This is a genomic window from Nocardia sp. NPDC052001 (genome assembly GCF_040680615.1).
Lineage (GTDB): Bacteria > Actinomycetota > Actinomycetes > Mycobacteriales > Mycobacteriaceae > Nocardia.
In genome coordinates this window covers 458,514-516,184 of record NZ_JBFAXC010000002.1, presented here as the reverse complement: position 1 = coordinate 516,184, position 57,671 = coordinate 458,514, and the positions used below count along the sequence as shown (strand labels likewise).

53 protein-coding genes and 1 riboswitch (2 of these 54 cut by a window edge) are annotated in these 57,671 nt (G+C 66.3%); of the genes, 26 read left to right on the top strand and 27 right to left on the bottom strand.

Annotation, left to right across the window (positions count from 1 at the left end; genetic code table 11):
- From AB0L82_RS10680 to AB0L82_RS10665, 4 genes are all read left to right on the top strand, one after another.
- A protein-coding gene (locus AB0L82_RS10680) for a hypothetical protein (RefSeq protein ID WP_364633707.1) crosses the window boundary here: on the top strand, positions 1–1,373 show its 3' portion. It extends 199 nt beyond the left edge of the window; the window shows 1,373 of its 1,572 coding nt (coding positions 200–1,572); its start codon lies off the left edge, out of view; it ends in the stop codon at positions 1,371–1,373.
- A complete protein-coding gene (locus AB0L82_RS10675; protein WP_364633705.1) occupies positions 1,370–2,020 on the top strand; it encodes a DUF305 domain-containing protein in 651 nt (216 codons plus the stop codon). Before AB0L82_RS10680 ends, AB0L82_RS10675 begins: the two co-directional genes overlap by 4 nt.
- Positions 2,021–2,084: 64 nt before the next feature.
- Positions 2,085–2,852: a glucose 1-dehydrogenase gene (locus AB0L82_RS10670; RefSeq protein ID WP_364633703.1), complete on the top strand. Its 768-nt coding sequence runs from the start codon at positions 2,085–2,087 to the stop codon at positions 2,850–2,852.
- A gap of 111 nt (positions 2,853–2,963) precedes the next feature.
- Entirely contained in the window at positions 2,964–3,710 is a 747-nt protein-coding gene (locus tag AB0L82_RS10665) for a hypothetical protein (RefSeq protein WP_364633701.1), read from the top strand.
- 52 nt (positions 3,711–3,762) lie between these two features.
- On the opposite strand, the gene AB0L82_RS10660 is transcribed toward AB0L82_RS10665, so the two are convergent.
- The gene (locus AB0L82_RS10660) at positions 3,763–4,398 is read right to left on the bottom strand and encodes an HD domain-containing protein (protein WP_364633699.1); all 636 of its coding nucleotides are present in this window, start codon (positions 4,396–4,398) and stop codon (positions 3,763–3,765) included.
- Between the two features lie 105 nt (positions 4,399–4,503).
- Here AB0L82_RS10660 and AB0L82_RS10655 point away from each other — a divergent pair, with 105 nt between their 5' ends.
- A complete protein-coding gene (locus AB0L82_RS10655; protein WP_364635965.1) occupies positions 4,504–5,448 on the top strand; it encodes a DJ-1/PfpI family protein in 945 nt (314 codons plus the stop codon).
- Positions 5,449–5,458: 10 nt separating this feature from the next.
- Here AB0L82_RS10655 and AB0L82_RS10650 read toward each other — a convergent pair whose 3' ends face one another.
- The 3 genes from AB0L82_RS10650 to AB0L82_RS10640 are packed head-to-tail and all read right to left on the bottom strand — an operon-like array spanning position 5,459 to position 8,134.
- Positions 5,459–6,748: an acyl-CoA dehydrogenase family protein gene (locus tag AB0L82_RS10650; protein WP_364633697.1), complete on the bottom strand. Its 1,290-nt coding sequence runs from the start codon at positions 6,746–6,748 to the stop codon at positions 5,459–5,461.
- 10 nt (positions 6,749–6,758) lie between these two features.
- The gene (locus AB0L82_RS10645; RefSeq protein WP_364633695.1) at positions 6,759–7,391 is read right to left on the bottom strand and encodes a TetR/AcrR family transcriptional regulator; all 633 of its coding nucleotides are present in this window, start codon (positions 7,389–7,391) and stop codon (positions 6,759–6,761) included.
- The gene (locus AB0L82_RS10640; RefSeq protein ID WP_364633693.1) at positions 7,388–8,134 is read right to left on the bottom strand and encodes an SDR family oxidoreductase; all 747 of its coding nucleotides are present in this window, start codon (positions 8,132–8,134) and stop codon (positions 7,388–7,390) included. The genes AB0L82_RS10645 and AB0L82_RS10640 overlap by 4 nt, the downstream gene beginning before the upstream one ends.
- A gap of 182 nt (positions 8,135–8,316) precedes the next feature.
- On the opposite strand from AB0L82_RS10640, the gene AB0L82_RS10635 reads away from it, so the two are divergent.
- Positions 8,317–10,497, top strand: coding sequence for a malate synthase G (locus AB0L82_RS10635; protein ID WP_364633691.1), 2,181 nt, complete (start codon positions 8,317–8,319; stop codon positions 10,495–10,497).
- Positions 10,498–10,605: 108 nt separating this feature from the next.
- Here the strand turns inward: AB0L82_RS10635 and AB0L82_RS10630 are convergent, their stop codons facing one another.
- From AB0L82_RS10630 to AB0L82_RS10620, 3 genes are read right to left on the bottom strand one after another with little or no spacing between them, the layout of a single operon-like run.
- Entirely contained in the window at positions 10,606–11,568 is a 963-nt protein-coding gene (locus tag AB0L82_RS10630) for an NAD(P)-dependent alcohol dehydrogenase (RefSeq protein WP_364633689.1), read from the bottom strand.
- Entirely contained in the window at positions 11,568–11,762 is a 195-nt protein-coding gene (locus AB0L82_RS10625; RefSeq protein ID WP_364635962.1) for a helix-turn-helix transcriptional regulator, read from the bottom strand. Before AB0L82_RS10625 ends, AB0L82_RS10630 begins: the two co-directional genes overlap by 1 nt.
- A gap of 23 nt (positions 11,763–11,785) precedes the next feature.
- Complete coding sequence (locus AB0L82_RS10620) at positions 11,786–12,211, bottom strand: hypothetical protein (RefSeq protein WP_364633687.1); 426 nt, start codon at positions 12,209–12,211, stop codon at positions 11,786–11,788.
- A 118-nt stretch (positions 12,212–12,329) separates the two neighbouring features.
- On the opposite strand from AB0L82_RS10620, the gene AB0L82_RS10615 reads away from it, so the two are divergent.
- The 8 genes from AB0L82_RS10615 to AB0L82_RS10580 all read left to right on the top strand — a co-directional run bounded on the left by AB0L82_RS10615 (position 12,330) and on the right by AB0L82_RS10580 (position 17,349).
- Entirely contained in the window at positions 12,330–12,617 is a 288-nt protein-coding gene (locus AB0L82_RS10615; RefSeq protein WP_364633685.1) for a hypothetical protein, read from the top strand.
- 166 nt (positions 12,618–12,783) lie between these two features.
- On the top strand, positions 12,784–12,909 hold the full coding sequence (locus tag AB0L82_RS10610) for a hypothetical protein (protein WP_364633683.1): 126 nt from the start codon (positions 12,784–12,786) through the stop codon (positions 12,907–12,909).
- Between the two features lie 53 nt (positions 12,910–12,962).
- Positions 12,963–13,508, top strand: a complete 546-nt coding sequence (locus AB0L82_RS10605) for an HNH endonuclease (protein WP_364633681.1) — start codon at positions 12,963–12,965, stop codon at positions 13,506–13,508.
- A 43-nt stretch (positions 13,509–13,551) separates the two neighbouring features.
- The gene (locus AB0L82_RS10600; protein ID WP_364633679.1) at positions 13,552–13,818 is read left to right on the top strand and encodes a WhiB family transcriptional regulator; all 267 of its coding nucleotides are present in this window, start codon (positions 13,552–13,554) and stop codon (positions 13,816–13,818) included.
- A gap of 130 nt (positions 13,819–13,948) precedes the next feature.
- Positions 13,949–15,559 (top strand): substrate-binding domain-containing protein, encoded by a 1,611-nt coding sequence (locus tag AB0L82_RS10595; protein WP_364633677.1) that lies wholly within the window; start codon positions 13,949–13,951, stop codon positions 15,557–15,559.
- Between the two features lie 117 nt (positions 15,560–15,676).
- Positions 15,677–16,096, top strand: a complete 420-nt coding sequence (locus tag AB0L82_RS10590; RefSeq protein WP_364633675.1) for a hypothetical protein — start codon at positions 15,677–15,679, stop codon at positions 16,094–16,096.
- Positions 16,097–16,182: 86 nt separating this feature from the next.
- The gene (locus AB0L82_RS10585) at positions 16,183–16,887 is read left to right on the top strand and encodes a WYL domain-containing protein (RefSeq protein WP_364633673.1); all 705 of its coding nucleotides are present in this window, start codon (positions 16,183–16,185) and stop codon (positions 16,885–16,887) included.
- 84 nt (positions 16,888–16,971) lie between these two features.
- Positions 16,972–17,349, top strand: a complete 378-nt coding sequence (locus AB0L82_RS10580; RefSeq protein ID WP_364633670.1) for a VOC family protein — start codon at positions 16,972–16,974, stop codon at positions 17,347–17,349.
- Positions 17,350–17,402: 53 nt separating this feature from the next.
- Here AB0L82_RS10580 and AB0L82_RS10575 read toward each other — a convergent pair whose 3' ends face one another.
- Positions 17,403–17,975: a TetR/AcrR family transcriptional regulator gene (locus tag AB0L82_RS10575; protein ID WP_364633668.1), complete on the bottom strand. Its 573-nt coding sequence runs from the start codon at positions 17,973–17,975 to the stop codon at positions 17,403–17,405.
- Between the two features lie 118 nt (positions 17,976–18,093).
- Between AB0L82_RS10575 and AB0L82_RS10570 the strand changes: the two genes are divergently transcribed.
- Entirely contained in the window at positions 18,094–19,113 is a 1,020-nt protein-coding gene (locus AB0L82_RS10570; RefSeq protein WP_364633666.1) for an aldo/keto reductase, read from the top strand.
- A 109-nt stretch (positions 19,114–19,222) separates the two neighbouring features.
- Here AB0L82_RS10570 and gcvP read toward each other — a convergent pair whose 3' ends face one another.
- The 7 genes from gcvP to AB0L82_RS10535 form a co-directional block, all read right to left on the bottom strand.
- Positions 19,223–22,063 carry an aminomethyl-transferring glycine dehydrogenase gene (gene gcvP, locus AB0L82_RS10565; protein WP_364633664.1) on the bottom strand — a complete coding sequence of 947 codons (2,841 nt, stop codon included), beginning with the start codon at positions 22,061–22,063 and terminating at the stop codon, positions 19,223–19,225.
- A gap of 164 nt (positions 22,064–22,227) precedes the next feature.
- Positions 22,228–22,346, bottom strand: a riboswitch (glycine riboswitch).
- 79 nt (positions 22,347–22,425) lie between these two features.
- Positions 22,426–22,995 (bottom strand): MerR family transcriptional regulator, encoded by a 570-nt coding sequence (locus AB0L82_RS10560; RefSeq protein ID WP_364633662.1) that lies wholly within the window; start codon positions 22,993–22,995, stop codon positions 22,426–22,428.
- A 195-nt stretch (positions 22,996–23,190) separates the two neighbouring features.
- Positions 23,191–23,664 (bottom strand): bifunctional nuclease family protein, encoded by a 474-nt coding sequence (locus AB0L82_RS10555; RefSeq protein WP_067570905.1) that lies wholly within the window; start codon positions 23,662–23,664, stop codon positions 23,191–23,193.
- An 82-nt stretch (positions 23,665–23,746) separates the two neighbouring features.
- Entirely contained in the window at positions 23,747–24,526 is a 780-nt protein-coding gene (locus AB0L82_RS10550) for a MerR family transcriptional regulator (RefSeq protein ID WP_364633659.1), read from the bottom strand.
- A gap of 44 nt (positions 24,527–24,570) precedes the next feature.
- The gene (garA, locus tag AB0L82_RS10545; RefSeq protein ID WP_364633657.1) at positions 24,571–25,047 is read right to left on the bottom strand and encodes a glycogen accumulation regulator GarA; all 477 of its coding nucleotides are present in this window, start codon (positions 25,045–25,047) and stop codon (positions 24,571–24,573) included.
- 121 nt (positions 25,048–25,168) lie between these two features.
- Positions 25,169–25,567, bottom strand: a complete 399-nt coding sequence (gene gcvH / locus AB0L82_RS10540; protein ID WP_364633655.1) for a glycine cleavage system protein GcvH — start codon at positions 25,565–25,567, stop codon at positions 25,169–25,171.
- A 69-nt stretch (positions 25,568–25,636) separates the two neighbouring features.
- A complete protein-coding gene (locus tag AB0L82_RS10535) occupies positions 25,637–26,272 on the bottom strand; it encodes a CDP-alcohol phosphatidyltransferase family protein (RefSeq protein WP_364633653.1) in 636 nt (211 codons plus the stop codon).
- Positions 26,273–26,420: 148 nt separating this feature from the next.
- Between AB0L82_RS10535 and AB0L82_RS10530 the strand changes: the two genes are divergently transcribed.
- From AB0L82_RS10530 to AB0L82_RS10520, 3 genes are all read left to right on the top strand, one after another.
- Positions 26,421–28,115: a GMC family oxidoreductase gene (locus AB0L82_RS10530; protein WP_364633651.1), complete on the top strand. Its 1,695-nt coding sequence runs from the start codon at positions 26,421–26,423 to the stop codon at positions 28,113–28,115.
- A gap of 112 nt (positions 28,116–28,227) precedes the next feature.
- Positions 28,228–29,583, top strand: coding sequence for a DUF2252 domain-containing protein (locus AB0L82_RS10525; RefSeq protein WP_364633649.1), 1,356 nt, complete (start codon positions 28,228–28,230; stop codon positions 29,581–29,583).
- 120 nt (positions 29,584–29,703) lie between these two features.
- Entirely contained in the window at positions 29,704–30,588 is an 885-nt protein-coding gene (locus AB0L82_RS10520) for a nuclease-related domain-containing protein (protein ID WP_364633647.1), read from the top strand.
- Here the strand turns inward: AB0L82_RS10520 and AB0L82_RS10515 are convergent.
- From AB0L82_RS10515 to AB0L82_RS10505, 3 genes are all read right to left on the bottom strand, one after another.
- Positions 30,560–31,249 carry a phosphatase PAP2 family protein gene (locus AB0L82_RS10515; RefSeq protein ID WP_364633644.1) on the bottom strand — a complete coding sequence of 230 codons (690 nt, stop codon included), beginning with the start codon at positions 31,247–31,249 and terminating at the stop codon, positions 30,560–30,562. The two genes, AB0L82_RS10520 and AB0L82_RS10515, sit on opposite strands and share 29 nt — an antisense overlap.
- Before the next feature lie 26 nt (positions 31,250–31,275).
- Positions 31,276–33,507, bottom strand: a complete 2,232-nt coding sequence (locus tag AB0L82_RS10510; protein ID WP_364633642.1) for an MMPL family transporter — start codon at positions 33,505–33,507, stop codon at positions 31,276–31,278.
- A 145-nt stretch (positions 33,508–33,652) separates the two neighbouring features.
- Complete coding sequence (locus tag AB0L82_RS10505) at positions 33,653–35,572, bottom strand: acyl-CoA dehydrogenase (protein WP_364633640.1); 1,920 nt, start codon at positions 35,570–35,572, stop codon at positions 33,653–33,655.
- A 179-nt stretch (positions 35,573–35,751) separates the two neighbouring features.
- Here AB0L82_RS10505 and AB0L82_RS10500 point away from each other — a divergent pair, with 179 nt between their 5' ends.
- Positions 35,752–37,101 (top strand): threonine/serine exporter family protein, encoded by a 1,350-nt coding sequence (locus tag AB0L82_RS10500; protein ID WP_364635959.1) that lies wholly within the window; start codon positions 35,752–35,754, stop codon positions 37,099–37,101.
- Between the two features lie 16 nt (positions 37,102–37,117).
- Here AB0L82_RS10500 and AB0L82_RS10495 read toward each other — a convergent pair whose 3' ends face one another.
- A complete protein-coding gene (locus AB0L82_RS10495) occupies positions 37,118–37,810 on the bottom strand; it encodes a class I SAM-dependent methyltransferase (RefSeq protein WP_364633638.1) in 693 nt (230 codons plus the stop codon).
- A gap of 135 nt (positions 37,811–37,945) precedes the next feature.
- Here AB0L82_RS10495 and AB0L82_RS10490 point away from each other — a divergent pair, with 135 nt between their 5' ends.
- Both AB0L82_RS10490 and AB0L82_RS10485 read left to right on the top strand, forming a co-directional pair.
- On the top strand, positions 37,946–40,147 hold the full coding sequence (locus tag AB0L82_RS10490; RefSeq protein ID WP_364635956.1) for an MMPL family transporter: 2,202 nt from the start codon (positions 37,946–37,948) through the stop codon (positions 40,145–40,147).
- Between the two features lie 55 nt (positions 40,148–40,202).
- On the top strand, positions 40,203–41,285 hold the full coding sequence (locus tag AB0L82_RS10485) for an esterase-like activity of phytase family protein (protein WP_364633636.1): 1,083 nt from the start codon (positions 40,203–40,205) through the stop codon (positions 41,283–41,285).
- A 2-nt stretch (positions 41,286–41,287) separates the two neighbouring features.
- Here the strand turns inward: AB0L82_RS10485 and AB0L82_RS10480 are convergent, their stop codons facing one another.
- Entirely contained in the window at positions 41,288–42,013 is a 726-nt protein-coding gene (locus tag AB0L82_RS10480) for a TetR/AcrR family transcriptional regulator (RefSeq protein WP_364633634.1), read from the bottom strand.
- Between the two features lie 35 nt (positions 42,014–42,048).
- Positions 42,049–43,284 carry a cytochrome P450 gene (locus AB0L82_RS10475; RefSeq protein WP_364633632.1) on the bottom strand — a complete coding sequence of 412 codons (1,236 nt, stop codon included), beginning with the start codon at positions 43,282–43,284 and terminating at the stop codon, positions 42,049–42,051.
- A 248-nt stretch (positions 43,285–43,532) separates the two neighbouring features.
- Here AB0L82_RS10475 and AB0L82_RS10470 point away from each other — a divergent pair, with 248 nt between their 5' ends.
- Positions 43,533–45,038: a sugar transferase gene (locus tag AB0L82_RS10470; protein WP_364633630.1), complete on the top strand. Its 1,506-nt coding sequence runs from the start codon at positions 43,533–43,535 to the stop codon at positions 45,036–45,038.
- Here the strand turns inward: AB0L82_RS10470 and asnB are convergent.
- On the bottom strand, positions 45,035–46,870 hold the full coding sequence (gene asnB, locus AB0L82_RS10465) for an asparagine synthase (glutamine-hydrolyzing) (protein ID WP_364633628.1): 1,836 nt from the start codon (positions 46,868–46,870) through the stop codon (positions 45,035–45,037). The two genes, AB0L82_RS10470 and asnB, sit on opposite strands and share 4 nt — an antisense overlap.
- Before the next feature lie 108 nt (positions 46,871–46,978).
- Positions 46,979–47,560, bottom strand: a complete 582-nt coding sequence (locus tag AB0L82_RS10460; RefSeq protein ID WP_364633626.1) for a serine acetyltransferase — start codon at positions 47,558–47,560, stop codon at positions 46,979–46,981.
- 111 nt (positions 47,561–47,671) lie between these two features.
- Here AB0L82_RS10460 and AB0L82_RS10455 point away from each other — a divergent pair, with 111 nt between their 5' ends.
- Positions 47,672–49,792 carry an alginate lyase family protein gene (locus AB0L82_RS10455; RefSeq protein WP_364633624.1) on the top strand — a complete coding sequence of 707 codons (2,121 nt, stop codon included), beginning with the start codon at positions 47,672–47,674 and terminating at the stop codon, positions 49,790–49,792.
- Here AB0L82_RS10455 and AB0L82_RS10450 read toward each other — a convergent pair.
- The 4 genes from AB0L82_RS10450 to AB0L82_RS10435 are packed head-to-tail and all read right to left on the bottom strand — an operon-like array spanning position 49,773 to position 54,172.
- Complete coding sequence (locus AB0L82_RS10450; protein WP_364633622.1) at positions 49,773–50,345, bottom strand: YdcF family protein; 573 nt, start codon at positions 50,343–50,345, stop codon at positions 49,773–49,775. The two genes, AB0L82_RS10455 and AB0L82_RS10450, sit on opposite strands and share 20 nt — an antisense overlap.
- Positions 50,342–51,832, bottom strand: a complete 1,491-nt coding sequence (locus AB0L82_RS10445) for a lipopolysaccharide biosynthesis protein (RefSeq protein ID WP_364633620.1) — start codon at positions 51,830–51,832, stop codon at positions 50,342–50,344. The genes AB0L82_RS10450 and AB0L82_RS10445 overlap by 4 nt, the downstream gene beginning before the upstream one ends.
- The gene (locus AB0L82_RS10440) at positions 51,829–52,842 is read right to left on the bottom strand and encodes a glycosyltransferase family A protein (protein WP_364633617.1); all 1,014 of its coding nucleotides are present in this window, start codon (positions 52,840–52,842) and stop codon (positions 51,829–51,831) included. Before AB0L82_RS10440 ends, AB0L82_RS10445 begins: the two co-directional genes overlap by 4 nt.
- A 16-nt stretch (positions 52,843–52,858) precedes the next feature.
- Complete coding sequence (locus tag AB0L82_RS10435) at positions 52,859–54,172, bottom strand: nucleotide sugar dehydrogenase (RefSeq protein WP_364633615.1); 1,314 nt, start codon at positions 54,170–54,172, stop codon at positions 52,859–52,861.
- A gap of 242 nt (positions 54,173–54,414) precedes the next feature.
- Here AB0L82_RS10435 and AB0L82_RS10430 point away from each other — a divergent pair, with 242 nt between their 5' ends.
- The 3 genes in view from AB0L82_RS10430 to AB0L82_RS10420 are tightly spaced (at most 13 nt apart) and all read left to right on the top strand, a layout consistent with a single transcriptional unit that may run on beyond the window.
- Positions 54,415–55,749, top strand: a complete 1,335-nt coding sequence (locus AB0L82_RS10430) for a phenylacetate--CoA ligase family protein (RefSeq protein WP_364633613.1) — start codon at positions 54,415–54,417, stop codon at positions 55,747–55,749.
- 13 nt (positions 55,750–55,762) lie between these two features.
- Positions 55,763–56,341, top strand: coding sequence for a hypothetical protein (locus AB0L82_RS10425; RefSeq protein WP_364633611.1), 579 nt, complete (start codon positions 55,763–55,765; stop codon positions 56,339–56,341).
- Positions 56,338–57,671, top strand: partial view of a hypothetical protein gene (locus AB0L82_RS10420; protein ID WP_364633609.1) — the 5' portion only. Its footprint extends 97 nt past the window's final position; the window shows 1,334 of its 1,431 coding nt (coding positions 1–1,334); the start codon lies at positions 56,338–56,340; its stop codon lies beyond the right edge, outside the window. Before AB0L82_RS10425 ends, AB0L82_RS10420 begins: the two co-directional genes overlap by 4 nt.

Sequence of the window (57,671 nt, the reverse complement as noted above, 5' to 3'; positions counted from 1 at the left end):
TGCAGGGCGATGTGCCCGCCGCGGACCGCAATAGCGGGCGCAGCACGCAGGGGTACCGCTGCAATATCTCGTTCGTCGGCGGATACGTCGGCAAGGGCGCGGGCATCACCTCGACCACCTTCGAACACTGCTCGTACACCGGGTCGATGTTCCCGGGCAATATTCTCGGCCCCGCCCAGGGCGTGCAGGTACTCGATGTCTCGGATCCGGCGAATCCGGTGGTGACCGCCAGCCTGACCGAACCCGCCATGCTGGCGGGCACCTGGGAATCACTCAAGGTCAATACCGAGCGAAAACTATTGGTGGGCACCGGCGTTCCGGTCGGCACCGGTGCGGGCTATCTGTCGGTGTACGACATCTCCGATTGCGCGCATCCGCGCCTGTTGAATCCGGGCGCGGGCACGAATCTGCTCATGCCTATTCCGATCACCACCCACGAGGGCGGCTTCTCCCCGGACGGCCGCACCTATTGGGCCTCGGGCATCGCCCCCGGTTTCGTGAGCGCCGTCGATCTCACCGATCCGGCCAACCCGCACGTGATCTGGCAGGGCCTGACCGGTATCGAGGCGCACGGCTTCGGCATCAGCCCGGACGGCAATCGCATGTACCTCTCGGCGCTGGGCGGATTCACCACCCTCGATATCAGCGCGGTACAGCGGCGCGATCCGAATCCGCAGGTCAACCATATCGGCCGGGTATTCTGGGCGGACGGCTTCGCCACCCAGCACAGCATTCCGGTCACCTATGACGGCAAGCCGTACCTGTTCACCGCCGATGAGGGCGGCGCGGGCGGAGTGAAGCTCATCGATATCTCCGATGACACCAATCCGAAGGTCGCCGCCAAGATCAAGCTGGAGATCAACCTGCTGGAAAACCAGGATTCGGCCATGGCCTCATCCATGGGCGGGTCGGTGTTCTCCTACGACGCGCACTATTGCGCCGCGGACCGGCCCGATAATCCGACCGCCCTGGCCTGCGGCTGGGAGGAGTCCGGGATTCGCGTCTTCGACGTGCGAGATCCGTTCCACGCCAAGGAGATCGCGTACTACAACCCGCCCGCCCACACCGGCCGGAATCTGGAGCTGTGGAATTCCCCGCATGCGCTGGCGTCGATCATCGGGGTGCCCGGACTGCAATTCCCGTCCGCGGCCCGGGCCATTCTCGAGGGCAAATTCGATCCGGCACAGGCGCTTTCGTCGCGCACCGGCATGGTCGCCTTCGGTGACCTGTCCACCGACTGGTGTTTCGCCCCACCGGAATGGCACGGCAGTCAACTGTGGACCACCTGTAATGACAACGGCTTCATGGTGTTGCAGCTCGCCGACGATATCTACACCCCGCCCGCCGATCAGCATTCGATCGTGGGTTCATGATGACCGATCGCCGGGTACGCGTCGCCGTCATGGCCGTGCTGGCCGTGCTGCTGTGCGGCGCGGGAATGCTGCTGCGCCCGCTGGTGATTCCCGATAACGAGTCGGCCCCGGCGGTGCTGAATCCGACCGAGATCGGATTCACCCAGGACATGCTGGCGCATCATCAGCAGGCGCTGGTCATGGTGCAGCGGTTGGACACCGGCGTCGATCCGTCCATTCGGCAACTGGCACAGCAGATCTCCGATACCCAGCGCGTGGAGATCGGCACCCTGCTCGGCTGGTTGCGCCTGGCCAATGCCTCACCGACCAATCCGCATCCGATGTCCTGGATGAGCGCAATGGATATGCCCGCCGGACACGATCACGCGTCCATGGCGAGCAGCGCCGCGACCACCATGCCCGGTATGGCGACCATGCCCGAGCTCGATGCCCTCTCCGCCGCCAAGGGTTCGGACGCGGAATCGCTTTTCCTGCAACTGATGCTGCGTCACCACACCGGCGGCGTCGGCATGGCCAAGGACGCCGATAAGCTCATCGGCTCCGGGCCGGTGAAGGAATCGGCCCGCGCCATGATCACCGAGCAGTCGCAGGAGGCGGGCATCATGACGCTGCTGCTGGCCCAGCGCGGTGTCCAGCCGCTGTCATGAGAGTCCCACTGACCGGACGGAAAGCCTTGACTCGGGCAATGACCCCCTCGGTATGGTCGGCACCATGAGCTTGGCGGGACGGGTAGCACTGGTCACCGGTAGCGGGCGCGGTATCGGCCGCGCCATCGCACTGGCCTTGGCCGAGGACGGCGCGGATGTGGCGGTGAACTACCGCTCCGATGCCGAGTCCGCGGCCGAAACCGTCGCCGCCATCGAGGCTTTGGGCCGGCGCGCCATCGCCGTACAGGCCAGCGTGGATTCGGTCGAGGACGACGAGCGGATGGTGGACCACATCATCGACGAGTTCGGCCATATCGATCTGCTGGTCAACAATGCCGGAATCGCCAGTCGCGGACGGTTCGTCGCCGACACCGATCCGGCCGAAATGCTGCGGGTGCTGTCCACGCACGCGCTCGGGGCGCACCATATCTCGCGACTCGTATTGCCCTCCATGCGATCTCAACCGCGCGGCGACATCATCATGATCTCCAGTGTCGCGGCCACCTCGTACGCGCCCGGCGGCGCGCCGTACACCATGGCGAAGGCCGCCCTGGAGGCGCTCGCGTTCACCCTCGCGAAAGAGGAACGCGCCCACGGCATTCGAGTCAACGTGGTCGCGCCCGGGCTGGTCGACACCGAGATGGGCCGCCGGTTGGTCAAAGCGGTCACCGGCAAGGACGACATTCGCGCCCTGGACGCACACTCCCCCTTCGGCCGGGTCTGCCGCCCCGAGGACATCGCCGATACCGTCCGCTTCCTGGTCTCACCGCGGGCCGAATACCTCACCGGTCAGAAGCTGACCGTCGACGGCGGCGGCGGAAACGTCGGCTGAGCACCGTTCGGCTGTGGAACTTCTCACTCGGTAACCCGGGTGCTGCGCCCCGCCGCCCGGCGTTATCGTCGAGAGGTTGATCGACGACGTGAACGGAAGGGCCTCGGCAGCATGACCATTCCGCTGGATACGCTCACCATTCCCGACCATATCCACGGCTACCCCGAGCTGGCCTTCGGCGGCTATGTGGCGGGCATGCTCGCGGCACGCAGCGCCGCACCCACCGTCCGGGTCGACTTCCGCCGCGCGGTCGGCATCGCCACCCCGGTACTGCTCGCCGCCGAGGATGGGCACGCGAGGCTCACCGCCCCGGACGGCACCCTGCTGGTCGAAGCCGCCCCGGCAGTGCTCGATATCGATGTCCCGCCCACCCCGTCCTGGGCCGAAGCGAAGACTGCGACCGAGACGGCGCTGTCCTCGCCCCACCGGAAAGTCAGCGACTGCTACGGCTGCGGTGTGGCCTGTGCACCGGGCCGGGGCGTACGGCTGTTCGCGTGGGCCGTGCCCGAACGCCGCGTACTGACTGCCGCCTGGACCCCCGATCCCGGGCTCGCCGCCGAAAACGGTGAGCTGACAACGGAATCGGTCTGGTCCGCACTGGATTGCCCGGGCGGGCTCGCGGCCTGGATCTACTCCGGTATGGCACCGGGCGCGTTCACGGCCGCGCTGACCGCGACCCAATTCCAGCCGATCCACGCGGGCGCGGAGTACATCTCCCATGCCTGGCCGATCAGCGGCGAAGGACGTAAACACACTGTCGGCGTAGCGCTTTCGACGCCGGAGGGCGAGCTGTGCGCGGTCGCCGAGGCGCTCTGGATCGAACCGCGCATCGCCCAACCCGACGCCAGCTGGACCTAGGCACCGTCGAGAGGTGTGGATCCCGGCCAAGCACGCCGGGATGACGGGGCCGCTACTCCGGCCAGGCCGAGTTCTCGATTACCTCCACGAAATTTGTGCGGGTGAAACCGGGCGAGAAGCGTTCCAGGACATCGGCTTTGACATTGCCGAAAGTGGTGGCCGGGCGGTCGGCGATACCCTCGGTGAAGGCGGCCAGGATGCGGCGCTTGAAGTCCGGCCGAGGATGCTCGGCCACCACGGCGGCGCGGGCTTCGGCGGGGAGGTCGCCGTAGCCGATGCCGAGGACGTCGTATTCGACACCCGCGGTGACCAGGGCGATTTCCGGGGCCATATGGGCGGGGATCTCCGGGGTGGTGTGCAGTGCGATGGCGGTCCAGACGGTGTCGGCGGCGGATGCGGGGATGCCGTGCGCGAGCAGGAACTCGCGGGCCTGATCCGCGCCGTCGATTTCGAAGCGCTGATCGGTGGTGCGGTATTTCTCGGTGAGCCCGAGGTCGTGGAACATGGCTCCGACGTAGAGCAATTCGGGGTCGTAGGCGAGGCCGCGGCGCTCGCCCTGGAGTGCGCCGAACAGGTAGACGCGGCGGGAGTGGTCGTAGATCAGCGGGGTCGCGACATCACGCACCAGTTCGGTGGCCTCGGTCGCGAGACGGCTGTCGGGGATCTTGATATCGGCGATGCGAGTCATGAATAGAGCATCGGCCGCACACCCACTCCGCCGCCGTGTCCATATGGCCACACACCCCACAGATTTGGCCATTACCATCGAGGTGTGCCGCCTAAGAAGATCGCCATGCTCGCCTACGACGGGGTGCGGCTGCTCGATGTCACCGCCCCGCTCGAAGTGTTCAGCACCGCAATCGAATTGGGCGCGGACTATGAGCTGCGGGTCTTTTCGCCCACCGGGGATCCGGTGACGACCTCGGTCGGAGCCTCCCTGGGTGTCGGCGGTTCATTCGCCGAGGTCACCGATGCGCACACCGTGCTGGTTCCCGGCTCCCCGAGGCTGCCCGCCGCACCCGCCCCGGCCGAATTACTGGATGCCGTAGGCGAACTCGCGGATTCCGATCGGCAGATCGCCTCGATCTGCACGGGCGCGTTCGCCCTGGCCGCCACCGGCCTGCTGGACGGCCGCCGCGCCACCACACATTGGCGGCACGCCGCGACCCTGGCCCGCGCCTATCCCCGCATCACCGTCGAGCCCGATGCCCTGTACGTCCGGGACGGCCGGGTCCTCACCTCGGCGGGCGTGAGCGCGGGCATCGATCTATCCCTGGCCATGGTGGAAGCCGACGCGGGTACCGAATTGGCCCGCGAAGTCGCCCGTGACCTGGTGGTCTTCCTGCAACGCCCGGGCGGACAATCGCAATTCTCCGCCGCCTCGCGGATCGCCCGTCCCCCGCACGATCCGCTGCGGGCGCTACTGGACGACATCGTCGCGGACCCGGCGGCCGATCACGCACTGCCCACGATGGCCGATCACGCGGCACTCAGCGTGCGGCAGCTGACCCGGCTGTTCCGTGAACACCTCGGCACCACCCCGGCCGCCTTCGTGGAGACGGTCCGGCTCGAAGCGGCGCAGGCGCTGTTGGAGGCGGGCGAGTCCGTCACCCAGGCGGCCCGCCGATCCGGCTTGGGCAGCGATGAATCGCTGCGCCGAGCCTTCCTGCGCCATCTGGGAGTCACGCCCTCGGCCTACCGCACCCGATTCCGCACCGCCCAGCCCGAAACACACTGACCCGCAGCGGTTACAGATTCCCGACCGTATGCTCCAGGCGCTGGGCGACCAGTTCCCGCGCCTGCTCACGTAGCGCGGGCCGGAAACCGCTGGGGTACACCGGATCCCCGGGCGCGTAGGTCTTGAGCACCTCTTTGGCGAGGGTGATCTTGTGCACCTCGGTGGGGCCGTCCGCGATCGCCATGACCTGCGCGTAATTCATCATGTCCACGAACGGCAGATCGGTGCTGACGCCGATCGCACCGTGCAGATGCATGGCGCGCTGGGCGATATCGTGCATGACCTTCGGCATCGCGACCTTGATGGCAGCGATGTCATGGCGCACCTTGCGGTAGTCCTGCTCCTGATCGATGCGCCACGCGGTGCGCAGTACCAGCAGCCGGAATTGCTCCATCTCGATCCAGGATTCGGCGATCTTCTCCTGCGTCATCTGCAAGCCGCCGAGCACACCCTTGCGCATGGGCCGCGATACCGCGCGCTCGCACATCATGTCGAATGCCTTGCGCACCATGGCGACCGTGCGCATGGCGTGATGCACGCGGCCGCCACCGAGGCGGGTCTGGGCGACGATGAAGCCGAGCCCCTCGGCACCCAGCAGCGCGTCCGCGGGTACGCGCACATCGGTGAAGCGCAGATGCCCTTCGTTCTCGCTGAAGCCCGGCACGGTGAAGTTCCGCACGATCTCGAGACCGGGAGCGTCCGCGGGCACGATGAACATGGACAGCCGCTTATGCGGTTCGGCCTCGGGATCGGTGACGACCATGACGATGTGGAAGCTGGCGAATTCGGCGGCCGAGTTGAACCACTTCTCACCATTGATGACCCACGAATCACCATCGCGCACAGCGCGGGTCTTGAACGCGGTCGGATCGGAGCCGCCGGTGGGCTCGGTCATGACGTAGCAGGAGCCGATCTCACCGTCGAGCAGCGGCTGGAGGTACTTGGCCTTCTGCTCGGGCGTGCCGAAGTGCGCGAGGATCTCGGCGTTACCGGAATCCGGTGCCTGACAACCGAATACCAGCGGAGCCCACTTCGAGGTGCCGATCACCTCGTTGAGCAGCGCCAGTTTCACCTGACCGTAGCCGGGGCCGCCGAGCTCCGGGCCGAGGTGGCAGGCCCACAGCCCCTGCTCTTTCACCTTCTCCTGCAACGGTTTCATCAGCGCCCGGATCTCCGGGTTCTTGCGGTCGTAGGGCTCCGGGTAGAGCAGATCCAGGGGCTCGACCTCGGCGCGCACGAACTCCGCGACCCAGTCCAGCTTCTTCTGATATTCCGGGTCGGTTCCGAAATCCCAAGCCATGGTCAGCCTTTCATTTGTTGTCGGCCGGTGCCGCGACACCGTCGAAGATGGTGGTGGTGAGAATGTCCGCGATCTGATCGGGGGTGTACTCACCGTCGTCGCGGTACCAGGCGCTGACCATATTCAGCATGGCCACAACGCTTTTGGTGATGACGTGATCGTTGGTGCGGAGCAGGCCCGCCGCGTAACCGTCGTCGACGACGCGCTGCCAGGCGCGCTGGATGCCGTCACGCAATATCTGAAGGTCGGCGGCGCGTTCGCCGGTGAGCGCACCGGCGTCGCGCAGTGCGATGGTGACCTCGTGCCGGTGTTCGACGATGAGCCGCACATGAGTGCGAATCAGGTTGCGCAGCTTGGTGACCGGATCATCGGGGCCGTCCGCGATCGCGACGGCGGCATCCAGCATGAGCTGGGTGTAGCCGCGCCGGATCTGGAAGAGCAATTCCTCCTTGGACCCGATGTGGTAGTACAGCGCACCGCGTTGCACCCCGGCCCGGTCGCCGATCTCGGCCACACCGGTCGCGTGGAACCCCTTTTCCGCGAACAGTTCCATGGCCGCGCGCGTGATCCGCTCCAGGGTCTCCCCCGGATTCACCTCCGAGGCGGGCGGACGGCCGCGACGGCGGACCGGTTCGACGGTCATCGCCAGCCACCGTCCAGAGCCAGTGTGGCCCCGGTCGCGAAAGCCGAAGCGTCGGAGGCGAAGAACAGTGCCGCGCCGACGATATCGGCGGGTGTTCCGATCCGCCGTAGCGCGGTGTGCTCCCCCAGCGCCTCTTTCATCCCGGGCGGCCAGGCTTTGGCGATATCGGTATCGAACGGCCCGCAGCGAATGGTGTTGACCCGCACCGCCGGTCCATAGGTGTGCGCGAGCCCGCCTGACAGTGCCTCCAGACCGGCTTTGGCGGCGGCATAGGGCACGGCCATCGGCTCGGGATGGGTGGCCTCCATCGAGGAGATATTGATGATCGATCCGGCACCGGCGGCCGCCATCCGCGCGCCGATCACCGCCGACAATCGGAACGCGCCCTTGAGATTGGTGCCGATGATCTTGTCGAACATGGCTTCGGTGACCTGATCCAGGCTCGGATACAGCAGCGACATGCCCGCGTTGTTGACCAGCACATCCACCCGCTCGAACTCGGCATAGACCGTGTCCACGAGTGCGTCGCAGTGTTCCCATACGCCCACGTTGCAGGCCACCGGCAGCGCCCGGACCCCGTATTTCTCCCGCACGGCGGTGGCGAGTGCGTCACACGCCTCGACCTTGCGGCTGGCGATCACCACGTCGGCGCCCGCTTCGGCGAAGGCCAGCACCATCTCGCGGCCCAGTCCCCGACTACCGCCGGTGACCACACAAACCTTGCCGGACAAGGGCTTTCCCATGGGCCGCACCTTCGCGTTCGCTCGCGGACATTAATGTTCCGCTCAGTACATTAAATGTACCGGACGATACAATCAAGGTCCCGGCTCGCCCGGAAATCCCAGGCCGCGAACGCCTGCCCCATACCCGCGAGTAACATGACGGGCGTACTTTTTGACCCGGCTTTCTCGAAACGAGGCAGTAGATGACAGAGCGGATTCAGGTCGGCGGGCTCCAGGTCGCGCGCGTTCTTCACGATTTCGTGGAAAACGAGGCTCTTCCCGGTACCGGCGTAGACTCCGCCGCGTTCTGGTCGGGCGCCGAGAGTGTGATCAACACCCTGGCTCCCCGTAACCGTGCTCTGCTGGCAGAACGCGACGACATCCAGGCCAAGATCGACGAGTGGCACCGCGCCAACCCCGGCGCCGGCTACGACAAGGCTGCCTACAAGCAGTTCCTCACCGAGATCGGCTACCTGCGTCCCGAACCGGCCGATTTCCAAATCGGAACCGAGAACGTGGACGCCGAAATCGCCACCCAGGCAGGCCCGCAGCTGGTCGTGCCGGTGATGAACGCCCGCTTCGCCATCAACGCGGCGAACGCGCGCTGGGGCTCGCTGTATGACGCCCTCTACGGCACCGATGCCATCTCCGAGGCCAATGGCGCGGAAAAGGGCAAGGGCTACAACAAGGTTCGCGGTGACAAGGTCATCGAATGGGCCCGCAATTTCCTCGACGACGCGCTGCCGCTGATCACCGGATCGCACCTGGGCACCAGCAAGTACGCCATCGTCGACGGCGAACTCGAGGTCACCCTCGAGGACGGCACCGATATCGGGCTGGCCGACGGTGACGCGCTGGTCGGCTACCTCGGCACCCCCGAGGCCCCGACCTCGCTGCTGTTCAAGCACAACGGGCTGCACATCGAGATCCAGTTCGATCCCGAATCTCCGGTCGGCTCCACCGATGACGCCGGTATCAAGGACGTCGTGCTGGAGTCCGCGGTCACCACCATCATGGACTTCGAGGATTCGGTCGCGGCCGTGGACGCCGAGGACAAGGTCCTGGGCTACCACAACTGGCTGGGCCTGATGAAGGGCGATCTGGCCGAGAAGGTGTCCAAGGGCGGCAAGACCTTCACCCGCACCATGAACCCGGACCGGGTCTACACCGCGCTCGACGGCAGTGACCTTGTGCTGCACGGCCGTTCGCTGCTGTTCGTGCGCAACGTGGGTCATCTGATGACCTCGGACGCCATTCTCGACAAGGACGGCAACGAGGTGCCCGAGGGCATTCTCGACGGCCTGTTCACCGTGCTGATCGCCAAGCACGCGCTCAATGGCGATACCCAGCTGAAGAACACCCGCACCGGCTCGATCTACATCGTGAAGCCGAAGATGCACGGTCCCGACGAGGTCGCCTTCACCAACGACCTGTTCGCGGCCATCGAGGATGTCGTGGACGTGCCGCGCAACACCCTCAAGGTCGGCATCATGGATGAGGAGCGCCGCACCACGGTGAACCTCAAGGCGTGCATCCATGCCGCCAAGGATCGCGTGGTGTTCATCAACACCGGCTTCCTGGACCGCACCGGCGATGAGATCCACACCTCCATGGAGGCCGGGCCGATGGTCCGCAAGGCCGAGATGAAGGCCCAGCAGTGGATCAAGTCCTACGAGGACTGGAATGTCGACACCGGTATCGCCGCGGGCCTGCCCGGTAAGGCGCAGATCGGCAAGGGCATGTGGGCCATGCCCGATCTGATGGCCGATATGCTGGCCCAGAAGATCGTGCACCCCAAGGCCGGCGCCAACACCGCCTGGGTCCCCTCGCCCACCGCCGCCACCCTGCACGCCACCCACTACCACCTGGTGGACGTGTTCAAGCGCCAGTCCGAGATCGCCAAGGGCGGCCCCCGCGCCACCGTCGACGAAATCCTCGAGATCCCGCTCGCCCAGGACACCAACTGGACCGCGGAGGAGAAGCAGCAGGAGCTGGACAACAACTCCCAGGGCATCCTCGGCTACGTGGTGCGCTGGATCGATCAGGGCGTCGGCTGCTCCAAGGTGCCCGACATCAAGGACGTCGGCCTCATGGAAGACCGTGCCACCCTGCGCATTTCGAGCCAGCAGGTCGCCAACTGGCTGCGCCACGGCATCGTCACCGAGGCAGAGGTCATCGCCTCCCTCGAGCGCATGGCCCCCATCGTCGACCAGCAGAACGCCGGCGACTCCTCCTACCACGCCATGGCCGTCGACTTCGAAGCCTCCATCGCCTTCCAAGCCGCCAAGGAACTGGTCCTGGAAGGCACCAAGCAGCCCAACGGCTACACCGAGCCCATCCTGCACCGCCGCCGCCGCCAGGCCAAGGCCCAGAAGTTCCTCTGACGCGTCAGCGAACCGAATAACACAAACCCCCGATCGGCTTGTCCGATCGGGGGTTTCGCTTCTCGCGGGGATGAAGCCGCCGACCAGGAAGAGGACGACGATCCCGCGCTAGGCGATGGTCAGGGCGATCTTGCCCCTGGGGTGGCCGGTGATCAGGTAGTCGATGGCGGCGGGAGCGTCGGGGAGAGCGAAGGTGCGGTCGATGTGTGGGCGCCATGCGCCTGCTGTCGCGAGTTCGGCTACGTCCCTGAGGGTTTCGGGTTTGGGGAGGGATATCAGGCCCGCCAGGCGGTGTTTCACGAATGGGGAGCCTAGTTGGGCTCGGAGGGTGCGGCCGGTGCCGCCGAACCAGGGGCCGCCGCCTTCACCGCCGCCGACCACCAGGGTGCCGGTCGGCGTCAGCAGGGCGCGGAGTTCGGGGAGCGGGCGGTTGCCCGCCATATCGAGGATGTAATCGTAAGTGCCGGTGAGGGATTCGCGTTTGTAGTCGATCACCTTTGCCGCGCCTAGCGAGGTTACGAATTCCGCGGAGTCGCCGCTGCACACCCCGGTGACGTGGGCTCCGAGGTGGCGGGCCAGTTGTACCGCGAGATGGCCGACGCCGCCGCTGGCGCCGATTATCAGTACATTCCAGCCGGATTCGACGCGGCCCACATCGCGGAGACCGATCAGCGCGGTCATACCCGAGATCGGCAGGGTGGCGGCCTCCAGGAAATCCAAGTTCTCGGGCTTGGGCTGGAATTTCGATTCGGCGGCGCAGGCGTATTCGGCGAAGGAGCCGCCGGTGGTACCGAAAACCTCATCGCCGCGCACGAATCGGGTGACATTCGCACCGACCGCCTCGACGACCCCCGAAACATCCCACCCGCGAATCGTTTCCTTGGGCCGCCGCAGGCCCAGCGCCGCCCGCGCGATCAGCGGACGCCCGGTCATGATGTGCCAGACACCGGGGTCGACCCCCGCCGCGTGCACGCGAATCATCACCTCGCCCGGACCCGGTTTCGGGGTTGGGACATCCGCGTAGGCGAGCATATCGACGGTGCCGTAGGCGTGCTGGGTGATGGCCTTCATCAAGATTCTTCTTCCGGGTAATCGAATACATCGTCCAGGGATGCTTGGAACACCCTGGCGATCTGGAATGCCAATTCCAGCGAGGGCGAATACTTGCCCTGCTCAATGGCATTGACGGTTTGACGGGTGACGCCGATCCGATCTGCGAGTTCACCCTGGGTCATCTCGCCGGTCGAAAAGCGCAGCGCGCGAATATTATTGGTGACGCGAGTGGGTTTCACCACGGCCAGTAGCCCCGCCGGTAGGCGATGACCTTGGCGATGGAACCGACCACCGCCGACAGCGTGAAGCCGAGGTAGATCGCGTTCGCGATCCAGAACCGCTCGGCATCGGCCATGGTCAGCAGCAATGCTCCGGCCGCGCCCAGCACCACGAACGCATTGCCGACCAGCGACCCCATGCGGTCGATCTCCCGATCACGCTGATCCTTGCGATCACCGTCGCGCGCGGCGATCGATACGCCGATGGTCGCCACGATCGACACCAGGATCGAGGCCCCGACCGCCCACAGCAGCGGTGCGATGTAACCCACTCGCGCCAGCCCATCGGAATGCGATCGCGTCAATATCACGACCAGGTAGATCAGATACGAGACAACGGCCGCACCCCCGAGGATCCAGGTGCGCTTCTCTTCGAACGGCATACGCTCAGAGTAAAGAAAACACGACACGATGTAAAGAATCTTTTACATCACCCGACCTTCCCAGGAATGTTGGTCACCTCGGGCGTGAAACCGCATGCGGTGCTGTTGGATTGACCTCATGGACAACACTTCGAGGGGCGAAGTCTTCCGCATCGAGGACGCCTCCGGAATCGCCGACCGTCGCATCCGCGATTTCGGCGAATCGGTCGAGCGGGTCGCGGCGGCGGCACAGACCGCCAAGGAGTCACCGACTCCTTTCACCCTCACCGCACTCTCGGTCGATGAGCTGGGCGAACTGGGCGTGCGCCGCATCAGCGTCGGCGGTGGCCTGGCCCGCCTCGGCGCCGACTGGGTGAGCGCCGCCACCGATATCGCTCGCCACGGCACCTTCGCGGGACTGCGCTAGCGAGGCAGATCACCGAATCACCGGAACAAAGACGCGATGCGGGCCGTTATCCAATCAGGCTCCCACAAAAATGAGCCGACAACGGCATGTACGTTGTGCCACCATGAGTTTCGACGATGATCGCTCGGCCTGATCGGCCGTAAGCAGCAGGAAGGAGGAGGCGGCAATGAATCCGGTATTCCCCGAACAGTATTCGAATCCGACGGGAGCGCGAGCTCGACTCGCGGACGATCACTCGCACGGCGAGCACGGCATCAGCCGGAAGATCGACCGCCTCCGGGTGCTCGCGTAAGCACCGTCCTTTTCCTTCCTGTTCTGCCCTCTTCACGAAACATGGTGACTCCCATGCCGTTCCGTCAATCCGAAGACCCGGAGATACACGCCGACAACTGGATACACACCGGTGTGCTGCTGCTCAACGCCTCCTTCGAGGCGCTGACCGAGATCCGCGCCGACCGCGCGGTGGTGCTGCTGTTGAGCGGCGCCGCCGAATCGGTGCAGGACCGGCAGCCGCACTTCCCGATCCGCTCGAAGCAGTTGGAGCTGTTGCTCCCGGAAACCATCCGGCTCAACCGCTACATCTACCTCGAACACCGGATCCTGGTGCATGACGACGACAGCCGAGCCACCCTCGCCGCCATCCTGCGGCGCGACAACTACCGCTGCGGTTACTGCAGCGGCTGGGCGCGCACCGTCGACCACATCCGCCCGCGTTCCAAGGGCGGCCCGAACACCTGGGCCAACCTGATCGCCGCGTGCGGTCCCTGCAACACCACCAAGGCGGACCGGACTCCCGAGGAGGCCGGTATGCCGCTGCTGTGGGAACCCAAGGCCCCCAACGAGATGCAGAAAAGGCAGCGTCAGGTCTGGAAGGACCTGGCCGCCTCGTAAGAAGAAACCATCGCGCGTGATCGGAACGAAAGGAGCACATCCGATGACGAATACCGCAGTTCAGGAGCAGACGCTGGCGGATCTGCTCCCAATTTCCGACTCCGCCAACTACTGGCAGCACGCGGCCTGCAAGGGCGACCCGAACCATGAGGCATGGTTCCCGTTCCCCTCGCAGGACTTCGATTACGCACGCGGCATCTGCGCGGGCTGCCCCATCCGCCGCGAGTGCGGTGAGTTCGCCACCCGCACCGGCCAGTCCGGTGTCTGGGGCGGGCACGAGTACGACCGCGGCACCCGCGTCCGCGACTAGAGCGGATCTTGTGACGGCCATCCCTGCCCTGGTGGGCGGGGGTGGCCGTCCCGCTACATAGACTGAGCGCGTGGGTACTCATCGCGCCGCTGGCGGGTCACGAGGTGTCAGCAGAGGACCGGTTGTCGTAGTGGTAGCGGTGATAGTGCTGGTGCTAGCCGTCGTCGGCTGGATCTGGTTGCAGCAGCGCTCCAAGGATAAGGACAGCGCCGCGGCGTCCTCCTGTGCCGGGGGCGCGGTCACCCTCAATGTGACCGTCGATCCGGATATCGTGGCCCCGGTCAAGACCGCTGCCGAACGGTACAACCAGACCAAGCCCATCGTGCGCGATCACTGCGCCCAGGTGGCGGTGAATCCGCAACCCTCCGCGGCCATGATCGCCGCGTTCACCTCGACAAATCCCTGGGATCCATCGCTGGGCGCACAACCGGCGCTGTGGATTCCGGACTCCTCGCGCTCGATCGAATTGATGCGCGTACCCGGGCTCATCGGCGGCACCCCCGCACCGGTCGCGGTCAGCCCGATCGCGCTGGCGGTTCCGGATCAACTGCGCCAGGCGATGGAGACCGCACAGGTGCACTGGGCGGATCTGGCCAGGCTGCAACAGGGTTCGCTGAGCGATATCGGGCTCACCGCGTGGGGCGGTCTCAAACTGGCCATGCCCGGCGGAGACTCCGCGCTCGCGGTGGCGGCGGCCGTCGGCTCCGGCGTCTCGGGCACCGATCCCCTGGACGAGAACGCGGTGCGTTCGGGACAGGTGATCTCGGCGGTCTCACTGCTGGCCGCGAACGCGCCGTCGGTGAAGGACACCCAGACCGCGCTCGCGGATCTGGCCACCGCCGATCCGTCCGCACCGGTGCACGCCGTCCCGGCCACCGAGCATCAGATTCGAGCGCGTAACGGGCTCAGCGCTTTTCGGCCCTCGGAGAACGGTCCGGTCGCCGATTTCCCGGCGGCGCAGATCACCGGAGCCTGGGTCGATCAGACCCAGAATTCGGTGGCCGGACTCTTCGCCGATTTCCTGCGCGCGCCCGAACAGTCGAAGTTGTTCACCGACAACGGTTTCGGAGCAGCGCCGCCCAATACCGCCACGGTCGCGGCCAAAGCCGTGCTGACCCAGCTGCAACAGATCCTGACGCATCCGGTGCTCGGCGTGAGTTCGACTGTGCTGCTGGATGCTTCGTCCTCCATGAGCACGCTCGACGGTGCGACCACCCGTCTGGCCAATGCCGGTGTCGCCGTGCAATCGACCATGGGCGTCATGCCGCCGGAGTTCGGGCTGGGCGTGTGGGAGTACGCCAAGAGCCTCGACGGTCAGAACCCGTACAAGATACTGACCCCCACCGCACCGCTGACCGATGCCCAGCGCACCGCGATCACCCAATCGCTGAGCACGGTCACCGCCGACGCCTCCAAAACCGATCGCACCTACCCCACCATCGAGGCCGCTTACCGCAACGCGGTGAGCAATTACGCCAAGGCACGCAGCAATACGATTCTGTTGATCACCGACGGTCCGGAGGACGACTCCCCCGTCACCGGCGATCAACTGCTCGCCGATATCGCCGCGGCGGGCGATCCCGCGCATCCGGTGCGGGTGGATGTGATCGTCATCGGCGGTCCCGGCACCCAGACCCTGCAAACCCTGGCCCAGCGCACCGGCGGCACCTATACCAAGGTCGCCTCCAGCAATGATCTGGCATTCGGTACGGCCGTCTCGAAAGCACTGACTACACCCTGACCAGTGCCTATACCCGGCTGTGCGCCTACTGCTCCGGCATGTCGCCACAATGTTGCCGCAACCCGGTGCAAGATCGAAGCAGGTTATGCGTGCTTCATCGACATCGAAGGGGTTCCCATGGCGCACAGCACGGATACGGACACCGGCCATTCGGTTCGGCAGGGTGTCGCGGCAGGCACCTCCATCGCCGCGGGTGTGCTGCTGCTGGTGGTCGGCGTGCTCTCGATCCTCCAAGGCATTTCCGCCGCCGCCTCGGATGATCTGCTGATCGTCGGCACCAACGATTACATCTACAAGTTCAACACCTCGGCCTGGGGCTGGATCCACATCGTCATCGGCGCGATCGTGGTGCTCACCGCCATCGGCCTGCTCACGGGCGCGACCTGGGCCCGGGTGGCGGCCATCATCATCGCGGCGATCTCGATCGTGGAGAACTTCCTGTGGCTGCCGTACTACCCGGCGTGGTCGCTGCTGATCATCGCGCTGGACGTGGTGATCATCTGGGCCATCTCGACCTGGAAGCCAGCCACCAAATAGTCCGAAATACCGTTCGAAAACTCGGCGCCCCATCGCCACTGGCGATGGGGCGCTTTGTTGTCGGTGCCCAGCTCTACTGTGGGTCTGTGAACCGCACTGATCGGCTCTACGCGATCGTCGAGGACCTGCGCGCCATCGCACCGAGATTGCGCACCGCGCGCGAACTCGCCGATCGCTACGAGGTCAGTACCCGGACCATCGAGCGCGATATCAGCGCGCTCCAGCAATCCGGGGTCCCGATCTACGCCGATGTCGGGCGGCGCGGCGGCTACGCCCTCGACAAGCGAATGTCCCTGCCGCCGTTGAATTTCACCGCCGCCGAATCGGTGGCCCTCGCGGTCGCCCTGGAACGCAGCCTCGACAGCCCGTTCGCGAACGCCGGGCGCAGCGCTCTACGCAAGATCCTGGCGGCGATGCCGGAACCCGATGCCGCCTCCGCACGCGAACTGGTCGGCCGCGTCGGACTCATCGAGCGCACCGAAACCGGTATCGCACAGGGCATTCCGCCCCTCGTCGAGGACGCGGTGCGCCTGCGCCGCGTCCTCGAATTCGGCTACTCCGACGCCGCGGGCGCGATCACCCACCGTCGCGTCGAACCCATGCTGCTCCTGCGCAGCAAGAACGGCTGGTGCGTGGTGACCTGGTGCCGGCTGCGCGAGGCCGCCCGCGTCTTCCGCGTCGATCGCATGTCCGACATAACCCTGACCGACGAGCCCATGCCCGCACGCACCCTGGAGAGCTGCGACCTGGATCTGCCCGATCACAAACTCCGCATCATCGCTTTCGGATAGGCCCGGAAACACCGACAGGGGGTTGTCGCCGGGCCGCGAGATCGTAAGCGAGTAAGCCGCCCGACACACATCCACGGAGGATCCATGACCGCCCCCACGCCCAACTCCGTCGCCTGGTTCCAGATCGGCAGCGATCAGCCCGAACAGCTCAAATCCTTCTACGCCGGTCTGTTCGGCTGGAACTACACCTCCGATCCCGACTTCGACGGCAACTACGACCTGGTCAGCTACCCCGGAATCCCGCAACCGCGCGGCGGCATAGCCCGAGTCCACGACAGCTCGGCCAACCACGCCATCTTCTCGGTCCTGGTCACCGACGTCGCCGCCACCATCGCCGCCGCCGAAAACCTCGGCGCAAAAGTCCTGGTCCCCCTCACCACCACCAAGAGCGGCCTGACCTTCGCCGAACTCCGCGACACCGCCGGTAACCACTTCGGCATCTTTACCCCGGCGCAGGCGTAGTCGGCAGAGCGTCGGGCCGGGCATCACACCGGCCCGGCCCGACGCTCGGGTGTTCAGCGTCCGAGTCCCGCGATGAGCAATGCGACCATGTGGCGGGCGTCGTAGTCGGCGTTGCCGCCCGCGCCGACGCAGAGGTTTCCTACGCCTCGCATCAGCTCGAAAGCTCTTACGTCCGATCGGATTTCACCCGCTTCGACGGCGACGGCGAGCAGGTGCTCGCACACGGGGACCAGTCGTTCGATGAAGTAGGCGTGCAGGGTTTGGAAGGCCGAGTCGTCGGACTGTAAGGCTTCGGCAAGACCGTGTTTGGTGACCAGAAAGTCAACGAAAAGATCGATCCAGCCGCGCAACGCCTCGTATGGGGTGGCACTGGTGGCCAGCAGCTCCGGACCGGCCGCGGCGCAGGCTTCGACCTGGTGGCGGTATACGCCGACGATGAGGTCCGCTCGGGTGGGGTAGTGCCGGTAGATGGTGCCGACACCGACGCCGGCTTGGGCGGCGATATCGCGGACCGGCACGTTGACACCGGATGCGATGAAGGCGGCGGCGGCCGCATCCAGCAGGGTTTCCGCATTTCGGCGGGCATCGGCCCGCTTACGTGGCGTCTCGGATCCAGTTTCGGCCACGGCACCTCCTCGAGCGCTCTTGGCAAACGGAACAATGTTCCGTATGTTGGTTTTCGGAACGTTGTTCCGTTTAACGAGGGTAGCGCACCCTCGATTCCATCGCTTCGAGGAGAACCGCATGCAGTACCGCACCTTGGGCAGCACCGGCGTACAGGTCAGCACCCTCGCACTGGGCGCGATGAACTTCGGCAGTATCGGGCGCACCACCCAGGACGACGCCACCGCCATCGTCGACGCGGCGCTGGCAGCCGGGATCAATCTCATCGACACCGCCGACCGGTACAGCGACGGCGAATCCGAAAGACTTGTCGGCCAAGCCATTTCCGGTCGACGCGACGATATCGTGCTGGCCACCAAGGCGACCATGCCCATGGGCGAGGAGCGCAACCATCGCGGCGGCTCCCGCCGCTGGCTCGCCACCGCCCTGGACGATTCCCTGCGCCGCCTGGACGTGGACCATATCGACCTCTACCAAATGCACCGCTGGGACCCGGCCACCAGCGATGAGGAAACCCTCTCGGCCCTCACCGATTTCCAGCGCGCGGGCAAAATCCGCTACTTCGGCTCCTCCACCTTTCCGGCCTACCGCATCGTGCAGGCCCAGTGGGCGGCCCGGGAACATCACCTGACCCGCTATGTCACCGAACAGCCCGGCTACTCGATCCTGCAGCGCGGCATCGAAACCCATGTGCTGCCGGTGACCGAGCAGTACCGCATGGGCGTGCTGGTCTGGAGTCCCCTGGCCTCGGGCTGGCTATCCGGCGCGATCCGCGCGGGCAGCGAAATCACCACCAGCCGTTCGCAATTCATGCCCGATCGCTTCGACACCGGCACCCCCGTCAACCGCGCCAAACTCGATGCGGTCGAACAGCTCGCGAAACTGGCAGACCAGGCCGGTCTGACCCTCATCCAACTGGCGCTGGCCTTCGTCACCACGCACCCCGCCGTGACCAGCGCCATCATCGGCCCCCGCACCCTGGACCACCTGCACTCCCAGCTGGCCGCCGCCGACACCGTCCTATCCCCCGACCTACTCGACGCGATCGACGCGATCGTCCCGCCCGGCACCGACCTCGCCCCCGCCGAAAAGCACGACACCCCACCGGCCCTGCTCGATCCGGCCCTGCGCCGCCGCTGACTCACCGGTCGATATCGGCGAATGGCGTGCACAGACCACCCGCCGAATACCCGGGATATGCCAGCGCCCCACCGGAAAACCGGTGGGGCGCTTCACATATCGACCCGGATCAGTCGGTGTAGGAGTCGATCGGCGGGCAGGAGCAGACCAGGTTACGGTCACCGTACGCGCCGTCGATGCGACGAACCGAGGGCCACACCTTGGCGCGGGCGCTGTGCAGACCCCGCGGGTAGACGGCGGTTTCGCGGCTGTAGGGGTGGTTCCAGTCGCCGACCAGGCATTGCGCGGTGTGCGGGGCCCCGCGCAGCGGGTTGTCCTCGACCGGCCAGACGCCCGCCTCGACCTGATCGATCTCACCCTTGATGGCGATCATGGCCTCGATGAAAGCATCGATCTCTTCGAGGTTTTCGCTCTCGGTGGGCTCCACCATGAGGGTGCCCGCGACCGGGAAGCTCATGGTGGGGGCGTGGAAGCCGTAGTCCGCCAGTCGCTTTGCCACATCGTCGACGGTGACGCCGGTGCGCTTGGTGATCTCGCGCAGATCCAGGATGCACTCGTGCGCGACCATGCCGTTGTCACCGGTGAACAGCACCGGGAAGTGCGGATCCAACCGGCGTGCAATGTAATTCGCCGATGCGATGGCGGTCAGGGTGGCACGGCGCAGGCCGTCCGCGCCCATCATGCGGATATAGGACCAGGTGATCGGCAGGATCGACGCGGAGCCGTACTTGGCGGCCGAGACCGCCTGCGAACCCGCTTCCAGCGGATCACCGGGCAGGTACTGCGCGAGGTGTTCGCGCACCGCGACCGGGCCGACGCCGGGACCGCCGCCGCCGTGCGGGATGCAGAAGGTCTTGTGCAGGTTCAGGTGGCTGACATCGCCGCCGAAACGGCCCGGACGGGCAACGCCGACAAGGGCATTGAGGTTCGCGCCGTCGACGTACACCTGACCGCCCGCATCGTGCACCATGGCGCACAGTTCGGCGACCTCGTGCTCGTACACGCCGTGCGTGGACGGGTAGGTGATCATGATGCAGGCCAGCCGATCGGCATGGTCGGCGATCTTGGCGCGCAAATCGTCCAGGTCGACGTCACCGTTCGCGCGGGTCTTGACGACCTCCACGCGCATACCGACCATGGCCGCCGATGCCGCATTGGTGCCGTGCGCGCTGGACGGGATCAGGCACGTATCGCGATGCGTATCACCGCGATCGAGGTGGTAGCGCCGAATCGCGAGCAGGCCCGCGTACTCACCCTGGCTACCGGCGTTGGGCTGCAACGACACCCGGTCATACCCGGTGACCGCGGACAGCCAGCCCTCGAGATCCTCGATCAGCCGGATCAGGCCCGGTGCGTCCTCGACGGGCGCGTACGGATGCACCCGATTGAACCCCGGCCAGGTGATGGACTCCATCTCGGCGGCGGCATTGAGCTTCATGGTGCACGAGCCCAGCGGAATCATGCTGCGGTCCAAGGCAATATCCTTGTCCGACAGCGACCGCAGATACCGCATCATGGCGGTCTCGGTCCGGTACCGGGTGAACGCGGGATGCGTCAGCATCTCCGAGGTCCGGTTCTCGATATGCGGGCGCTGCTTACCGTGGAAGAGCGCGCCCTCCGGGCCGACCGGGATCTCCGCGCCGAAGCAGTCCAGCACCGCCACCACGTGCGCGTCGGTGGTCGCCTCATCGCAGGCGATGCCGACATGATCGGCGTCGACCAGGCGCAGGTTGATCCCCGCGCCCTTCGCCTTGGCCACAATGGCTTCCGCACCGCCCGGCACATTCACCAGCACGGTGTCGAAGAAGCTCTGATGCACGACCGCGTCGCCGAGCCCGGCGGCCAGCCACTGCGCATGCCCGTGCACCCGCCGCGCGATGGACTTGAGCCCGTCCGCACCGTGGTACGAGGCGTACATGGCGGCCACGATGGCCAGCAGCACCTGCGCGGTGCAAATGTTGGAGGTCGCCTTCTCCCGGCGAATGTGCTGTTCACGGGTCTGCAGCGCGAGCCGGTAGGCGGTATCGCCGTCCGCGTCCACCGAGACGCCGACCAGACGCCCGGGCAGCTGCCGCGCGTGCGCGGTGCGCACCGCGAGGTATCCCGCATGCGGCCCGCCGAATCCGAGTGGCACACCGAAGCGCTGGCTGGTCCCGAAGCAGGCGTCCGCGCCCTGCTCTCCCGGCGAGGTGAGCAGCGTCGCCGCGAGCAGATCCGCGCCGACCGCGACGAGAGCCCCACGCGCATGGGCGGTTTCGATGACGGCGGTCCAGTCGACGATCTTGCCGGAGGCTCCCGGCTGCTGCGCGATCACGCCGAAGAAGTCACCCTCGGGCAGTTCCCCACCGGACAGATCGGCCTCGACGATCTCGATTCCCAGCGGTTCGGCCCGGGTGAACAGCACGGTCCGGGTCTGTGGGAAGAGATCTGAGTCGATGAGCAGCCGCTGCGATTTGCTCGACCGATTGGCCCGCTGCAACAGCGTCATGGCCTCGGCCGCGGCGGTGGCCTCGTCCAGCATGGACGCGTTGGCCACATCCATCCCGGTCAGATCGGACACCATGGTCTGGAAGTTGAGCAGGGCTTCGAGCCGCCCCTGGCTGATCTCCGGCTGATACGGCGTGTACGCGGTGTACCAGGCCGGATTCTCGATGAGATTGCGCACCAGCACCGGCGGGGTGAGGGTGTCGTAGTACCCCAGCCCGATCATGGTGGTGGCCACCGTATTCGACCCGGCCAGCGCGGCCAGCGCGTCGAGCGCCTCGTGCTCGTTCACCGCGGGCGGCAGTGCGTCCAGGCCATTGGCCCCGTCGCTGTCCAGAATGCTGGCCGGGATGGCCTTGGCGGCGAGTTCGTCCAGCGATTCCACACCGACGGTCGCGAGGATGCGCTCGAGTTCGCCGCTGTCGGGTCCGATATGGCGGTCGGCGAAGGATCGAGTCCAGGTCACGGCTGCTCTCCAAAGGGGTGGGCGGGGGTCGGCCCGGTGGCCGACGCGTCGTCTGCCCTCCCCCTCTGTCGTTGGCGCCTGAGAGATTCGCGGCACAGCCGTTGCGGCCGTACCCCTTTCACCATGGGCGGGTGGCTCGCGACCACCGCTTTCCAGAGGCGCCGAAACTCCGCACGGTCCCTTGTGCCTGAGAGATTGACGGGGAGGTGCTGCTCCTTCGGCGCCCGGGTTCCACCGGTCTTCGAAAAGACCTGCATCCCCGGGACTCTCCCGCACGGCTGCGACGCACTGCCAAGTCTAAGGGGCGGCAAGTTACAGGAATGTTGCCTGGGTCGATTTCACACTCGCGCGCCCCCGAACCGCTATCCGGTCTTGCGATCCATCCGGGCCTTACGACGGGACGAGAGCTCATCTTCCGGCCGCTCGGTGGCGGTGCCCGCCTCGGCGCGTTCGGCCGGGAAACTGGCGATGGCCCCGGTCAACTCGCGCATGGCGCCGCCGACCGCGATACCGAACACGCCCTGCCCACCCTGCAGTAAATCGACGACTTCCTCCGGCGAGGAGCATTCGTACACGGTCGCGCCATCGGAGAACAGGGTGATCCCGGCCAGATCCTCGACACCTCTACTGCGCAGATGGTCCACCGCTATGCGGATATTCTGCAGCGAGATGCCGGCGTCGAGCAGCCGCTTGACGATCTTCAGGACCAGAATGTCCTTGAACGAGTACAGCCGCTGGCTACCGGATCCGGTGGCGCTGCGGATGGACGGCACGACCAGTCCGGTCCGTGCCCAGTAATCGAGCTGCCGATAGGTGATCCCGGCGACCTGGCAGGCGCTGGGAACCCGGTAGCCGACGAGGTCGTCCGGCACCGTGTCATCGGGGAACAGCCCTGGCTGCACCACATCCTGGGTATGCGGTTGGTCTCCCACTGACTACTCCCTTACTGCTGGCCTATCCGGGCTCGTGCCATATTTCGGACACTGCATCGACGATTGGAGCGTGGCCTAACTGTCGAGGCTACTCTCCTGATTGTCCCGGGAGCATCGGCGTCGAACCAAGCGTGACGAGCGGCGTGTTTCTAGACCTTAAGTACAGGTCGAGGTAACGATTCGGCCGCCCCCCGCCTAACTGTCGGTGGCCTTGAAATCATCCGGCGAGACCGACTCCAAGAACTCCTTGAACTTCTCCACCTCGTCCTCGCGCTCATCCGGCATGACGAGCCCGGCTTCCTCGAGCACCGGCTCCTCGGCATAGATGGGACAGCCGACCCGCAACGCGATGGCCACCGAATCCGAGGGCCGCGCGGAGATACGCAGATCGTTCTCGAACACCAGATCAGCGTAGAAGGTGCCCTCCTGCAAATCCACGATCCGCACCTCTTTCAAGGTGTGCCCGAGATCCTTGATGAGGATCTTGATCAGATCGTGGGTGAGCGGACGAATGGGAGTGACACCCTCTTGTTCGAGAACGATCGCGGTCGCCTCGGCCTGCCCGATCCAGATGGGTAGGTACCTGTCGCCGGAAGCCTCGCGGAGCAACAGCACGGGCTGATTCTGTGGCTGTTCGACACGGATGCCGATCACACGCATTTCGCTCATCGCACGCCTCCCATAAACTCAGCCGGCCGCCCGGCCATCGACACAGCGGGGCGAGCCGTATCACCGAGTCTAGGCGAAGATTTCAGCCTCCGAGCGAAGCACGCACCGAGGTCTTCACCAGGCAGGTGTGCAAGGTCAGCGACAGTGCCGCCAACTCTCGCACGGTCTCCTCCGCACGGGCGCGAGCGTCCGCGTCCCGGCTCTTGGCGATGGGCGCGGCGATCTGCGCGACCATGGCCGCCTCCCGGTCCGCGGCCAGTTTGAAGGCACGCAAATGCCTTGCCTCCAAACCGAATTCACTCAGTGCCTTGGCGGTGCGCGCGAGCGTCACCGCGTCGGCGTCGAAATAGCCTGCCGCACCGGGCGTGATGAGATTCGCGCGAATCAGTTCGGTGAGGAACTTCTCGTCGATTCCCGCCTGCTGCAACAGATCCGCCCGCGGAATCCGGATCTCGTGATCGAACCGGAGTTCCTCGGGCGATACCTCACCGGGCACGACGCCGAGCCGCCGTAAGCGGCAATCGCCGTTGGGGCCCAAGGCTTCTCTTGAATCCGACCCAGCCCTGGAATCGGACACAGCTCCCCCACCCGCTCGGACCCGGGCTTCCCGTACTCCGAGCGTCGCGGCGCCGCTGTCGATCGCTTCCAGTTGTTCCTTGATCACCTTGAGCGGCAGATACTGATCCCGCTGCGCCGTGAGCACGAACCGCAGGCGTTCCACGTCGGCGACGTGGAACCTGCGGTACCCCGAAGGAGTGCGCTCCGGACTGATCAATCCCTCCGATTCGAGGAACCGAATCTTCGAGATGGTGATGTCCGGGAAATCCGGACGCAGCAAATCCAGCACGGAGCCTATCGACATGCCCCCGCGCGTCCACTGCGCTGCGCCAGTCATTCCGCTCGGTCCTATAGTGCGCCCGCCGCCGATTCACTCGACGCGGGACGCGGACCGGTGAGGAACACGAGACGGAACTTGCCGATCTGAACCTCATCGCCATTCTGCAGCTCCGAGGAATCCACCGGCTCCCGGTTGACATAGGTGCCGTTCAAGCTGCCCACATCGACGACCTGGAAGGTGTCGTCATCCTGGCGGAACTCCGCGTGCCGACGGCTGACGGTGACATCGTCGAGAAAGATGTCGCTGTCGGGATGACGTCCCGCGGAGGTGGTGGGCTGATCGAGCAGAAACCGCGAACCGGCGTTCGGGCCGCGCTTGACGACCAGCAGAGCCGCACCCGCGGGCAGACCCTCGACTCCTTGCACCGGCTGTTCGCCGGTCTGCTCAGGGCGCGACGTGTCGACCTCGTTCAGGAAATCAGCACGGAACACCGAAGTGGTCTCTGCCGCTGTCTCCTGGTAACCCGGGTCCTTGTTCTCGCTCACCCTTGCTCTCCTCCTCGAACCGAATAATCCATAGCAAGCAGTTGATGCCTTCAGCGGAACTGTTGGCATTGACCGTACCCTGCCCGGGCACACCCGTGCAGGTAGAACTGTGAAGGCTGCTTCAGCCTCCGATAACTCCTTGATAACCTGCGGCATCGAGCAGGTCACCGTATGCGGCATCGAGGGTCTCGGCCGAGTCCAGCTCGAGTTCGAAGATCCAGCCGTCGCCATAGGGATCGGTGTTGAGGGTCTCCGGCTCTGCCGTCAGAATCTCGTTCACCGCAACGACTTTCCCGGCCAGCGGGGCGTAGATGTCCGAAACACTCTTGGTGGACTCCACTTCGGCGATGCTGTCGCCGTTGGCGACGTCTTTGTCGGTGTCGGGCAGCTGCACGAACACGACATCACCGAGCTGCGACTGCGCGTAGTCGGTGATTCCGACCCGCACGCGGGCCGGGCCGGCGATGCGCACCCATTCGTGTTCCTCGGTGTAGCGCAGGTCGTCGGGTAGGTCGCTCACTGGCGGTGTCCTTTCAACGGGCGGTCCTTTCGGGATCGGCGTCGATCCGTTCGCCACACACCCTAATGGCTACTGATCTTCACGCGATGCGGCCGGTATGGCTGGGGCTGCCGTGGTCGGTATCGCACGGGAAACGGCAATGGCCTTGCCCACGTAGAGAATGCCGGTCCAGACGTACACGGCGGTACCCCAGACCAGGAATGCCCCACCGAAGGCACGGCTGAAACCTGCCAGGGGCCAATCCATTTGGCCCGCGAGGGTCCACGGCAGCGCGGACATGAGCGCGAAGGTGGCGGCCTTGCCGAGGTAGATGACTTCGGGCGGGGGCAGCCCGCGACGCTTGTAGATGCCCAAAGTCAGGAACAGGATGCCGTCCCGGGCCACCAGGATGACCACCACCCACCAGGGCAGGATGCCGCGAATCAGCAAGCCCGCCAGGGTCGCCAGCAGATACAGGCGGTCCACCAGCGGGTCCAGGATCGCGCCCAGCTTGGACGATTGATCAAGCAGCCGTGCGAGTTTGCCGTCGAGGAAATCGGTGAAACCGCTGGCCACGAGCAGGGCGAAGGCCCAGCCGTCGGCCTTCTCCACCAGCAACAGCCAGAGGAATACGGGGACGCCGATGAGCCGGATCGCGCTCAGCACGTTCGGGACGGTGAGGATGCGGTCGCTGTACACCGGTTCGGCGTTCCGCTCGGTTGTCACAACCCTGGTCTTACCCCAAAGATCCTCGAGTCTCCAGGCGGGTGGCGTGCGAGTCTTGTTGTTGTATGGTCTCCGCCATACCCGGCGGATGACAGAATGAGTTGATAAGTTTCTCATTTGTTATCCCGGCATGCGAGAGGACAGACCCATGCCCGACTTCGACTACGACGTCGTTGTGATCGGCTCCGGTTTCGGCGGAAGCGTGAGCGCGCTGCGGCTCACCGAGAAGGGTTACCGGGTGGCCGTGCTGGAATCGGGCCGCCGCTGGAACGCCGAGGACATCCCCAAGACCAACTGGAATGTGCGCAAAGCGATCTGGGCTCCGCGCCTGGGCATGACGGGCACCCAGCGCATCAGCGTGCTGGGCAAATGCGCGGTCTTCTCCGCGGCCGGGGTGGGCGGCGGCTCGCTGATCTACGGCAATACCCTCTACGAACCGCTGCCGGAGTTCTACACCGATAAGCAGTGGGCGCACATCACCGACTGGAAGACCGAGCTCGCGCCGTACTACGACCAGGCGCAGCGCATGCTGGGCGTCACGCCGAACCCGCGCATGACGCCCGCCGACGAGGTGATCCGCTCGGTCGCCGAGGATCTCGGGGTCGCCGACACCTTCCACGCCACCAATGTGGGCGTGTTCTTCAATGAGGCCGATCCGGGGACCGAGGTCGAGGATCCGTACTTCGGCGGGGTCGGGCCGCGGCGCAACGGCTGTATTCATTGCGCGCGGTGCTTCACCGGATGCCCGCACAATGCCAAGAACACGACCCCGAAGAACTACCTCTACCTGGCTGAACAGGCCGGTGCCACGGTATTCGCACTGACCGAGGTGACCAAGGTGCGGCCCATCGCGGGCGGCGGGTACGCGGTGGAGACCGCACGTTCGGATCGCTGGGTTCGCAAGGACCGCAAGACCTTCACCGCCGAGCAGGTGGTGTTCGCCGCCGCCGCGCTCGGCACGCAGAAACTGCTGCACAAGATGCGTGACGAGGATGTGCTGCCGGAGCTGTCACCGCGCCTGGGCGAGCTGACCCGATCCAATTCCGAGGCTATCCTCAATGTGGTCAGTCACGGGCGCGATGATTTCGCGCAGGGCGTAGCGATCACCTCCTCGATCCATCCCGAGCCGAACACCCATATCGAGGTGTGCCACTACGGGCACGGGCAGAACGGGCTGTTCCCCATGTCGGTGCCGATCGTGGACGGCGGGGCGTTCCGGTTCCTGCGCTTCCTGCTGGCGATCCTGTTGCATCCGATCGTGTTCGCGCGCAGTCTCAATGCCCGCAATGCCTCGGATAAATCGGTGATCCTGCTGGTCATGCAGTCCCTGGACAATTCGCTGACCTCGTATCGCCGCTGGGGTCAGCTCAAGACCAGACAGGGCACGGGTAAGCCCAATCCGACCTGGATTCCGCTGGCGCACGAGGTGGGCCGGCGGTTCGGCAAGAAGGTCGACGGGGATGTGCACTCGCTGATCATGGATGTGTTCAATATCCCGGCGACCGCGCACTACATCGGCGGCTGCGTGATCGGCGAGGGCCCCGAGGCGGGTGTGGTGGACCCGTATCAGCGGGTCTTCGGATATCCGGGACTGCATATCGCGGACGGGTCGGCGGTGACGGCGAATCTGGGCGTGAATCCGTCGCTGACCATCACCGCGCAGGCCGAGCGGGCAATGGCGTTCTGGCCCAATCGCAATGACGCAGATCCCCGGCCCGAGCTGGGGCAGCCGTACCGCCGGATCAGCCCGGTGCAGCCCAAACAGCCGACCGTGCCCGAGTCCGCCCCGGGCGCGCTGCGGCTGCCGATCTTCCCGGTGGATCCGCCGGTGCCCGCGCACTGACTCCCGGTGACCGGGACCACTGATCGGGTGGTTCCGGTCGTCTCGCGTGCGATCGCGCCCACCGGTAGGTTGGAACGTTGTGTGCTCCAACGTGATCGACTTCCGTACCCCCGTGTCGTCGCAGGAGGTGTGGGATCGCGGCCGGGCGCTGCGCGACCGCACCCCGGTCGAATCGCGGGATCGGGCCGCGGTGTCCGCGTCCCGGCCGGGAGTGCTCGACTTCATCGATGCCAGTAATGCTGGACGTTTGCCACACCTGCTGCCATTGCGCATCGGGCGGATGGCGGCGTCGCCGTATTCGTTCTTCCGGGGGTCCGCCGGGCTCATGGCGGCTGATCTTGCGAGCGGTCCGAGCAGTGGCCTGACGGCACAGCTGTGCGGTGACGCGCATGCGGCGAACTTCGGTCTCTACGGCACCCCGCGCGGTGAAATCGTGATGGATATCAATGATTTCGACGAGACCGCGCCGGGGCCCTGGGAGTGGGACCTCGAGCGTCTGGCCGCCAGTCTGGTGCTCGCGGGCCGCGAAGGCGGGGCGTCGGAAGACGACTGCCTGGCCGCGGCCCGCGATGCCGCCCGGTCGTACCGGCTGGCGGTGGCCGAGCTCGCGACACAGCCGTTCCTGACCTCGTGGACGGCGCTGCCGGATGAATCGGTGATCGCCAAGGCCAGCGCCGATCCGCTGCTGGAGCATTTCCGCAAGGCCGCCAAGAAGGCGCGCAAGAACACCAGCGCCAAGGTGGTGCGCAAGTGGACCGAACATCTCGAGGATCACGTAACCGGTTTCGGCGGTAGGCGATTCGTGGCCGATCCGCCGCTGCTGACCCCGGTCGGGTCCGGGGTCGCCGATGCGGTGATCGACGGGCTGAGCGGATACGTGGGCACGCTGCGCGAGTCGCGGCGCAATCTCATTACCCGATTCACGGTGTCCGACATCGCTTTCCGTATTGTCGGCACCGGAAGTGTGGGCCTGCACAGCTATTTGGCGCTGCTGCACGGCAATGGCGATGAGGTGCTGGTGCTGCAGATCAAACAGGCCGCGCCGTCCGCGCTGACGCCGTATCTGCCGCCCGTGCCCGCCCGGCACGAGGGTGAGCGAATCGTGCAGGGCGCCAGGCATGTTCAGGCCGAGACCGATATCCTGCTGGGCTGGACCACGCTGACCATCGACGGGCGGCAGTTGCCGTTCATCGTGCGGCAGTTCCGGAATCTCAAGGGCGGCATCGATCCCTCGGCCCTGGACGCGGGCCTGCTCGACGATTACGGACGGCTGGCGGGCGCGCTGCTGGCGCGGGCGCACGCGCGCTCGGTGGATCCGCGACTGGTCGCCGGATACCTCGATGACGCCGAGGCGTTCGACGAGGCGGTGGCGGCTTTCGCGGTGCGCTACGCCGATCGGGTCGAGGTCGATCACGGCCAGCTGGTGACCGCGGTGAAGGAAGGGCGATTACCCGCCGAAATGGCCTGACCCGCCGACCGACACACGACAGGCCGCAAATCTGGGCGGCGGGTGCGGAGCGTCCGTACCATTTTCTTGACTGCCGGTATCGATTTCGACGAGAGAGGTGCGGCGCCGATGCTCGTTCGAGTGCAGAATCCCGCTGGCACACATGCGGAGAAGGTTCTGATCGATTGGCTGCGCACCTGGAAGGGCAGCGGCGATCCCAAGGGTGTGGCGACCGTCAATTGCAGCCTGTTCCACGGTGATCGGCTGTATCCGTTCGACGCGGTGATCTGGACGCCGTCCAGCTGCGTGGTCATCGAGGCCGAGGCCCTGGTGGAACGCATGGAGGGTGAGCTCGAGGTTCCGCTCAACGGGCCGTGGCGGGTCGGCGACAAGCTGATCAACTTCGAGGGCAATGACAAGCGCACACCGCTGGACAAATCCCGCGATCACACCTTCGCGCTACAGAATTGGCTGGCCGAGCGCGGGCTGGGGCAGCGCGTGGTGCACGGCGCGGTGCTGGTGGTGCCGCCGCCGGAGTCGAAACTGCGGGTGACCCAGCTCTGGAGCGATCCGAGTTTCGAGGTGCTGGTCGGCGATGATCCCAAGCGGCTGCACGATTATTTCGTCGGGCTGTCCTCGCGCGGGCGGCCGCAGTGGTCGGCCAATGATGTGGCGTGGGCGTTCCGCGGGCTGGGGATTCTGCCGTATCTGCCCGCACCGCAGGAACTTCTGAACGAGGGCTTCCTGGGTCCGGTGGACATCACGCTGTGGCACGGCGGCCCGCAGCAGGCCCAGGCCGAGGCCTATGCCGAGGAGCAGGCGCAATTGGAGGCCGACGCGGCGGCGGCCGGTGGTTCGTTCCGGGTGCCGACGCCGTGGTTCGCGCCGACCCAGCTGTATCCGCGCGAGCACGGGGATATCAATTTCGGCCGCGGGTTCATGCGGGTGATGCTCACCCTGGGCATGATCGTGGCGGTGCTGTGGGTGCTCTGGATGATCATCGCGGGAGTGGTGGCGTACGGCTGAGGTCTTCGTCGGTATCGCCGAGCCGCTCGCCCTGGCGGGCGGCGAACCAGCGCCACGGTAGATAGGCCGCCGTCACCATCGCGATGGCGGCGGCGGTGCCGCCGATGACATCGGTCGGATGGTGATAGCCCATACCCACCATGCCGACCAGTACCGCGGGCAGTACCACGGCCATGATCACCACGATCGTCACCCGCGCCCGCGTCGATTCGCTGATCAGCGCCAGCGCGGTGACCACCGCGACCAGCTGCACCGTGTGACCGCTGGGATAGGCCAGATAGTGGTGCAGGTGCCGGTCCCAGAAGGGCTTGAGCGCGAACGAGTTCACCAGGATGGCGAGTTCGGGTCCGACGATCATGAACCCGGCCGCCCACCAGCGCCGCCGGTACCCGAACCACACCGCCGCACCCAATTGCAGCGGGATGACGATGTAGTTGTTGCTCGGGGCGACCAGCAGCCGGTACAGCCACTGGTGCCCGTCGAAGGACGAGTGGATATGCCCGTCCAGTGAGTTGTCCAGTCCGGTCGGCCCGCCGTCGGCCGGAAAGAATTGCGGCACAACGATGGTCACGATCACGGCCGCGAGGATGAGCGCGGGCAGCGCGGCTTGTCTGGCCAGCGAGTCCAGCCGGTTCGGGGCGAGCGCGATCGATCGGGTCACGCCGCCACGATAGCCGCGAATCGGACTCAGTCCCGCAGCGCGGCTTTCTCCAGCAGTGGGCGGGATCGCGCCGGAGCCCACCAGTTGGCGGTGCCCATCAGCCGCATGAACGCCGGAACCAGCACCATGCGGACCAGAGTGGCGTCCATCAGCACCGCGACAGCCAGACCGAGGCCGAGCATGCGATTCATGGTGACCCCGCTGGTCGCGATACCGAGGAAGATCACGGACATGAGCAGGGCGGCGGCGGTGACGATGCGGCCCGAGCGCGCGATGCCCAGCGCCACCGCATTGTCATTGTCGGCGCGGGTCTTGTCCGAACGCTCCCATTCCTCGGTGAAGCGGGCGAGCAGGAACACCTCGTAGTCCATCGAGAGTCCGAAGGCCACGCAGAACAACAGCACCGGCAGCGTGGCGATGGTGTACCCGGTGGCCAGGGTGCCGAGCCCGCCCAGGTGGCCGTCCTGGAAGATCCAGACCAGCGCGCCGAAGGTCGCCGAGAGCGAGAGGATATTGAGCACCAGGGCTTTGAGCGGGAGCACCACGCTGCCGGTGAGCAGGAGCAGCAGGATGAACGTGGTCAGGGCGATCCAGATGACCGCTTTCGGGAAGCCTTCCTTGATGCCCGCGGCGGAGTCGGCGTTCTGCTGGGCGAGGCCGCCGAACAGGGTGGTGACGCCGGGCGGCTGTTCCACCGCGCGCAAGGCGGTCAATTGTCGTTGTCCCTGAACGGAATACGGGTCGACGCCGGAGGTGACGGTCAGATGCGCACCGCCCTCGTTATCGGTCCCCGCCGGATCGGCGGGACCGGCGACCTTGCCGCCGATGAAGGTGCCCGCCGGTCCGGTGACCGCCTTGACCTCCGAAACCTGGGACAGCGCAGCCGAATACGCGCTCAGATCGCCGATGTGCGCATAGCGGTTCGGCAGCTGGAAGACGATATGCACTGTGCCGGTGGCATTGTCGTCGAAGCGTTCGCGCAGCAGATCGCCGACCTGACGTGATTCCAGTGAGGTGGGCAGTACCCGGTCATCGGGCATACCGAGTTTGAGCCCGAAGATGGGCAGCCCCAGCAGGATCAGCAGGGCCAGCACCGGCAGGGCGCACACCGCGGGCCGTCGCTGCACGATGCGGGCCACCCGATACAGGAAGCTCTCCTGGACCGGACGGGCCTCGCGCAGCGGTTTGCGATTGATGCGTTCGCCGAGCACGGCCAGCAATGCCGGTACCAGGGTCAGGCTCAGCACGATGGACAGCGCCACCACCGCGAGTCCGGCGACCGCGAGCGAGCGCAGGAATGTGGTGGGGAAGAACAGCATTCCGATGAGCGCGATGCCGACCGTGGTGCCGGAGAAGGCGACCGCGCGACCGCCGCGCTGCATGGCCAGGATGAGCGCCTGTTCGCGGTCGCGGCCGTTCGCTATCTCCTCGCGGTAGCGACCGATGATGAGCAGTGAGTAGTCGATGGCCAGCGCCAGGCCGATCGCGGTGGTGATGTTCAGCGCGAACACCGACAGGTCCATGAACAGGGTCACCAGGTACAGCAGTGCGCTGGTGCCCGCGATGGCGGCGATACCGGTGATGAATGGAATGGCCGCCGCCACAGCGCTTCTGAGGAACCAGATGAGCAGCACGATGGTGAGCGGCAGGGCGATGGCCTCGGCGAGGGCGAGGTCGCGCTGGGTCTGTTTACCGGTCTCGGACCACACCATGCCCTGACCGCCCGCGTGAACGGTGATGCCGTCGCGGGCGCCGAGGTATTCGTTCGCGATATCGGCCGCGGCGGCGGGTGCGGTGTTCTCATCGCCGCGCACGCCGGCCACGATCAGGCCGATCTTACCGTCGCGGCTGATCAGGGTGGAGCTCAATTGTGTTTCGGTCCACGGGGATACGGCCTTGACGACCCGGTTGTCGCTCTTCAGTCGCTTGGCGATATCGCTGCCGCGCGCGGTGGCCGCCGGTCCCTGTGCGCCGCCGTCGGATTCGAGGGTCAGCACCAATTGCATTCCGGACATGCCGAAGTTCTGCGCCAGAATGTCCGCCGCCAGCGCGGATTCGGAGTCCGAGGCGACGAAGCCGCCGTTGGTCAGCCGGGCGGCGGCCTGGGATCCCAGTACGCCGCACAGCAGGAACGCGATGCCCACCAGGGCCAGCACCAGTTTCGGTGCGCGGATCGCCGGTGTGATGAGCCTGGTGATCATCGGAGCCCTCCCGCGCGAATCGCGCACCGCGCCATGGTCGTCGACATTGTTCTCCACCCCGTGTCGATAGCTTCTACTACTTCTTGTAGTACAAACTATGCGCCGGGACCGCTCGGCTCGATCGGCATCGAATATGTCACATATCTCAACGAGACACTGCCGCACCATGGTTCATGATGCGGCAGTGCGGGTGTGGCGATTGCTACGGCGCGGGCGATTCGAGCATGGCCGCGCGCAGCATCTTCTCGGGCACGCCGAGACCGTCGATGAGGGTCAAGGCGCTGGGGCGCAGGCGATCCACCAGCTCATTGACCCCGCGCCGGACATTCTTGGCACGTTCCACCGACATGAACCGGTGCATGATGTACCAGGCTTGGTTCTCCTCGATCGAGGTGTAAACGAAGAGGTCGCAGACGGTTTCGGCGAGTTCGCGCGCCTCATCGTCCTCGATGCCCGCGATACCTTCGATGAACGCCTCCAGCACCAGCCGGTCGATATGCGCCGTGCCCGCCGCCAGAATGTGGTCCTGGGCATTGTTGAACGCCTCGAACGGCCCGGTTTCCTTGGCGCGGGCGCGAAGTCGATGCCCGGCGGTGCGGACCAGGTAGTCCTCGCGGTCGGCGAAGAGTTGTAATTGCACCGCGCGGCGGGACAGGTCGGCGTCGTCGACACTCTCCCCGGTGCGGTCACGCAGCCGCTGGATGAGCTGGCGCACGCCCGAGCGTTCCCGCACCTCATCGCGGGCGATGGTGGCGGCGAACCTGACCCAGCCCAGGGCGTCCAGATCGCGGACCTCATCGGAGTAGGCGGTGAGCAGATCCTTCGCGACCAGCTGGGTCAGCACCAGATTGTCGCCCTCGAAGGTGGTGAACACGTCGCTGTCGGCCTTGAGGGTGACGAGCCGGTTCTCGGTGAGATAGCCCGCGCCGCCGCAGGCTTCGCGGCATTCCTGAATGGTGCGGGTGGCGTGCCGGGTCTGGGCGACCTTGAAGCCGGCGGCGCGCTTCTCGAGTGCGCGCTGCGCCCCGGGGGCCAGATCCTGACCGGTCTGCACCAGATGCATGCGGCGCACCAGATCGTTCTGTGCGAATTGCAGTGCGTAGGCGCGGGCGACCAGCGGCAATAGCCGGCGCTGATGGCTGCGGTAGTCCATCAGCACGGTCTCCTCGCCGGTATCGGGATCGGCGAATTGGCGGCGCTGTTCGGCGTAGTGCACCGCGATGCTCAGCGCCACGCGGGCCGCCGCCGCGGCCGCGCCGCCGACGCTGACCCGGCCCCGCACGAGGGTGCCGAGGGTGGTGAAGAAGCGACGGCTGGGGTTGACGATCTCGGAACTGTAGGTACCGTCGGGTGCGACGTCGGCATAGCGATTGAGCAGATTCTCACGCGGAATTCGCACGTGGTCGAACAGGATTCGGCCGTTGTCGACGCCGGGCAGACCGCCTTTGAGACCGTCGTCGGAGGTGGTGACGCCGGGCAGATCAACGCCCGCGTCATCGCGGATCGGCACCAGGAAGCAGTGCACGCCCCTGGTCTCACCGCCGGTCACCAGCTGCGCGAAAACCGCTGCCATGCGGGCGTGTTCGGCGGCGCCGCCGATGTAGTCCTTGCGCGAGGAGGGAGTTGGGCTGTGTACGACGAATTCCTGGGTCGCGGGATCGTAGGTGGCCGTGGTCTCCAGATTGGCCACATCGCTGCCGTGACCGGTTTCGGTCATGGCGAAACAGCCGAGCAATTCCAGGGGCAGCAGTTTCTCGATGTACCGCTGATGCCGTTCGGTGCCGAGGTTGTCGACCGCGCCGCCGAAAAGTCCCCACTGCACACCGCATTTCACCCACAGCGACAGATCGGTGTAGGCGAGCATCTCGAGCGCGGTGACGGCCGCGCCCGGATCGCTGGCGCCACCGGAAATGCGGCCGAAGCCGAGTTCGGCCCATCCGAAGGAGGACACCAGATGCATTTGTTCCAGCACCCGCGCTCGCGCGGATTTGTAATCGAGGTAGGGATCGCCGTAAAGGCGGTCGTCGTCGAGGTGTTCCCGGGCCTTCTCCCGCACATGTCGCCACGAACCATCGAGGGCCGCGCGTAGATGTTCCGCTATCTGATCGCCACCGTTCGCCATAGTTCAAAACACTACTTGCATAGACCTGGTCGACCCGGTGATCTATCGCACCCGTGTACTTTTCTCCTGTGAGCAATGATCTGGCTACCGAACCTCGCGGGGCCGTGGCGGGCCTGCGCGGGCGGTGGCGACTACTGCTGACCAGCGTCGTCGATCGCGCGGTGGCCGACCGCAATGCGATGGCGGACGCGGTTGTCGAGGCGCCCGCGCCGCTGCAGCCGATCGATCTGACCGATGACGCGACGGTCACCCAGGTTTTGGATCTCGCGGAGCGGGTAGGAGAAGTGGTCCTCTCCGCCGGAACGGCGGTTACCGACACCACCGATCAAATCGAATTCATCGCCTCGACCTACGGGCTCTCCAATTGCGATATCGATGTCACCTATAACTCGATTCGTATTTCGGCCGATCGCGGGCCGACCATGCCGCCCGCGAGCACCATGCGCGTTGTGCATTACCGGTCGCTGGATTTCACGCGATTGGCGGCGGTGGATCGGCTCACCCGGCGTATTCGCCGCGAGTTGGTGCCGCCGGAGGAAGCGCTCGAGGCGCTGGACGCCATCACCTCCGCGCCGCATCCGTACAACCGGTGGATCTCCACCTTCGGGTGGGCGTTCATGGCGGCGGGGGTGGCCTTGCTCCTGAACGGCGGACTGCTGATCGCGGCGATCAGTTTCGCGACCACCTGGATGATCGACCGGACCAATCGCCGATTGAACCGGCGGGGTCTGCCCTTCTTCTTCCAGCACATGGTCGGCGGTGCGATAGCCGCATCGCCCGCGGTCCTGGTGTCCACCTTCGCAAGTCATCTCAAACTGGATCCCGCGCTGATCATCGCGGCCGGAATCGCCGTGCTGCTGGCCGGTTTACAGCTCGTCGGCTCGGTCGAGGACGCGATTACCGGCGCGCCCATCACCGCCTCGGCCCGCATGCTCGAGGTGGTCATGATGACCGGCGGCATCATCGCGGGCATCGTGCTCACCCTGCGGGTCGCCGAACTCATGGAGTTCACCGTCCCGACCGTCGATATGTCTCCCGGCCGCGACCTGACCAACCTCCCGGTAAAACTCTTCGCCGGTGCGATCACCTCGCTGGCCTTCGCCCTGGCCTGTTACGCCGAACGCCGCGCCCTCGCGGCAGCGGCCTTCAGCGGCGCGGCCGCGACCGTGGTCTACCTCCTGGTCCAGCACGCGGGCTTCGGCCCCGTCATCTCCTCCGGCGTGGCGGCCGTGGTCGTGGGTCTCGCCGGTGGCCTGCTGGCCCGCCGCGCCCTCACCCCGCCCCTCGTGGTCACCCTGGCGGGCATCACTCCCCTGCTCCCCGGCCTCCGCGTCTACCGCGGCCTCTACGCCCTCCTCAACAACGAACAACTCATCGGCCTCAACCAACTCTTCAGCGCCTTCGCGGTCGGCTGCGCCCTCGCGGCCGGGGTAACCCTCGGCGAATGGTTCGCCCGAGACCTCCGCCGCCCCCGAATCATCACCCGCCTCAACACAATCCGCCGCCCCCGCCTCAAGCCCCGCGTATGACCCCGCTCGCGGTGGGCTACCAGCTGTAATGGGAGGTGACCGCGGGCTGGCCGGTGTAGCCGGGGCCGGAAGTGTCGTCCGCGCCCAGGTAGGTGGCGGGGAAGGTCAGGGATCGGGGGCCTCGGGCAGTGACGCGGTGGTGGCGGCGGTCATAGTCCAGGCCCGCTTCGCGTAAGTGCGCCAGCACCTTTCGGGCGGCCGAGGAACCGTCGGGGTTTCGGATGGAGTGTGGGTCGAAGTGTGCGGTGAGGCGGCCGGTGGGGGTGAGCCAGCTCGCCATGGCGGACAGGAGTGCGAGTTTGTCGCCGATGTAGTGCAGGCCGTGCACGCAGGTGACCAGGTCGGCGGGGCGGTCGGGGTGCCAGTCATGGGCGCTGGCGGTGATCAGGCGCAGGCGATTGGTATGCGGCCGGGTCTGGAAGTAGTCGATCAGGTCGACGCCCAGGAGGGCGATATCGGCGTCGGGGAGGTCGCGGGTGAAGCGCTGTTCGGCCTCCAGTAGCGCCCGGCCCGATCCGCAGCACAGGTCGATCCAGGTGACGGTCGTATCCGGCTGGGCGCGAACAGTTTCGGACAGCAGGTGGAACGGGTCGAAGCCGAGGTCTCGTTCGTAGCTGTTGACTCCCGCCAGGCCGCGAGTGCGATTCATCGAATTGTTGGCGACCACCGAGGATCGTTCCAGCGCTGGGTCATCGAGTAGCTCGGACACCGGATCAGGTAAACACACATTGCCGGACGGAGGTGAATAACAGGTGGTGGGAGCGGGTAATGCGTTGCGGGGCAGGTTAACAGCGGGTGGGGTGGGTGCCGGGGGCGATCTTGCTTGTTACCGTGACGTATGAACCTGTTCGCGCGATGGGGTGATCTGGCCTGCCGCTTGCGGTTTGCTGTCATCGGGATTGTGGCAGCGGCGCTGCTGGCTTTGGGAGGTTACGGGCAAGGGCTCGATGATCATCTGAGTTCGGGGGGCATGTTCGATTCGGGGTCGGAGTCGACCGAGGCTGCCGGGTTGGTGGGGTCGGCGTTCGAGCAGAATCACGATGTCGACGTGGTGTTGCTGTTCACCGCGCCGGAGGGCAAGACCGTCGATGATCCGGACTTCAAGCAGGTGGTCGTCGATCATCTGCGAAGCTTGCCGATAGATCATCCGGATCAGATCGCGAGTATCCGGGGCAGTTACTGGCCGACCGAAACCGGCGGTGTCACACCAGCTCTGGCGACTAAGGATCACACGCGGGCGCTGGCAGCGATCGCATTGCGCGGCACCAACGATACCGAGCTGCTGCAAAGCTATCGAGCGGTCAAGAACGACTTCGGCATTCCGGGTTATGACGTCCAGGTAGGCGGATTGCAACCGGTAGCGGTGACGCTGAGCGATACGGTGGCCGACGATATCCACCGCATGGAGCTGCTGGCGATTCCGCTGGTCGGACTGCTGCTGTTCTTCATCTTCGGCGGTGTGGTAGCGGCCGCACTGCCGCTGGCCATCGGTCTGCTCACAATTTTCGGCGCGTTCGGCGTAGTGCGGTTCATCACCAACTTCACAGAGGTGAATACCTTTGTTTCCCCGGTGGTTTCGATGATCGGGCTGGGGCTGGCGATCGATTACGGGTTGTTCATCGTGAGCCGGTTCCGGGAGGAGCTCGCCGCCGGGTACGACACCCGTTCGGCGGTGCGGCGTTCGGTGATGACGGCTGGGCGCACGGTGGTGTTCTCCGCGACCATGATTGTGGCGAGTCTCGGTGGGCTGCTGCTGTTTCCGCAGGGCTTCCTGAAATCCATCGCGTACGGCGCGATCGCAACGGTGAGCATCGCGGCACTGACCGCGCTCACGGTACTGCCCGCGCTGCTGGCGATTCTGGGTCCGCGCGTGGACGCTTTCGGGCTGGAGCGGTTCCGGCGCACCAAGTCCAAAGCCACACGGGAGAGCGGATTCTGGACGCGCACCACCCGCTGGGTCGTGAAGCATCCGCGCATAGTCGCCGCACCGCTGCTCATCGGCCTGTTCCTGTTGATCCTGCCGATGCGCAATCTGGTCTTCGGCGGCTTCAGCGAAAAGTATCTGCCGCCGGACAATCCGACCCGTGTGGCGCAGGAGCAGATCGACCACTACTTCCCGGTACGCAAATCCGATCCGATCGAGCTGGTGTTCGACTCGGCCAATTCGGCTGCGGTGGGCCCGGTCTGGGATCTGGCGAATAAGGCCCCGGGCCTGGTGGCACCGTTCGACATTCCCACCCGCTCGGCCTCGCAGCCGGATATCTATCGCACCAAGGCCCCGGTCGCCGATATCAACGACGCCGGGCAGACCATCGAATATCTACGGCATATGGAACTCCCGGACGGGATGCGGGTGCTCGTCGGAGGCGTACCCGCACTACAGAAGGACAGCATCGACGCCCTGCTGGCGCGCATGCCCTGGATGATCGCCCTGGTCCTGCTGACCACCACCCTGCTCATGTTCCTGACCTTCGGCTCCCTGGTGTTGCCGATCAAGGCCGCGCTCATGAGCGGCCTCGGCCTCGGCTCCACCCTGGGCATCGTGACGTGGATCTTCGTGGACGGCCACGGCGCGAGCCTGCTGAACTTCACCCCCCAACCCGGCCAGGCCAACATGCTGGTCCTGATCATCGCCATCGTCTACGGCCTGTCCACCGATTACGAGGTATTTCTGGTCTCCCGCATGGTCGAAGCGCGTTCGCGGGGCGCGACCACCGAGGAATCGATCGTCAAGGGCACCGCCCAAACCGGCGGCATCATCACCGCCGCCGCCCTGATCCTGCTGGTGGTCACCGGCGCGTTCGCGTTCTCGGATCTGGTTCTCATGCAGTACATCGCGTACGGCATGATCGCCGCCCTGTTCATCGACGCGACCGTGCTGCGCATGTTCCTGGTTCCGGCGACCATGCGCCTGCTGGGCGATGCCGTCTGGTGGGCACCCAGGTGGATGCAGCGCCTGCAACGCCGAATCGGTTTGGGCGAACCGGTTCTGGAGGATGATCCGCGCCTGACCGATGTCGGGGAGCTGGTGGAGACCGCGCGCTGACACCGTCCCCAGTGGCGGCCGGCATGCGCCCGGGCGAGTCGATAGGGTCTGCACCGTGTCGAATCTCCGCATGCTGGCCGCACTGTGCGGCGCGCTCGCCGTCTTTCCCACAACCATCGTCGGCGCGCACGCCGCGCCCGCCGACGCCCCCGTCCGCCTGCTCGGCGAACAGATCGTGCCGTACGGCCTGACATTCGACGGCACCGTCGTCGGTGGCCTGTCCGGTATCGACTATCGACCGGCCACCGGTGAATACGTGCTGATCAGCGATGACAGGTCGGATGTGAATCCGGCCCGGTTCTACACCGCGCGATTCGAGGTGGGAACCGCGGGCCTGGGCCCGGTGACCTTCACCGGAACACATGCGCTGCGCACCGCCGCCGGTTCCGGCTACGCCCCGAAATCGGTGGACCCGGAGGAGATTCGGGTAGATCCGTGGTCCGGTGACTACTGGTGGACACAGGAGGGCGAGCGCGTCGACGCGACCCTGCAGGACCCGTCCGTGCGGGTGACGCATCCGGATGGCGCGTTCGTCACCGAACAGCCGATCCCCGACAATGAACGGATGCTCCCGGGTTCCGGCCCGCAACGCAATCTCGCCCTGGAGGGCGCGAGCTTCGCCGCGGCCGGTTCACTTTTCGTGACCGCGATGGAAGGCCCACTGCTACAGGATGATCCGGCCTCGGCCCGGTCGCGGTTCACCGTGCAGACCCGATTCGGCCCGATTCTCGCCCAGTACCCGTATCAACTCGAACCACCCTTCGCCGAATCGCGCCCGGAGCCGGGACAGAGCATGAACGGCGTGGCCTCGATCCTGGCCGCCGATCCCATCGATCCGGCGAAATTCCTTGTGCTGGAACGGTCCTTCGCGATGGGTGTCGGCAATAAGATCCGGATCTACGAGGCGGATCTGAGCGCCGCCGACAATGTGCTGAACGCACCGCTGACCACGGCGCGCCCGGCGGCCAAACGCCTGCTGGTGGGTCTGGACGATATCGGCCTGTCCGCGCTCGACAATATCGAGGGCATGACCTGGGGTCCGCGGCTGCCGTCGGGCGAGCGCACGCTGATTCTGGTGAGCGATAACAACTTCAGCGATAAGCAGCTCACCCAGGTGATAGCCCTGGCGGTGCGCTGACCTCAGCCGACCACGCCGATGCTGCGGCCGATATCGGCGAGGGTGGCGTCGAACAACACGTCCGGGTGGGTGATCGGGATGGGGTAGTTGCCGAAGACCTCGAGGGTTACGTGGCCGTAGAGGCGGGCCCAGAATTGGATCATCACGTAGCTGACGCCGAGGTCGAGTTTTTCGGCGGGGAATTTCTGACCGGAACCGGCCAGGACGCCGAGCAGTTCGGTCTGGAAGGCGACGAGGTCGTCGCGGAGGTCATCGGGGATGAATTCCAAAGGCGGTGTGACCACGTCGAATTCGGTGAGCAGGCGGCCGGCGGCCTCCAGGAAGAGGCGGCCGACGGGTTCGCCGAACTGCTGCATGGTGCTGCCGGATTCGGCGGCGCTGGGTGAGGCGAAGACCAGGGTGAATTCACGGGAGTGGTCCAGCGCCCACTGCCGGAAGCCGCGGCAGACCGCGAAGAAGCGCAGGCCCGCGTCATCGGGCAACCCGTCCGTCGCGGCCGAGAGCGCCTGCGCGAGATCGTTGCAGACGTCGGTGCGGATCTCCGCGACCAATTGGTCGCGGGATTCGTAGTACCGGTAGAGCGCGGGCGCGGTGATACCCAGCTCGCGCGCGATGGCGCGCAGCGTGATCGCGTCCGGTCCCTGCTCCACCAGCAGTGACCGCGCGACGCGGCGAATATCTGCGTCACTTACCGCAGGCACTCGTCCGCGTCGGCGTGGTTCACTCATGCTCACTCCATATCAAATGATCGGGGCACGATCGATCATTCGTACTTGACCTGCCAGCTCTTGATGCCGTTGAGCCAGCCCGAACGCAGCCGGACCGGGTCCGAGACCTGGCTCAGGTTCGGCATCACATCGGCGATGGCGTTGAACATGAGGTCGATCTCCAGGCGGGCGAGGTTGGCTCCCACACAGAAGTGGGTGCCGGTGCCGCCGAAGCCTACATGCGGATTCGGGTTCCGGAGGACGTTGAACTCGAACGGCTTGTCGAAGACCTCTTCATCGAAGTTCGCGGCCGAGTAGAACATTCCGACGCGCTGGCCCTGCTTCATCTCCACACCCGAGAGCACGGTGTCCTGCAGCAGCGTGCGCTGGAAGGCGATGACCGGGGTGGCCCAGCGGACGATCTCGTCGGGAGCGGTGCGCGGACGCTGCTCGCGGTAGATCTCCCACTGCTCCGGATTGTCGACGAACGCCTTCATGCCATGGGTGATGGCATTGCGCGTGGTCTCGTTGCCGGCGACGGCCAGCAGGATGACGAACCAGGCGAATTCGTCCGAGGCCAGCGCCTCACCGTCGACGTCGGCATTGAGCAGCGTGGACATGATGTCGCCGTGGCCGTCGAGGTCGACCGGGCATTTGCGCTTCTCCTCGGCCAGATTCCACGAGTAGCCCATGACCTCGGCGGTGGCGACCTTGTGGTCACCCTCGAAGTCGGGATCGTCGTAGGAGATCATCTGGTTGGTCCAGTCGAAGATCCGCCCGCGATCCTCCTGCGGAATTCCGATGAGCTCGGCGATGGCCTGCAGCGGCAGCTCGCAGGCGACCTGGGTGACGAAGTCGCCGGAGCCGGTCTTCTTGGCCTCGTGCACGATTCGCTCGGCGCGGTCGCGCAGCGCGTTGCGCAGCGATTCCACCGCGCGCGGGGTGAAGCCCTTGGACACGATGCGGCGCAGCTTGGTGTGCCGGGGCGGATCCTGGTTCAGCAGCAGATAGCGCTGGACCTCGATCTCCTCCCGCATGATGTCGTCGTAGAAGCGGATGACCGCGGTGTTCTCCTCGGAGGAGTACACCTCCGGAGTCTTCGAGATCTCCTTGATGTCATCCATTTTGGTGACGGCCCAGTAGCCGTCGTCTTTGAATCCACTGCCCACCTGGGGAACCCAGGCGATGGGCGTGGTGCGGCGGAGTTCGGCGAACTCCTCGACGGGAAGACGCTTGGCGAGCAGGTCGGGATCGGTGAAGTCGAACCCGGTGGGGATGGACGGCGCGGACACGGGTACCTCCTTTGGAACACGTTCCGGAGCAGTGAACCACACCACACCCCCGTTTGTGAACACCTATTAGTAAATAGGTTTCACTTGATTTCCGCGCACCCCGCCGAACCGAGCGAAATCCGTTGGGTGTCAACCTATCCGGTTCCCGTAATGCTGGCCGTGCGGCGAACGAAACCAGTAGTATCAGCTCGGGCGTCCGATCGGGGGGATTGCCACGAGGCTCAAGTGCCGCACGATGGAGCTCCAGCATGGCCTTCCAGCTCGACGGGGAACAAACGCTCGACCGCAATACCACGCACCGCATCTCGCCGCGACCTTCGGGCAAACGGCACTGGCAGGCCGAATACGGCCGGCGGCTGCGCATTACCGACACCCTGGTGGTCTGCGGGTCGATCGCCCTGGCCCAGCTCATCCGCTTCGGCGGACTCAACTACGATTCTCCGCTGGACTGGGCGGGTGACGCGCGCATCGGCTATTCGGTCATCTCGGTGCTGCTGGCCCTGACCTGGGTGGTATTCCTGGCGGTGGGCAATGCCTGGTCGACCACCGTCATCGGTACCGGCCCGGACGAATACCGCCGCGTCATCGCGGCCACCATGCGCCTGTTCGGGCTGATAGCGATCGTCTCGCTACTGCTGCGGATGGATTTCGCACGCGGCTATCTGGGCATCGCACTACCGGTCGGTCTGCTCGGCCTGATCCTGAATCGCATGCTCTGGCGCAAGTACGCGGCCCGCCGCCGTCGCGCCGGGCAGTACCTCACCTCGGTTCTCGTTGTGGGCCGCCCGGATTCGGCCCGCGAGATCATGCGCTGTTTCGAACGCGATGCGGCCGTTGGCTATTCGGTGACCGGCGTGTACATCCCGTACGCCGCCGATGAGACGGTGGACGCGGCCGACAATGCCGATCTGCCGATTCTGACCGAGACCTCGGTGCTGGACGCGGCAGAAGCGGTCGCCGCCGATACCGTGGCCATCGCCGCCATCGAGGAGCTCGGCACCCACGGCATCAACGACCTGGTCTGGAAGCTGGCCCCGCTGGGCATCGATCTGGTGGTGACCCCGGGCGTGGTGGATGTGGCCGATCAGCGGCTATCGATTCGCCCGGTCGCGAATCTGCCACTGCTGCATATCGAGAAGCCGCAGTACGACCGCGCCAAATCCTTCGGCAAGACGGTCTTCGATTTCGTCTTCGCCACGCTCGCGCTGCTGGCGGTGTCACCGGTCATGATCGCCATCGCGCTGATGGTCAAGTTCACCAGTCCGGGTCCGGTCTTCTACAGATCCGAGCGGATCGGCTTGAACGGCGAGCCGTTCCGCATGATCAAGTTCCGCAGCATGTGTGAGGACGCCGATAAGGAACTGCACAATCTCCAGGCCGAGAACGAGGGCGCGGGACTGCTGTTCAAGATGCGCGAGGACCCCCGCGTCACCCCGATCGGGCGCGTGCTGCGCCGCCTGAGCCTGGATGAGTTGCCGCAGTTCATCAATGTGATCCGCGGTGAGATGAGCGTGGTCGGCCCGCGCCCGCCCATGCGCAGTGAGGTCGAGCGCTATGACGGTAAGGTCCGCCGCCGCCTGCTGGTGAAACCGGGTGTGACCGGGCTCTGGCAGGTCTCGGGCCGCTCGGATCTGTCCTGGGAGGAAGCCGTGCGCCTGGACCTGTCCTATGTCGAGAACTGGTCCATGGTGCAGGATCTCATGATCATCAAGCGCACCATCTTCGCGGTGGCGCGCAGCGACGGCGCGTACTAACCGACCAGCCGCCGCTGGAGTTCGCGATGCCAGACCTCGAGTGAGAGCAGCGTCCAGATGCGCGGCTGTTCATCGCGGCCGCCCGTGGTGTGCGCCTCCAGCAGGCGGCGCACCGCGGTGCGGTCGAAATGCTCGCCGACGAACGATGACGGTCCGTCCAGCAGGTCGAAGGCCATTTCGCGCAGATGTCCGCGGAACCATTCGTCCAACGGCACCTTGAACCCGACCTTGGGCCGGTCGACCAGATCCACCGGAAGGTGTTTGCGCGCCAGCTCTTTCACGATCCATTTGGAGCTGCCGCCCCGCACCTTGACGCCGCTCGGCAGCCGGAAGGCCAGTTCGGCGACCCGGTGATCCAGGAAGGGCGGGCGCAGTTCGAGCGAGGCGGCCATGGACATGCGGTCGCCGCGTTCGAGCAGATTGTCCGCGAGCCAGGTGTGCACATCGGCGTGCAGCATGCGGCGCAGCGGATCTCCGCGTCCGGCCAGATAGGGGTCCAGGACACCGCGCTGGGCGGGTCCGCCCAGCAACCGGTCCCGTTCACGAGTGGTGAAGGGTGCGAACCAGCCGCGCATGCGCTCGGCGTACGTCGGCTCCGAAAGTGCCCGCAGCGCAACGGTCAAACGCGCCCGGCTGGCCGGAAGCCGCTGTTCCAGCAGCCGCAGCGGGCCGCCCGGAATCATCCCGGCGAGCCGGGTGGCCCGCGCGAACTGATATTTCGGGTAGCCGCCGAACAATTCATCGCTGCCCTCCCCGGACAGCACCACCTTCACGTGTTCCCGGGCCAATTGCGCCAGCCGGTACACCGCGACATCGGCGGGTTCGGACAGCGGTGCGTCCCGGTGCCAGCTCAGCCGCGCCCATTCGTCCTGGAAATGGCTCGCGGTGACGGTGGTTTCGTGGTGGTCGCTGCCGACGATGAGCGCCGCCTTACGCGCCCAATGGGTTTCGTCGACCCGGGAGTCGCCGAAACCGGCGGAGAAGGTGTGCAGTCCCGCTCCCCCGCGCTCCCGGGCCACCAGGGCGCAGATGAGGCTGCTGTCGACGCCGCCCGAAAGGTACGCGCCCACCGGCACATCCGCGGTCAGGGCATCGCGCACCGACTCCCGCAGCGCCTGATCGAGCAGGTCGACGGCTGCGGCCGGGCTGACATCCAGTTCCTCGGACGGATCCGGCAGCTTCCAGTACGCCTCGATGCGGATGGTCCCGTCGGCGCGCACCACCAGGTGATGGCCCTGCGGAACTTTGCGCACCCCTTCGATGAAGGTGTAAGGCGCGGGCACCGATCGATGCGCCAGGAAATCGTGCAGGCTGACGGTGTCCACCCGCGGCGCCTCGATGAGCGGGTAGAGCGCCTTGATCTCGGAGGCGAAGGCGAAGACGGTATCGGTGGCGTAGTAGTACAGCGGCAGAATGCCGAGCCGGTCCCGGAACAGATGCGTCTCACCGGTCGCGGAATCGTGGATGGCATAGGCGAATTGGCCGCGCAGGCGGCTCACCCCGGCGGCCCCGTACCGCTCGTAGATGGCCAGCAGCACCTCGGTGTCACCGCGCGTGGTGAACGGGTAGTCCAGGTCCCGGCGCAGTTCGCGATAGTTGAGGATCTCGCCGTTGAAGGTGAGGTGGGTGGTGCCGGTGACACCGGTCATGGGTTGCGCGGAGGCGGACAGATCGATGATCGATAGCCGGGTATGCGCGAAACCGACCGGCCCGTCACACCAGAGGCCGTGATCGTCGGGTCCGCGGTGGTGCAGCGCCGCACTCATATCGGTGAGCAATTCCTTGCTGACCGGTCCCCCGTCGAATCGGCGCACACCGACTATTCCGCACATCGATTCCCCCTTTGCCCGCACCCGTCACGCACATCGTGACCGGGCCTGTATCGCCAGCCTAGTCGCGCCGAAGCCGAGGGGGTGGATCTACGAATCCTCTTGGAGGCGTTATGGTTTCGCAACATTCGCAGCCGACTCCGACGACGCGGCGGTGCGCTCGCGGAAGTCGTGGATGATTTTCGCCGGTACTCCGGCAACATGTACATCGGCGGGAACGTCCTTGATGACAACAGCGCCTGGGCGCACCTCTACACGGTCGCCGACCGTGACGCCGATTATCACCGCATTCGGACCTATGAATACGTCGTCGCCGATGACAGGGTAACTTCCCGGCGCACCGCTGGCCAGCGATACCCCCTGATGAATCCGGCACCGTGCGCCGACCCGGGCTTCCGGGTTGACCACCAGTGTTCCGGCGTGCGCGATCGAGAGTCCGGGCCCGAAGACATTGCGCGGCACGGTGAATCCGAGTCGTTCGCCGAGCAGTTTGGTGCGCAGCGCATACCAGGCGAACACCACGCGGCCGATCGGATCGGTGCGGACGTTGTACCAGTACTCGGACTTGCGCAGCAGCCGCTGGAAGTACAGCGGCCGATAGGTGAGCCGATGATGCGGTCGCCAGCGGGTGAGCTGATGTCCGGCCAAATCCGCTGCGAGATAACGCCGTAGGCTCTCCTTGGAATCGATCACGGACCGATCCTCCCGCACAACTCGCCGGGTCCACAACCGATTCTCGCGGTATCGTCCTGTGCGTTGTCGACACAGCGGGGCGCGGCGGACGCCCGGTCGGAAGGGGCGATCGTGAGCCGGCTGACCTGGTATCTCCATCGACTGCGAGCCATGAACGCGCAGGAAATGCTCTGGCGCGCGGGCAGATTGCGCCAGCGGCTGGCCGCCAGGCCGGTGAGCTGGCCCGCCACCGCGGATGCACTGTTCGGGCGCACCCGGCCGGAGTGGGACGCGCTGCTGCGCGACCTGCGCGCCAATGCCGGGCGGCCCGTACTGCTCGATCAGGCCCGGGCCGCCCGCATCGCCGCCGAGCAGCCCGAGGCGGCCGCGGCGGTGATCGCGGCGGCCGAACGGGTGCTGACCGGCAAGCTGGCGTTCTTCGGGTATCCACCTGCCGGGCTGGGGCCAATCATCGACTGGAATCGGGATCCGCTCTCGGAAACCCGCTGGCCCAGTGTGAGTTCCGAGCGTATCGACCATCGCACCGCCGATGGCGATCCGAAGTGGATCTGGGAGCTGAACCGGCTCCAGCATCTGCCGCTGCTGGCGCAGGCGTGGCTGTTCACCGGTGAGGAACGCTTCGCCGACGCGGTCTTCGAGCATCTGGACAGCTGGATCGAACAGCAGCCGCCGGGTGCGGGTATCGCCTGGCGCGGGGCGTTCGAATGCGGAATCCGCGCGATATCGGTGGGTTTCGCGCTCCAGGGCGTGCGCGACGCACCGGGTCTGACGCCCGAGCGCTACGGCGCGTATCTCACCATGCTCGGTGAGAGCGCGCGGCGCTGCTGGGTGGAGCGTTCGCTGTACAGCTCGGCCAATAACCATCTGATCGGTGAGCTGACCGGACTCGCGGTGGTAGCCATCCTGTTTCCGGAACTGCCCGCCGCCGCGACCTGGCAGCGCGATGCGCTGGCCCTGCTGACCGAGCACGCCGATCGGCAGCTGCTGCCCGATGGCGCGGGCGCGGAGCAGGCCATCGCCTATCAACTGTTCACGGTGGAACTGCTGGCGCTGGTGTACACGCTGCTGGCGCTGAAATACGAACCGCCGCAACGGCTCGGTGCGGCCATCGCCCGCAGTTCGCGCTTCCTGGCGCTGCTGGTGGGCGATAGCGATCCGCAGCCGCGGTACGGCGATGACGACGGCGGTTTCGCGCTGCGGCTGGGGCCCGAGCACTACCGCACGGTGCGGGACCATCTCGGCATCGCCGATGCGGTCGTGCCCGAGCCCGCGGCGACCCGGGCGGGCACACCCACCATCGCCGCCGCCTGGTTCCGCGATGCGCTCGGTTCGGCCGCGGTGGCCGCGCCGGAACCGGCCGCCGACGGTTACGCACCCGACGGCGGGCTGGTCGTGCTGCGGTCGGGCCGTCGCCGCGTACTGATGGATATCGGTGCGCTGGGCTATCTTTCGATCGCCGCGCACGGTCATGCCGACGCCCTGTCGGTGACGGTGGCGCTGGACGGTGCGGACGTCATCGGCGATCCCGGCACCGCCAGCTACTACGGGCATCCGGCCCGGCGCACGGTGCATCGGGGCACGCGCGCACATGCGACGGTCACCGTCGACGATCTGGATCAGTCCGTGATGGGCGGGCCGTTCATGTGGAGCGAGCACGCCCGGGTGCGGGTGCGCGCGGTGGATCTCGCGCGCGGCGTGGTGGATGCCGAGCACGACGGCTACCGGCGACTGGAGGAGCCGATCACGCATCGCCGGTGGCTGCTCGCGCCGCCGGGGGCGCGCGAGGTGGTCGTGGTGGATCTGCTGTCCGGCTCCGGAATTCACGCGGCGCGGGTGTCGTGGCCCCTGCATCCCGCGCTCACCGCCGCACCCGCCGAATACGGTCATCTGCTGTCGCGGGGCGGTGAGCCGGTGCTGACGCTGGCCTATGCCGCGACCGTGCCGGTGAGCACCGAACAGGTACACGGGGATGAGGGCACCGATCTGGGCTGGTGGTCCGAACTGCTCGAATCGCGGGAGCCGTCCTGGCTCATCGGCGCACAGTGCACGGGGCTGACGCCGTTCGCGATCATCACGGTGCTCACCCTCGATCCGGAGCCGAGCCGAGAACTGCGGATCACTCACGCGGGCACCGAGATCCGGGCGCACTGGGAGAGCGGCGAAACGGCGCGCGAGCTGGTGATCGATACCGGGCGGGACGGTGCCGCCGAGCTCAGCACCCGGGATCGATGAAGGCCCGCACGTAGCCCGCGCTCTGGTACGCGTACGACCAGGCCCAGTACCACGGTGAGATATCCACCGGGCTGGGCTCCATGATCAGCGCGCCGGTGAAGCACTGCTCCAGGATGTATCGCGCCCGGGACAGATGCGGGCGCATGGTGACGACGATGACGGTATGCCAGCCGCGCGCGTTCGCCAAGGTGCGCAACTGCCGTCCCTCACCGAGGGTGGTGGGCGGATCGGGCGCGAAGCACAGGAGGGTGAAGCCCTGCTGCGGGGTGCGGCAGGGTTCGCGCACCTCGTCGATATCGGTGTCCTCCCCATAGGGATTGGAGAACAGCACGGTCGAGGCGTAACCCCGGCGAGCCAGATCCAGGCCGTAGGCGTAGCGGTCGACGCCCTCGCCGCCGAGCACCAGGATGGCATCGGCATGGCGCAGCGCATCGACCTGGGGGCGCACGTAGACGGGATAGCCCGCGCCGATGAGGGCGGCGATCAGCGCGAGCACCGCGGCGGCCGCGTACAGCCGCCGCCGGGTGCGCCGCTCCCGCACCCGCTCGGTCATCCGCGCCGCGCGGCCGACCAGAGCGGCCGCAGGGTCGAGGGTGAGATCGCCTGGAGTACGAGAACGAATACGCCGAGGAAGCCGAGTGTTTCCAGCACGATCAGGGCGAGCCCGGGGGCCACCCCGCGCGCTCCCGCGTGCACCGCCCGATGTTCGAGCAGCCCGGTCGCGACCGCGGCGATCACCCCGGCGAGCAGGGCGGGTACAAGGCAGCGCAGGAGTTCGCCACGGGACACCCCGACCACCCTACCCGCCAAGATCAGACCGGCGAGTCCGGTGGCCAGCGCCGAAATCGACAGTGCCACACCGACTCCGGTCAATCCGTGCGGTAGCAGCAGCAGTATCAGGGGTATGGCCGATACCGCGCCGACGCCGGTCATCCAGTTGATCAGCTGCGGTCGCCCCGCGCCCTTCAGCGCCTCGGCGCACACCGACATGAGCGCATAGCCCACCCCCACCCCGCACATGGCCTCGACCAGCTGCCCCGCACCGCGCCACTGCGCACCGAGCAATAGCGTCACCGCCGGTTCGCCGAGTACCGCGAGCAGCGCGGACGCCGGAATCACCGCCAGCCACATCCAGCCGAGCGCGGTGAGGAACCCGCGCCGGAATCGCTCCCGCTCCCCCGCGATCCGCGCGAAGGCCGGAAACAGGACGTACGAACAGATTTGGATGATGGCCATCACCGGCAGGAACGCCAGTCGCCGCCCATTGCGATAATTGCCTAGCGCCGAGGTGTGCAGCCGATGCCCGACCAGCACCACCTCACCCGCCTCGATGGCCCGCTCCACCACGCTCTCCAGCAGCAGCGGAAACGCGAAAATCGCCAGGTCCCGCCACAATCCGACCCGAAAACGCCCGCGCCCGGGCCTCCAACCCGACAACCACCACGCGGCAATCACCGATACCGCGACCGAGACGTAGTACCCGGTGACCAGCGCCCAGACCCCGAAACCGGCCGCCGCCGAGCCGATCGCGACGATGGCGAAGGTGGCGGCATTGAGCGGATCGACGATCACCCGCCGCTTGAACTGGAAATCGCGCTGCATCAGCGCATCCGGCACCGCCAGCAGCGAGGTGAGCAGCACCGTCCCGGAGGAGATCGCGGCCACCTGACCAACCTGCGAGTTCCCGAAGACATGCGAGAGCACCGGGGCGGTGGCCAGTAGCAGTCCCGCCAGCACCGCACCGGAGACGAGCGTCGCCCAGAACACCGTCTCGGCCGCGTCCGCCACCTGATCCCGGCGCTGAATCAGCGCATGGCTCAGCGAACTGTGCGAGAACACCACCACGAACCCGGTCAGCACGGTTCCGGCGGTGAACACGCCGACTTCGCTGGGCGACAACAGATGTGCGAGCACCAGCGTCTGCACCAGCGCGATCACCTGCACCGAGGCGACCCCGGCCGCCGAGAGCGCGGCACCGCGCTTGAGGATGGCGAGCAGCCCGCCCGCCCCGGACTGTTCGCCCACGTCCTCGGCGGTCACCGTTTGACGGCGGTGACGACCCGGCCTGCCGTATGCGCGACGCGCTCGGTGACGCGCTGTTTGAGCGGGTGAATCCGGCGCAGGACGCCGGGAATCGTATTGACGGACACGATGATCGCCGCCGCGCGGACCGTGCGGCGCTGGCCGAACGCTTCCCGCGCTGATGTCCGCGCGTCCTGATCCCGGCCCGCGAGCAGCGCCTGTTGCGCCCGGTGCAGGAAGACCCAGTAGCGGAAGGTGCGCAGCGTCTTGTCCAGTGCCGCCTTCTCCTTCGGATCGCTGGGTGCGGCCCAGGCGAAGGAGCGTTCCAGCTCGGCCATGAAGGATTCGACCTTGGCCGGATCGCGGGTCATGGAGTCACCGCGCAGCCGGAAGCGCGCGAGGCGTTGCGGCAGTACGCGAATGTCGTACTTGCCGACCATGCGAATCCAGATGGCGACGGATTCGTGCAGTTCCTCACCGCCGCGGTCGTAACCGCCGACCGCCTCCCATGCGTCGCGGCGGATGGCGGCGGTGTAGTAGGGCACCAGCCCGCCGAGCAGGTCGGTCAGGGTGAGCGGGCTGGCCGGATCCGGCTTCTGCTTCACATTGGTCGACCGGTAGTACCCGGTGGGCAGATCCGCGCCGGAATCGTCGAAACGGTAAGCGTCGCAACCGATGGCGTCGATATGCGGATCGGCGTCGAATGCCCGGGAAATGGTCTCGCAGAAGGCGGGCATGATCTGATCGTCGCTATCCAGCACCACAATGTACCGACCGGTCGCGATTTCAGAAGCGGCCATCACACCGCCGTCATATCCCTTGTTCTCCTGTCGCACCAGCCGAATGCGCTCGTCATTCGAGCGCGACTGGACTATCGCGGCGATCTCATCGGACATCCCATTGTCGACGACGATCAGTTCCCAGTCCGAAAACGTCTGCGCCACCACCGAATCGATGGTGTCGCCCAGATAGTCCTCGGTCTTGTACGCCGTTGTCAGAAAGCTGAACGCGGGAACGGAAGTCCCCATGAAGTACCCCTTACCGCTACCACCCGATGCCCAGATATCCCGGCCGCTGCCGCCGCTGTGCGGCCCCCGGCAACCGCACCAGATCGATGACGGTGTGCTCGGGGCCGAGCCCGTCGATGGCGGAGACCACCTCGGGTTCGGCGCTGCCCGCGATGAATATCTCCCCGTGTGCGAGAACCGTTGCAATGTCATCGGTGAGCAGTTCCCCGATATGCGGCAACCGCTCCTCGATGAAGGCGCGGTTCGCGCCCATCAGCCGGGACAGCGCCACATTGGCATCGTAGATGCGCACGTCATAGCCCTTGCCGAGCAGCCGTTCGGCGAACTCCACCATGGGGCTCTCGCGCAGATCGTCGGTGCCGGATTTGAACGAGAGCCCGAAGATGCCGACCCGGCGGCGGCCCAGCCCGATCACCAGGTCCACCGCGCGCCGCAGTTGGGACTCATTGGAGGCCAGCACATTCGACAGCACCGGCAGTTCCAGATCGTGCTGGCGCGCGGTGTGCGTGAGCGCCCGGACATCCTTGGGCAGGCAGGAGCCGCCGAAGGCGAACCCGGGTCGCAGATAGGCGGGGCTGATATTGAGTTTGGTGTCGGCCAGGAAGATATCCATCACCGCGTGCGAGTCGAGGCCGAGTTCGGCGCAGAGCGCACCGATCTCATTGCCGAAGGTGACCTTGAGCGCGTGGAAACTGTTGTCCACGTATTTCGTCATCTCGGCGATCGGAATGGGCACCCGGAAGCGCGGTCCGGGCAGATCGTCGTACAGGCTCATCATTTCCGCGCCGGTGCGCTCATCGGTTTCGCCGACAACGGTTTTGGGCGGATTCTCGAAATCGCGCACACTGCTGCCCTCGCGCAGGAATTCCGGGTTCACACACACCCCGAAATCCACCCCGGCCTTTTTGCCGGACGCCTGCTCCAATATCGGAATGAGCTTTCCGGCGCAGGTGCCGGGCACCATGGTGCTGCGATAGGCCACCACATGCCAGGCGTCCTTGACCGCCAGCGCCTCACCGATCTCCTGACTCACCCGCTCCAGGTACGCGGTGGACAGCGCACCGCCCGGCGCGGACGGCGTGCCCACGCAGACGATCGAGATATCGCTCGCCACAACGGCTTCGGCGACCTTCTCGGTGACCGTCAGCCGTCCGGAGGCGACCACCTCGGCAATCACCTCACCGATCCGCTCCTCCACCACGGGGGTGCGCCCCTGCCGGATGAAGTCGGTCTTCTGCGGGTTCACATCCACCCCGATGACCGCGTTACCGCGCGCGGCCAGGCAGGCCGCGGACACACACCCGACGTAGCCGAGCCCGAATACACTCACCCCCAGTGCGCTCCCCCTGCGCGGTTCCTGTTCGTTTGCCATCAGCCGGTCGTGCTCGTCCATCTGTACCCCATCAGGGATCGTCGCTACCGCTATTTAGCTTTATACCAATGTATTCCGTGATTCGTTCGAGTTAGGATCGACCGGTGGAACGCGCGGCGGGTCCCCGTGTACGTCGCGGTCGGGGGTGAGGAAGTCGAGGCCGGTTAGCTTGCGGGGTCGGCTGGGGGGTTGCTGAGTAGATGAGATTGTCGAGCGCGGGCTTGAGCATGAAATATCGGCTCCGGCGCGCTCACCCGCGTCGCGGTGCGATCGGGCGCATGCTGGCGGGTTTGGAGGGGGCCGATGCGGAGCAGATCAGGCTGTTCCAGGAGCGGCGGTTGCGTGCCCTGGTGCATATCGCCGCGCGCCGCTCACCGTTCTACCGCGAGTACTTCGCCGCCAATCACATAGCGCCCCACGATATTAGAACCCTGGATGACCTGGCCTTACTGCCGCTGATCTCGCGCAGCGAATTGGCCGAGCGGGCCGAGGACTTCCGCACCGCGCCGCGGCGCCTGATGTGGTCGGTGCGCTCCAGCGGCACCTCCGGCGTGCCCATCGCGTGCTATCGCACGGTGAATTCCTCGGTCTTCGAAATGGCGGCCATGGAGCGCCAGTGGAGCTGGTTCGGCCTGCCCGCGAACGCCCGGCGAATTGTGCTGCGCGGTAGCGGGTTCGCCAGCGACGGCACCCACGGCCCGACGTTGGCGGTGCCCGGCGCGCGCCAACTGCTGGTTTCCAGCTATCACCTCACCCCGGATCGAATCGATGTGATAGCCAATGACATTCGCCGCTTCCGGCCCGATGCCATCGAGGGCTGGCCGTCCAGTATCGCGTTGCTGGCCGCACTGCTGCGCGATCGGCACACCCCGATTCCCATGCGCGCCATCATCACCTCCTCGGAACTGATGGCCCCGGGCCAGCGCGCCCTCATGCGCGAGGTGTTCGGGGGTCCGATCGTCGATCACTACGGCCAGACCGAGCGGGTGGCCATGGCCGGCACCTGTGAGGCGGGCGGCTATCACGTCTTCCCGCACTACGGCGTGGTCGAGTTACTGCCGGTGGCGGGTTCGGACTCACGCTGGGAGATCGTCGGAACCTCCCTGCAGAACAAGGGTTTTCCGCTGTTCCGGTATCGCACCGGTGACGAGGTGCGCCCGGCCCCGCCCGGCCCGTGCCCGTGCGGGCGGGCGTTTCCGCTGCTCGGCGTCGTGGACGGCCGGGTGGAGGACACCTTCGTCGCCGCCGATGGCAGACCGCTGCCGCTGCCGTCCAGTGTGGTCGACGATCTGAGTGGTTTGCGGGAGGCGCAGATCGCCCAGTTGCGGCCGGGCGTCTTCGAACTGAGAGTGGTACCCGGCACCGGATTCTGCGAATCGCGGACCATCGCGCATGTGCGGCGCAATGTGGCGCAGCAGTTCGGGCCGGGACAGGAGGTCGGGTTGCGGGTTTTCGACCGACTACCCCGGCCGCCCAGCGGCAAGCTCAAGACAGCGGTGGTGGAACGTGAGCGCGCGAAACGGCTACAGCCATGACGGATGGGCAGTCATGACGAAAGGGATGGTGGCCGTGCGAATGGCGAGAACGGTTGTGCCGGTGGCGATCATGCTGCTGGCGGCGGCCTGCGGGGGCGGTGGGGCGGCGCCGAAGCACGCGCCGACCACGACCTCGGCGGCACCCATCGACGAGTTCGTCGCCAAGAACAGAACCCCCGATCCCGGGGCGGTGGGCATCGGGCTGACTAATATTTCGCTCTCCCGCACCGATAGGTCCGATCGAGTGACCTTCGAGTTCACCGGGACCGCGGTACCCGGCTGGGCGGTGCACTATGTGACACAGGCGGTCTCCAATACCAATACGCAGGCGGTGTTTCCGGTGACCGGGCAATCGATAATCGAGGTGCTCATTCGTGAGGCGGCCAATCCGTTCGAGTCCGGCGTGCCGCCGTACGCGGGGCCGCCGGTCCTCACCGATCCCACGCTGGGCACGGTCGGCGAGGTGCGCTACGCCAGCGCGCTGCGCGGGGTGACGCAGGCGTTCATCGGCCTGTCGACCCCGCAGCGCTCGTTCCGGGTGACCGCGCAGACCGATCCGGTCCGCGTCGTGGTGGAGGTGGACCACAAATGAGCGCACCCGTCACCGGAACGGTCACGCCGAATGCGTTGCAGGTCATCCGCGATCGCGTCTGGCAGCGCCGCTGGCTGGTGCTGGCGATCGCGCTCGTGGTGACGTGCGGGGCGTATCTGTCCGCGCACGGCAAGGCCACCGTCTACACCAGCCGGGTGCTGGTCTCGGCGGCCTCGACCCGGCCGCCGACCCAGGACGCCATTCTGGCGCAGGGCTACACCTACTACCTCAACGATCCGACCTATCAGTCCAGCCTGCGCCAGAAGCAGGGCTTCCCGGCCGATATCAGCGGCTTCTCGGCCGAATTCGTCACGGCCAGCCCGCTTTTCTACGTTCAGGTCATCGCGGCCACACCGCAGGCGGCCACCACCGCCGCCCCGCAGGTGGCGCAATTGTTCATCGAGGACATCAACGGCCGCCTGGACGCCAGCCGCAATGCCACCGCCGCCGATATGACCGCGGCCATGCTGCGGGTGTGGGGTGATCGGCTCACGGCCAATGATCCCAGTGCGTTCAGCGCGCAGATCCAATTGCAGCAGCAGATCGATCAGCTCAATGCCAATGCGGCCAACCGGCTCACGGTCCTGCAGAACGGTGCGGGCGCGATGGCCATCGGGCCTGGTAAGACCCGCACGCTGGGCACCGGAATGGTCGGCGGCGTCCTGCTCGGCGTGGTGGTGGCGCTGATGGCCGGGGCGTCAACGCGCAGACTGTATTTCGACTACGACGTGGTGGAGAAGACCGGTATCCGGCCGTTCGATGTGATCCCGCCGGGCGGCTCACCCGCCCTGGACGCGCGCCGCGAGGTGGCGCTGCGGCATGTGGCCAATCTGGTGGCGCGGGCGGCCACGCATTCCCCCACTTCGATTGCGGTGGTGCCGGTTTCGGCGGGTCGCAGTGCGGATCAGATCGCCCGCGCCATTGCCGAACAGCGCGCGGCGCAGGGCTCGCGCACCGTATTCGTCAATGCCGATCTGCGGACCGCCGATTATGGTCCGCGCCAGTGGGGTGTGGCGGAGTATCTGCGCGGGCTGGTCGGCGATGTGCGGGATCTGGTGAAGGATCGCGCCGAGGAGGGCTTCGCCGAGATCGCCGCGGGTGAGGCGACCTCGGATCCGTATCCGCTGTTCGATCGGGATCGGGTGCGCGAGTTGCTCCGAAGTGCCGGGACCAGTTCCGATCTGGTGATCGTGGCCTTGCCACCGATCGGCAGTGCGCCCGAATCGCAGATCGTCGCCGATCTCGCGGATCTGACGGTGCTCGTCATCGAGCGCGGCACCACCACGGTGCCGGAGGTGACCGAGGCGGTGCGCGCGGTGAATCAGGTGGG

Coding starts and splice junctions, on each gene's coding strand:
- AB0L82_RS10675 (WP_364633705.1), top strand. CDS start 1,370: ATGATGACCGATCGCCGGGTACGCGTCGCCGTCATGGCCGTGCTGGCC.
- AB0L82_RS10670 (WP_364633703.1), top strand. CDS start 2,085: ATGAGCTTGGCGGGACGGGTAGCACTGGTCACCGGTAGCGGGCGCGGT.
- AB0L82_RS10665 (WP_364633701.1), top strand. CDS start 2,964: ATGACCATTCCGCTGGATACGCTCACCATTCCCGACCATATCCACGGC.
- AB0L82_RS10660 (WP_364633699.1), bottom strand. CDS start 4,398: ATGACTCGCATCGCCGATATCAAGATCCCCGACAGCCGTCTCGCGACC.
- AB0L82_RS10655 (WP_364635965.1), top strand. CDS start 4,504: ATGCTCGCCTACGACGGGGTGCGGCTGCTCGATGTCACCGCCCCGCTC.
- AB0L82_RS10650 (WP_364633697.1), bottom strand. CDS start 6,748: ATGGCTTGGGATTTCGGAACCGACCCGGAATATCAGAAGAAGCTGGAC.
- AB0L82_RS10645 (WP_364633695.1), bottom strand. CDS start 7,391: ATGACCGTCGAACCGGTCCGCCGTCGCGGCCGTCCGCCCGCCTCGGAG.
- AB0L82_RS10640 (WP_364633693.1), bottom strand. CDS start 8,134: ATGGGAAAGCCCTTGTCCGGCAAGGTTTGTGTGGTCACCGGCGGTAGT.
- AB0L82_RS10635 (WP_364633691.1), top strand. CDS start 8,317: ATGACAGAGCGGATTCAGGTCGGCGGGCTCCAGGTCGCGCGCGTTCTT.
- AB0L82_RS10630 (WP_364633689.1), bottom strand. CDS start 11,568: ATGAAGGCCATCACCCAGCACGCCTACGGCACCGTCGATATGCTCGCC.
- AB0L82_RS10620 (WP_364633687.1), bottom strand. CDS start 12,211: ATGCCGTTCGAAGAGAAGCGCACCTGGATCCTCGGGGGTGCGGCCGTT.
- AB0L82_RS10615 (WP_364633685.1), top strand. CDS start 12,330: ATGGACAACACTTCGAGGGGCGAAGTCTTCCGCATCGAGGACGCCTCC.
- AB0L82_RS10610 (WP_364633683.1), top strand. CDS start 12,784: ATGAATCCGGTATTCCCCGAACAGTATTCGAATCCGACGGGAGCGCGA.
- AB0L82_RS10605 (WP_364633681.1), top strand. CDS start 12,963: ATGCCGTTCCGTCAATCCGAAGACCCGGAGATACACGCCGACAACTGG.
- AB0L82_RS10600 (WP_364633679.1), top strand. CDS start 13,552: ATGACGAATACCGCAGTTCAGGAGCAGACGCTGGCGGATCTGCTCCCA.
- AB0L82_RS10590 (WP_364633675.1), top strand. CDS start 15,677: ATGGCGCACAGCACGGATACGGACACCGGCCATTCGGTTCGGCAGGGT.
- AB0L82_RS10580 (WP_364633670.1), top strand. CDS start 16,972: ATGACCGCCCCCACGCCCAACTCCGTCGCCTGGTTCCAGATCGGCAGC.
- AB0L82_RS10570 (WP_364633666.1), top strand. CDS start 18,094: ATGCAGTACCGCACCTTGGGCAGCACCGGCGTACAGGTCAGCACCCTC.
- AB0L82_RS10555 (WP_067570905.1), bottom strand. CDS start 23,664: ATGAGCGAAATGCGTGTGATCGGCATCCGTGTCGAACAGCCACAGAAT.
- AB0L82_RS10550 (WP_364633659.1), bottom strand. CDS start 24,526: ATGTCGATAGGCTCCGTGCTGGATTTGCTGCGTCCGGATTTCCCGGAC.
- AB0L82_RS10530 (WP_364633651.1), top strand. CDS start 26,421: ATGCCCGACTTCGACTACGACGTCGTTGTGATCGGCTCCGGTTTCGGC.
- AB0L82_RS10505 (WP_364633640.1), bottom strand. CDS start 35,572: ATGGCGAACGGTGGCGATCAGATAGCGGAACATCTACGCGCGGCCCTC.
- AB0L82_RS10500 (WP_364635959.1), top strand. CDS start 35,752: ATGGCGGACGCGGTTGTCGAGGCGCCCGCGCCGCTGCAGCCGATCGAT.
- AB0L82_RS10480 (WP_364633634.1), bottom strand. CDS start 42,013: ATGAGTGAACCACGCCGACGCGGACGAGTGCCTGCGGTAAGTGACGCA.
- AB0L82_RS10470 (WP_364633630.1), top strand. CDS start 43,533: ATGGCCTTCCAGCTCGACGGGGAACAAACGCTCGACCGCAATACCACG.
- asnB (WP_364633628.1), bottom strand. CDS start 46,870: ATGTGCGGAATAGTCGGTGTGCGCCGATTCGACGGGGGACCGGTCAGC.
- AB0L82_RS10450 (WP_364633622.1), bottom strand. CDS start 50,345: ATGACCGAGCGGGTGCGGGAGCGGCGCACCCGGCGGCGGCTGTACGCG.
- AB0L82_RS10440 (WP_364633617.1), bottom strand. CDS start 52,842: ATGGGGACTTCCGTTCCCGCGTTCAGCTTTCTGACAACGGCGTACAAG.
- AB0L82_RS10430 (WP_364633613.1), top strand. CDS start 54,415: ATGAGATTGTCGAGCGCGGGCTTGAGCATGAAATATCGGCTCCGGCGC.
- AB0L82_RS10425 (WP_364633611.1), top strand. CDS start 55,763: ATGACGAAAGGGATGGTGGCCGTGCGAATGGCGAGAACGGTTGTGCCG.